The following is a 56,540-nucleotide window of genomic DNA, read 5'->3' as shown; positions in this document are numbered from 1 at the left end:
TTGTACATTCTAAAAAATTAGAACGTAAGGAAAATAAATCGCCTTTTTCCTTTATATTTCGACATAAATAAAAATAGCATGTACATAAACATGCTATTAAGTGTTAGTAGATTCTTCACTCAGTTTCCCGCGATAAAACAGGTAAAGCCATATAAAACTAACAAAAATACAGCATAGAGCTAATAGGCGACCAATAATTTGCGGAGAAAGAATTTCTAAAAGCGCTCCTGTAAAAAACATGGATAACTGAATAAGTGATCCGTAAATGGAATAATGGAATGAAAAAACTTTACCCATCATATTTTCATTCGTATAAGTTTGAAGTAATGTCGTATCAAGTGGAACGATAATTCCTCCTGCTATGCGCATACAGAGCAATGTAATGATACCGATAATAAGTTGATCGGACAACATGAATCCGAGAAAGAAAATTCCTTGTAGGAAATAGGCCCAACCGAATACTTTTTTCATTTTTTCTTCATTTTTAGATATATAAAGGTTAACGAGGAGGCTCCCAATCATAAGCCCAGCCCCTTGAATCGTATATAAAATTCCAATGTTGGTGTGGAAAATCTTTTCGGCATAGATTGTTAGAAGTAGCTGATAAGCGCCTCCAATAATACCCCATGAAATGCCGACAAGAATTAACGTTAAAATGATTTTTGTTTGTAATATGTATGTGTAACCATCTTTTATATCAGTAAAAAATGCTTTTTTCTTGTTACAAGTATCATGAGAAGGGACATTCATAGTATAAATAAAATAGGCTGAAATAAAGTATGACAGGCTATTTACTAAAAAAGCGAACTCAATATGTAAAGATTGTACAATTATCCCGCCTAGAGAAGCCCCCATAATAGACATAAAACCATTAATTGTACTAGAAAGAGAGTTAGCAGTTACGAAATGATTTTGGTGTACGATATTTTTTAAGGTTGCTTGTTTAGCTGGTTCAAATAAACAAGAAAGTACGGATAAACATATGTTAGAAATGAAAATAATCTCAATTTTATATAATGCAAATAAGTAAGTGAGGACGATCATGCCTCGTAAAAAATCGGTAAAAACCAGAATCTTCTTTTTAGAAAAACGATCTACAACTCCGCCTATAAAGGGGCTAAGAAGTAGCTGTGGTAAACCTTTACTTATAAAAGTGAGTGCAATCATAAACGAAGATTCCGTTATGCTATAGACGAATGTTACTAAAGCTACAGTATGAAACCAATCTCCAAGTACACTTAATGTTTGACCGTAAAATAGTTTTTTGAAGTTACTATTTGTTTTAAGAAGTGCGGAATAAGAAACTGACATAAAAAGATTAATCCTTATGTAATGACGATGCTTGAACTTGTTTTTTCCACTCGCTTAAATACACTTTCTCCGCTGTAGGAAGTCCAACAGGTAATTGTGCGATCAATTCTAAACTATTTCCGTCAGGATCATTAAAGTATACGGCGGCATGTGCTAATTCTGGAAAAACAATCGGCTCAATTGGTTCCATTCCAAAATCTTTTCTTGCTGAAATTCCTTTTTGGTTTAGCCAGTGTATTGCATTTTCTAAATCATGTAAGCTTACTTGAAAGGCGATGTGTCGTAAAGAGGGATGATAATTAACTTTGTATTCTGTGCCTTCCCAAAGACCGAGCCAACTTTCGTTTTCTTTAATCCAAAAGAAAGCAATATCATCTCCTCTTTTATATAATTTCAGTCCAAGTGATTCATAAAAAGATATTGATATCTCTAAGTTACTGACAGGTAAGTGTGCTTCGTAAAGACCTTTAATCATTGTAATCCTCCTTAGTAAAACATTTCTTATTTCATAGTAAACGTTTTTTTATTAGTTGAAATCACAAAAAAGAGGGATATCACTTCATACGAAAGTATGAAAAAACAGCTCGAATATGAGCTGTTTTCGTATAGTTTTTCTTTCATTTGTTAAGGATAGGATATATTAGTATCCGTATCCGCCGCCACCCCAGCAGCTACATCCGATGATGATTAGAAGGATGAATAGTACGATAAGCAAAGCAAATCCACCGCCGAAACCAGAGCAACTTCCACCATAGCTCATATGTTTTCCTCCTTTTGAGTAAGTTAATCTATATAATTCATGGACTACTATATACAGTATGTTTTTTGTATGGAAAAGGAGCCAGTCTCTTTTGTAATTAGACAAACGCCTGTATGGTTATTTTGATTGTATATTGTGCTAGGGGTATGTGAAGAAATCATTATATATTTTGCAATTTGTTCATAAAAAAATATAAAAATTGTAAAAAAAACCATTTTTATATTTTTTTATGAGAGGATTTGTACTATAATTTTACAAGTAATATTATGGGAAAAGGGAGTTTTAGTAAAGAGATGGAGATGGGAAAATTACACAATAAAATAGAAAACAAAAAGAAAGAGCTAATCCAACTTGTTGCTAGACACGGATTGGATCATGATAAAGTTTTGTTATTTAGCCGAGATTTAGATATACTTATTAATAAGTTTATGAATGTAAAAGATAAAGTACACAAATAAATAATTTGCAGTTTTTTATATTAAGATATTTTGTAAAAAAGGAGAGAAAAGTATTTGGAACATTTACAAGAAGAGTTATATAAACAAATAAAAGAAGAAAAAGGTATTGTTACAATTTTTTTAAAGAGTGGCGTTAGAATAGTAGGAGAAGTTGTTGCGATAGACAAATTTACCGTTTTAATGTTAGTTGATGGAAAACAACAGCTTATATACAAGCAGGCTATATCAACGATAATAAAATAAGACACTCATATTGAGTGTCTTTTCATTATCGTTTGCAAGCTTCCACATCAATGCCAGCAGCTAGTAATTTCTTTTCGCCATCTTGTTCAATCATTTTTTGTAATTTAGATAGGAAAGAATCAAAGTTTGTATGCTTTGCTACTTGGAATGTCATTTTATGCTCAATGGGTAGCCACGTATCAATATCAGCTTCGTTATGCTGAATTTTCACCTCAAGCTTATCAAGTGCGTTAGCTACTTTTGCCTCGTACGTTTCTTTCGCTTCAAACTCCATCCATAAATCATATAATTCCTCACCGAGAGAACCTTTTAATGTTCGTTTAATATTTAAAATGGCTTCTTGCTCATTTATTTGTTTTTGTAATTGTAATTCATGACTATTCATTGTATCAAAAGCAGGAATATCACCAGCTTCAGCTTCGACTAGGTCGTGAATAATAACCATTTTAAGTAATTTTTCAATATTTACTTTTTGATCTAAATAAGGCTCAACTAAAATGGCCATTAGAGACATGCGCCACGTATGTTCAGCAACACTTTCTTGACGTCCGTTAGAAAGCCAGCTATGTCGCATTTCATATTTTAATTTTTCTGCTAGTGCAATGACTTGTAAAATGTTATGTTCCATCGTGATCCTCCTCATATTTCCATACTATAATTCTAATATGGAAATGAAATGTGTCAATTTTATGAGTATATTGCGATAAACAGATGATAAGCGTATAATACTTATTATATGTGAAAACGCATTATTAAAATAAAAAAATGTTTTATAAAAATGAAAAGGAAAGGGCAGGAATATGGGAGAAGAAAATCAAGGATTTGCTAGACCACAAAGAAGAAAAAGGAAGTTTGACATTTCTAGCCCAGTCGGCATTATAGTAGGTTTTGCTATAGTGATAGCGGCAATTATGATTGGCGGCGGCGGAATAAAAGCTTTTAAAAACTTTTTAGATATTTCATCTATTTTAATTGTCATAGGGGGAACTACAGCGACAATTGTTGTGGCATATCGATTTGGAGAAATAAAAAAATATACGAAAAGCATTTTTACTGTTTTACATAGAAAAGAAGAAAATTTAGAACAGTTAACGGATCTATTTGTTGATTTTTCGAAAAAGTCTAAAAAACACGGCCTACTTTCTTTAGAAGTTGATGGAGAGCAAGTAGACAATCCTTTTATTCAAAAAGGAATTCAACTCATGTTAAGTGGTTATGATGAAGAGGAATTAAAAGAAGTGTTAATGAAAGATGTTGAAACGGAAGTGTATGAGCTAAGAAAGGGAGCGACATTATTAGATAAAATTGGTGATTTCGCTCCAGCTTGGGGCATGATAGGGACTTTAATTGGTCTTATCATTATGCTTCAAAACTTGCAAGACACATCGCAAATTGGTACAGGGATGGCAGTTGCGATGTTAACGACATTGTATGGATCAGTACTTGCAAATATGATTGCAATCCCTCTTGCTGAAAAGGTGTATCGTGGTATTGAAGATTTATATACAGAGAAGAAGTTTGTTATTGAAGCGATTTCAGAATTATATCGCGGTCAAATTCCTTCTAAATTAAAGTTGAAACTCGATACATATGTATACGAAACAAAGGTAAAAAAAGTAAAACGAGCAGCCTAATATTTCAAGGAGTGGTATGGTTATGATGAAACGACCGCAAAAGGGATCGCCTCGTTGGATGACGACTTTTACAGATTTAACGATGTTATTATTAACTTTCTTTGTATTACTAGTTGCTACATCAAAGCAGGATGCAGTAAAATTGTCAAAGATGCTTGAAAAGTTTAGTGACGTGGAGCAAGTAGATGCGAAAGTAATGGAAAATACAATACCAGATATTTCGCATGAAAAAAATGATGAAAAAATGGTCTCGAAAAAAAGAATGGATGAATTATATAAGAAATTAAAAGCATATGTAGATAATAACGGTATTAGTCAAGTGAATGTATATCGTGAGGATACAGGAGTAAGCGTCGTTATAGTAGATAATTTAATATTTGATACGGGTGACGCGAACGTTAAACCGGAAGCGAAAGAGATAATAAGTCAATTAGTTGGGTTTTTCCAATCAGTACCAAATCCGATTGTTGTTGAAGGGCATACAGATAGTAGACCTATTCATAATGACAAATTCCCTTCTAACTGGGAGCTGTCTTCAGCAAGAGCAGCAAATATGATTCACCACTTAATCGAAGTGTATAATGTGGATGATAAAAGACTAGCTGCGGTAGGGTATGCAGACACAAAGCCAGTTGTACCAAATGATTCACCGCAAAATTGGGAGAAAAACCGTCGCGTTGTCATTTACATAAAAGAATAGTATATTATCATTTTAATAATAAAATAATGAAAATACGAAAATTCTTTTAAAAAAATATTAAATTTTATCATTTTATTTTGTATAATGAGTGAGAATGATAAGGTGAAATATTAAGATATATTTATACATAGAAGGAGAGAATTAAAAAGAATGGCACATAAAATTTTAGTTGTAGACGATGCGATGTTCATGCGAACGATGATTAAAAACTTATTAAAAAGTAATTCTGAATTTGAAATTATTGGTGAAGCAGAGAATGGAGTAGAAGCAATTCAGAAGTTTAAAGAACTTCAACCGGATATTGTAACATTAGATATTACTATGCCAGAAATGGACGGACTTGAAGCGTTAAAAGAAATTATTAAAATTGATTCAAGTGCAAAAGTTGTTATTTGTTCTGCAATGGGACAACAAGGTATGGTATTAGATGCAATTAAGGGTGGAGCAAAAGACTTTATTGTAAAGCCGTTCCAAGCGGATCGAGTAATTGAAGCTTTAACAAAAGTAGCAAACAGCTAATATAGAAGGGGTGCCACAAGGAATCAAAACATTGATAGCGGATATGCGTGTGGCCCCCTTTTTTCTTGCTTTAAAACACTAAATTGTTATACATAAATGAAATGTTTGTTAGACAGGTAGGGGATGAAAATGCAAACAGATCTATTAAATATATTTTTTGAGGAATCAGAAGAACATTTACAATCGCTAAATGAAAATGTGCTAACTTTAGAACAAAATCCCACTGATATGGATGTTGTGGGAGAAATATTCCGCTCAGCCCATACATTTAAAGGTATGTCAGCGAGTATGGAATTTACGGAAATGGCGGATTTAACGCATAAAATGGAAAACGTTTTAGATGAAATTCGTCATGGGAATATAGTTGTAAATGCAGAGATTATTGATGTGATTTTTGAGTGCATTGATAATTTAGAGAAGATGGTTGCAGATGTGCAACAAGGCGGAATGGGCAATATTGATGTAATTACAACTAAGCAGAAATTAGAAGCATTATTGAATGGCAATGTAGAAACTCCTGCGGAATATATTGAGCAAGAACCTATAAATAATGATGATGCAGTTTCGCGTGAAGTGCATATAACTGTTGAGCAACATGCTATTTTAAAAGCAGTACGTGCAATTATGTGTATTGAAGCACTGCAAAATGTAGGTAATGTACAAAAAACAGTTCCAAGTATTGAAGAAATTGAAGCAGATGCTTTCGGTTTTGAGTTCACAGTATTTATGGATACTGATCAAAGTGAAGAAGAATTAAAACAAGTAGTGCTTCATGTTTCTGAAATTGAGAAAGTAGAAGTGAAGCAAGGACATACATTAAAAGAAGTAGTCTCGAAAGAATTGGGTACACAAGAAGCTATGCAGGAAGGTTTACAAGCGGCTACTCATGTGGAATCAACTAAAGAAGTATCGAAGCAATCTGCTAATGCTACACCTGCTAAAAGCGCTGCAAAAACGAAAAATGGTAAAGTGGAAAATCGTTCCATACGTGTTCAATTAGAAAAAATTGAAAGATTAATGAACATGTTTGAAGAAAGTGTAATTGAGCGTGGTCGTATAGATGAATTGGCACAAGCAATTCAAAACAAGGAATTAATTGAGCATTTAAATCGATTAGGTGATATTTCAAAAGATATTCAAAATGTACTATTAAATATGCGTATGGTACCGATAGAGACTGTTTTCAATCGTTTCCCGCGTATGGTACGTATGTTAGCGAAAGATTTAGGAAAGAAAATCGATTTACAAATTACAGGTGAAGACACCGAAGTTGATAAAATTGTTATTGATGAAATCGGTGATCCACTCGTCCATTTAATTCGTAATGCAATTGATCATGGGGTTGAAACTGTTGAACAACGTCGTGATGCAGGAAAAAATGAGACAGGTACGATTAAATTAGAAGCGTTCCATAGTGGAAATCATGTCGTTATTCAAATTACGGATGATGGAAATGGAATTCATAAAGGGAAAGTATTAGAAAAAGCGATTAAAAATGGTGTTGTAACAGAATCTGAGGCAAATAAATTAACGGACCGTGAAGTATTTGATTTGATTTTCCAACCAGGATTTAGTACAGCTGAAGTTGTATCAGACCTTTCTGGGCGTGGCGTTGGATTAGATGTAGTGAAACATACGATCCATAGTTTAGGTGGACACTTAATTATTGATTCTGAAGAAGGGAAAGGTAGTACATTTAGAATTGAACTGCCATTAACGTTGTCCATTATTCAATCTATGCTTGTTCAAACAAATGATAAACGTTATGCTTTCCCTCTTGGCAATATTGTTGAAGCAATTCGGATTAAAAAAGAAGACATCCAATCCTTACAAGGAAAAGATGTGTTAAATTACCGTAATCAAATTATTGAAGTGAAGCATTTAAGTACTGTATTTGGTGAGAAAACAGTAGATGAGGCGTTTGCGTCATATGATGGTCAAATGGTTCCTGTGTTAATTGTTCGTAATACACATCGCAGCTATGGACTTATTGTAAACACAATTATCGGTCAAAGAGAAATAGTCTTAAAGTCATTAGGTGACTTCTTTGCAGAGAGTTCTAATTATTTCTCTGGTGCGACAATTCTCGGTGATGGACGAGTGGTCCTCATTTTAAACCCAGAAGGTTTATAATAGGAATGAAGGAAAGCTCCCCACTTGTATACAATTGGGGAGCTTTTTGGTTAATCGTTACTAATCTAAAAATGGGAATAAATACATATTAACGTTTTATATAATAAGTTTGTTAAAATAAAATGAGAGTTTATATCATTTGATAGAAAAACAGAAATGAGGAGGCAGAGAAAATGCCTGAGCAACACACAAAAGGGGATACGAGCACAATTGTGCTAGAAAAAGAAAATGAGCATTTAACGCCTCAAGAATGTGATATTCTTGGCGAAATTGCAAATATATCATTTGGTTCAGCTTCGACTGTATTATCAACAATCTTAAATAGGCAAGTAAGTATTACTGCTCCTCGCATAGAATTGGTAGATTTATATGATTCAAGCGACGTCGAAGTTCCACACGTTGTATTAAACATTCATTTTACAAAAGGATTAGATATGGAAAACCTTCTTGTCCTTAAGCAAGATGTTGCATTATCCATTGCTGATTTAATGATGATGGGAACAGGTGAAGTGGAAGACGGAAAAGAACTTGGTGAATTAGAGCTAAGTGCTGTACAAGAAGCGATGAATCAAATGATGGGGTTCGCAGCTACATCTATGTCAGAATTCTTTCAAGATACAGTAGATATGTCTCCGCCGACAATTAAAGTTGTAAAGTTATCAGAAGAAATGGAGAAAATTTCTGAGATTGATGGGAATCAAACGATTGTTAAAGTATCGTTTGATTTAAAGATAGATAATCTTGTAAACTCTAAACTTGTGCAAATTGTTTCAGTTGAACATGCGAAACGAATGGTAAATAAATTAATGCAATTATCTGGTGGAGTAGAAGAAAAAGATGAGCCAGCAGAAATAGTGGAAACTGAGATTGTAGAAGAACAAGTTGAAAAAGAGCATTTAACACAAGAAGAGAAAGATGTCCTTGGTGAAATTGCAAATATTTCAATTGGTTCAGCTTCAACAGTATTGTCAACACTATTAAATCAGCCAGTTACAATTAGTACGCCCAATGTAGAATCAATCAATGTTCGTCATTATGACGGAGTACCAGTCCCGTTTGTTATTTTAAATGTTGATTTTGTTGAAGGGCTAAAGAATGAGAATGTATTCGTATTTACGAAAGATGTCGCTTTAACAATGGTAGATTTAATGATGATGGGAACAGGGGAAGTTGATCCAGAGAAGGAGCTTAGTGAATTAGAACTGAGCGGTATTAAAGAAATCATGAACCAAATGATGGGGCATGCTGCGACGGCGATGTCAGAAATGTTTCAAGAAAAAATGGACATGACACCACCAAATGTTAAATTCGTAACGTTAAAAGAAGAAATGGAATATTTGGGAGAGTCAATGAAAGTGGACGAACTCGTCCAAATTACGTTCAACCTTGAAATTGGCGACCTGCTTCAATCGAAAATGTATCAAATTTTACCGATTTCAGAAGCGAAAGAAATGGTAAGAAGACTTCTATATCCAATGGTGGAAGAGGAAGAAGAAATTGTTACGGTAGAAATTGAAGAAGAAAAAATTGTAGAACCTGTTGTGCAACCTATTGAATTTAAAGAAGTAAAACAAATGGAACCAGTATACATGGATACATCCATCTTACAAAATGTAGAAATGAATGTGAAATTTGTATTTGGAAGCACAGTGAAAACAATTCAAGATATTTTAAGTTTACAAGAGAATGAAGCGGTTGTACTAGATGAGGATATTGACGAACCAATTCGTATTTATGTAAATGATGTATTGGTGGCGTATGGTGAACTTGTAAATGTAGATGGATTCTTCGGAGTAAAAGTGACGAAATCGCTATAAGTCGTTGAAATAGGAGTTTGAGTTAGTAGATGAAAAACGTAAAGTTTTTTCTAATGAGCTGGTTATTCATAAATGTGTGTTTGTTCTTCCCACTGCAAAGTCAGGCGGAAGAACAAATTGAGCCAGATCAAAAATTAAATGAAATGAATGTACAAGAAGAAAACAAAGAAGTTCAAGAGCAGCCAGAGCAAGTGGAAGTGAATCAAGGTAAAGAGCAACAACAAGAAGTAGCAAATGAACAAGAGGTCGAAAAAAAGATAGAGACAGATCAAGGGATTATTACAGTAAATAAGTCGGAATTAAAAGTTGGCGAAGAAGTGCGGGTTATTGTAGAGCCGAAAGAGCAAAATGTTCAAAGTATAAAAGGTATTTTGCGCTTGCCAAAAAACGGCGATCGGTATGAACAAGAAAGAATGCTATCGTTTAAGTATGATGAGGAAACGAAGCGATGGATTGCTAACTACAAGGTCGAAACTTTTGATTTGCAAGGTGATTGGAATCTTAAGCTCATTCAAAGTTCTAAAGAAACTGAGAAAGAAGAGCTTATAGAAAATGAAGTGAAAGTCCCATTTATTCGTATAAATAATGACACGCCAACAATAGATAAAGAACTGCCGAAGTTGCATAAAGTTACTGTTGACGAGGCGAAAGAGAAGCTAATTGAACGGAAACAAGGCGATTCTATACGTGTGCGAGTGAAGGCGACAGACGTAGAATCAGTTGTGAAAGAGGTTCGTGTTACATTAAAAGGGAAAGAAAATAAAGAGATTACATTTTTATTAGATTACAATAAGCGCGACATGGATTGGCAAAAAGTATTTGAAATAACGGATGCGTTACCAATCGGGACATACGAAATACTTGTAGAGATAGTGGATGCGGCCGGCAATAGACTGGTTGAAGAAAGTGAGTATATCGTTTCTATTTTGGAGCAAAAACCAGAAGATAATAAAAAGGTAGAAGAACGAGAGAATGAAGATAAATTAGAAGATAAGGAAGAACCTGAGAAAGAACCAGAGAAGCAGGAAGACTCAAAAATAGAGATTCCGCTCCTGGAAGAAAAACCGCCAGTTGTTCAAATTCCGAAGCAAGAAGAGAAAATAAACGATTTTATAAAAGAGCCGCTGAAAGAGAAAGAAGGAATTACTTACTTTATAAAAGAGCCGTTGGGAAATCATAAGGAAGTAAGTGATGGAAAGGCTCAAAAAGAGAACAAAAGTAGAAATGACAATGGAGTCGTTTCGAAAAAGAAAGAACAAATAGAAGAACCGCAAAAGAAAAAAGAAGACAGTAGCGAACAAGGAGTACAAGCTTCTAATGTGTTTGCTATTATGTCAGGTTTATTCGTACTGTTTTTAGTTTTAAAGAGTAATAAAGAATGGGGCTAATTATTTCACCGTAGTGGAGGCGCTTAGATGGAGATTAAACGTACGACAATTGAAAATAAGACGCTACAACCATTAAAACAGCCTGCAGCTATTTCGGAACATGAAATCCAGAAAGAACGAAAGCATAGTAATCTAGTGTTTACTGGACAGTCTAAGATTATTTCGAAAAATAATGAAATAGGAATTTTACTTGCGAGTTTAGGTGATGGAAAGGTTATGAAGGAAATGCTTTCTAAAGAGATGGATACAGTGTTACAACTCTTTAAAAAGTTGCATACGTTGTCTGGAGAAGGGAAGCAAACAGAAAAAGTATTTGAACAAGTAATGAGAAGTTTACAAGGGCTTGTTAAGCAGGCGCATATAAAAGAACTTCCTTTGTTAGATGGAACGTATGATTTCGCAGAAGTACAACTATCATTTGGTAGAAAGGTACATATTCCGTTATTAGATGTAAGTGCACTCATTTCTAGAGTGGAAAGTGATTCTTCAGAAGGAAATATAAATTTAATGGTAACGGTTATTACTGCTTACATAACGAAATTGTCTAACGAAACTATTTTAATTAGCGTTACAGATCGCACTGCTAAAGAGCGGGATGTAAGTGTATGGAGAGCGCTCGCAGAAATGAATATGACACAATTATCACAGGCCCTGAAACACACGATGCAAGAACATAAATGGTCTATGACATTTCTTTTTCTCTTTGTATGGATTGTTGCTATTATTTTAATTCGAGTTATATAAAAAGGTCGTCACTTTACATTGTGACGACCTCTTTTATATTTTTTCGTAGAAGAATGTATCAAATCTCTGAAGATTATAACGTTCAGGTGTTAAAATTTGTTCGGTACTACCAACAAATAGTACGCCGCCTTTTCGTAAAGAACGACTAAACTTTTCATAAAGTTTTACCCTTGCTTCTTCAGTAAAGTATATCATTACGTTGCGACAAATGATTAAATCGTAATTTGTATCGAACGACTGCATTAATAGGTCGTGTTGTTTGAACGTGACGTTTTGCTTAATATTTTGATGTAATGAATATATATCATTCTCTTTTGTGAAATGACGCTCTTTCAAGTCGATAGGTAATTCTTTTAAAGAACGTTCTGTATATTGACCGCGTTTTGCAGTTTCTAAAATGTGAAAATCAAGATCTGTTGCTTGTATTTCAAAACGAAATGGAGCTAGATGCTTCGATAAAATTAAAGAGAGTGTATATGGTTCTTCACCGGCAGCGCAAGCGGCGCTCCATACTTTTAATTTTCCGTTATTTTGTTCGAGTAATTTTGGTAGTGCTTTCGTCTCTAACGTTTGCCAACGTTCTTTATTTCTGAAAAATTCTGAAACGTTAATTGTAATATAATCAATAAAACTTAAAAATAAATTTTGATCAGTACGTAAATTACTTAAAAAATTAGTGTAGTTCTCAAAGCCCTTTCTCGAAATAAAAGCATCGATTCTACGCCGCATTCTATCTTGTTTATATGAAGCGATATCCATATTGAATTGTTGTTTAAAACTCGCGATAAAATGATCATAATCTTGTTCAATTATCATATTTATAATAGGCACAATAACGATATTGTGCCTCCCCCTTTACATCATACGGATTTTTTGTTCAAAGTTTTTTTTCATCTGTTTTTCATGTAAACCTGGTAAATCATAAATAACAGCATCAATTCCTGCATCTTTTGCAACGTCAACGGGAATGACAGAAGTATGCTTGTCCCCATTATAAAAACAGAGAACTAAATCGGTATCTTCGATTATTTGTTTTACAAAAAACATATAATCTGATCGGTAAATGGAGTCGGAAGGATGATCAAAAGCGACATACTCGGCTCCGTGTTTTTTTAAGTAATCAACGACCTCTTGAAATTCATCTGTTAATGCTTGTAACGGCTGTAGCGTGTAAAGGCATAAATTTTGAGCGAGTCTTTCGTTTTCGATGAAAAAACGAAGAATCTCATTTTCGATAGATTTATAACATAATATGTAAATTTTATGTTTGTGAGCATAGTCAGTTAAAAATTTTTTTATTTCTTCTTGATCTAATGCTGTTAATTGATTTGAACCACAAAGAAAAATATTCATAGATTTGTGCCACCTCATGCTAAATTGTAACATATCTTTTATAAAAAATAACTGCAAAATATTAGTGTTCAGAGTATAATTATAAATAACTGGATTTTACGATTAAGTTTAGGAAGAAATAAAAAAATAAATAGGTGATATATATGCTGCGTTCGATCTCGCATAATCCAATTTTATCGCATATACCGCCTGCTACTCAAATGCCGAAAGAAGCAAATGTCAGGACAGGACTTGCATTTTCGGATAATTTGCATGCAGATCCGAAAAAAGATAAATTGCTAGAACAAATGGAAGCATTTGTCGATAACATTGGAGAAATTAAAGAGAAAATTGAAATGGAATTAACGCTTGATAATGTAATGGAATACAAAAATACAGTAAAATCATTTTTGAATTTTTACGTAGATAATGTATTGCAATATAAAGATGTCATGTCTCGTCATCCGCGTTACGGATATTCACAGAAAATGACGATTGTGAAACAGGCGGAAATGGGATTAAATGAGTTAGAAGATGTTATGAATTTAATTAATACGAAAACGGGACATTTAGAAATGTTAAATCAAATTGGAGAGATCCACGGTTTAATTGTAAATTTAGTCTTGTAAAAGGAAGGAAGCTATATGTACATACAATTATATGAAAAGCTTGTTATTATTCAAAAAGCGTATGAAAATATTCAAACGCTCGGAGAACAAATATATGAGAATTTGAAACATAAAAATGTAAATGCAGTTCAAAAATTGCAAGTAGAGCAATTGCAGTACATTGATGGTTTAAAAAAGTTATCAAGTTCATTTGAAGAAATGGTTGTTCAGTTTTGTAAAGAAAAGGGCGTGGAATCATTTCGTGTAAGTGCATTATTTTCGCATTTTTCTAACGAAGAAATTGAAAAAATGGAAGAATTACAAAAAAATGTAGCAGAATTAGAAGAGAATGTAAAAATGATTCTTTTGAAAAATCAATATTACTTAAACGTACTATTAAAAACTACAGAAAGTATTGTGGATTCCGTTTCTGAATATAATTTAGAGCGAAACAATAATTCACAAATCTTTATGAACGAACTATTGTAAAGGGGAAGTGAAACATTATGAGATTATCTGATTATAATACGCCGCTATCGGGTTTATTAGCGGCACAAATGGGATTACAAACGACGAAACAAAATTTATCTAACATTCATACGCCTGGTTATGTGCGTCAAATGGTGAATTACGGATCGGCTGGGGCAAGTCAGGGCTATTCACCGGAACAAAAAATAGGTTACGGTGTACAAACGTTAGGCGTTGACCGTATTACAGATGAAGTGAAGACGAAACAGTTTAACGATCAATTATCTCAACTCTCTTACTATAACTACATGAATTCGACTTTATCACGTGTAGAATCTATGGTTGGAACGACAGGGAAGAATTCATTATCTAGTTTAATGGATGGCTTCTTCAATGCCTTTCGTGAAGTTGCAAAAAATCCAGAACAACCAAATTACTATGATACATTAATTTCTGAAACTGGGAAGTTTACAAGTCAAGTAAATCGTCTAGCGAAAGGCTTAGATACAGCAGAAGCACAAACGACAGAAGATATTGAAGCGCATGTCAATGAATTTAATCGTCTTGCTGGCAGCTTAGCGGAAGCGAATAAAAAAATTGGACAAGCAGGTACACAAGTGCCAAATCAACTTTTAGATGAACGTGATCGTATCATTACAGAAATGTCTAAGTATGCAAATATAGAAGTGTCTTATGAATCTATGAATCCTAATATCGCGAGTGTTAGAATGAATGGTGTTTTAACAGTAAATGGACAAGATACATATCCACTTCAATTAAATAAAGAAAAAGAACCAATGACTGCTGAAATTTACGGTTCGGAAATTCCTTTAACTAGTGGAGCAATCCAATCAGCGATCGATACGAAAGCGAAGATTGCTAGTTATAAGAAAAACCTTGAAGAACTAATGAGTTCTGTAAAGAATGAAGTGAACACAGTAATGGGGAAAGAGTTCTTCGTTGGAGATCAAGCGAAAGATATGAAATTAAACCCTGAATTTGCAAAAGATGTTTCGAAAATGAAAATATCAGCTGAAACAGCAAATAAACTAGCAGCAATTACAGATGGAAAGTATAAAGAAGGTCTTTCTTATAAACAAGCATTAGACCAATTCGTAGTTGGTGTTGCATCTGATAAAAGTGCGGTGAATGCTTATCAAAAAATTCATGGGGATTTATTAGAGGGGATTCAGCAAGAAAAAATGGGTGTTGAAGGCGTTAATATGGAAGAGGAAATGGTTAATTTAATGGCCTTCCAAAAATATTTCGTTGCAAACTCTAAAGCTATTACTACGATGAATGAAGTGTTTGATAGTCTATTTTCGATTATTCGATAAGTGATAGTAATTGATTGAAAATTTATAAGGAGGAGATAGAAATGAGAGTATCTACATTTCAAAATGCAAGCTGGGCAAAGAATCAGTTAATGGATTTGAATGTGCAACAACAATACCACCGAAATCAAGTAACTTCAGGGAAGAAAAACCTTTTTATGAGTGAAGATCCACTTGCGGCAAGTAAATCATTTGCGATTCAACATTCATTGGCGAATATGGAGCAAATGCAAAAAGATATAGCGGATTCGAAAAATGTATTAACACAAACTGAAAATACTTTACAAGGTGTTTTGAAATCTGTAACGAGAGCAGATCAATTAACGGTGCAGGCGTTAAATGGGCCAAATGGTGAAAAAGAATTGAAAGCCATCGGTGCAGAGATTGATCAAATCTTAAGACAAGTTGTATATTTAGCGAATACGAAAGAACAAGGTCGTTATATTTTTGGTGGTGATAGTGTGGAAAAGCCACCATTTACAGAAGATGGTACGTATCAGGGTGGACAAAATGATGTGAACTGGCAACTAAATGACGGTTATGAATTAAAAGCATTTCGTAACGGCGAAGCGCTATTATCCCCTGTTATAAAAACGTTAAAACAGATGAGTGAAGCGATGCAAAAAGGTGACCAAAAAGCATTACAGCCTTTATTAGGAGAAAATAAAAAAAATTTAGATGGCATCATTAATCGCACAACTGAAGTTGGTTCGACAATGAACACAATGGAGACGTTTAAAACAATTTTAAGCGAGCAAAACTTAGCACTTCAAGAAAACCGTAAAGAAATTGAAGATGTTGACTTAGCGGTAGCGATTTCTGATTTAGCTTATATAAACGCAACGTATGAAGCTACGTTAAAAGCAGTTAGTACGATGAGTAAAACGAGTATTTTAGATTATATGTAATCTATAAGGAGTGAGAAAAATGGCAGGAACAACGATGACAGGTATTGGTGGTAGACAACAAATTTGGAACCTCGGAAATAATATGATCGATACTTCTAACCTTGTAGAATTAGAAATGCAAGCGTTGGATATGAGAAAAACACCATATACTACTGAGAAGCAAAAACTTACGCAAGATAAACAAGTATATGCAAGTTTAAAGACACAATTTACTCCTTTTACTCAAATGTTTAAAGATTTAGCAGCTTTTAAAGGGAATGAGAAAAAAGTTACAACGACACAAGACGGCTACATTAATGTGAAGGCTGATGGTGGAGCTATTGCAGGAACTTTTAATATGACGATTACACAGCTTGCGCAGCGTCATCAAATAGCTTCTAATAAGATTGCTGATATAAATGCGAAGCTTCCTAAAGATGAAACATTACAACTAGGTGGGAAAACACTCAAAGTAACAACTGATATGACATATAAAGATTTAATTAATAAAATTAATGACGGAGATTATGGTATATCGGCTTATACACTTGGAGATAAAATCTTTATGTCCTCAAAAAAAGAAGGAACAGATGGGGAAATTGATTTTTCAGGGAACACATCTACACTGTTTCAAGATATTGGTTTAGCTAAGGCGGATGGGACAGCAGTCAATACAATTAATGAAGCGCAAAATGCAAAATATAGTATTAATGGTATTGAAGCTGAAAGTTTTACTAATACAATTGAAGCTCTTCCAGGCGTAAAAATTGAATTGTTAAAAGTAACTGAGCCGAAAGCAGAAGGAACATCAGATGCAAGTACAACAACAGATCCAAAAGTAAAAGGTGTAGAATTAAAATTTACGGTAAGTGATTCCAATGTAACAGACACAGCCAATATTATTAAAAAGATGGTAACAGAGTATAATAAAGCAGTTTCTACAGTCGATCTTTTTGCTGGGAAAGATGGAGTTTTCCAAGGACAGGTAATTATGCAAAGCGTACGTCAAGCGATGAACAATGTTGCAACATTTTCTCAAGACGGTAATTATTTATTCACATTTGGTATTCAATTAAAGCAAGACGGAACCATGGAAGTTAATGATGAAAAATTAACACAAGCACTAAAAGAAAAACCCGATGCAACGAAGCAATTTTTCTTTAGTTCTAACGGTTTAGGAAAAATGATGGAAGAACCACTTGATAAAATATTTGGTGATAAAGGTGTAGTTGGAGAACGTGTAAAAAACATTGATTCACGTGTAAGTGATTTAGATAAAAAGATTAAAGATATTGAAACGCAAAACTTGCAAAAACAAGATGAAATTGTGAAGAAGTATCAAAAGCTAGAGAGTACGTTAGCGGCGCTTGATAGTCAATTAAAAACAATTAAAGCAATGACAAAACAAAAAAGTGATGATTAATGAAAGCTAAGGAAGTGATTGTATGCAAGCATGGCAACGTTATATGCAAAACGATATTATGACGAGTAATCCAATTAAAAATACAATTTTTATTTATGAAAGATGTATTGTAGAGTTTCGTAATTTAGAAGAACTGTTACATACTTTTAAGCTACAAGAAGGAGATGCACTTCTTGAAAAGTTAGAACGTATTTTTGAAGAATTAAAGCTTCAATTAAATCCTGAAATTACGAAAGATTTATATGATAGTTTATATGGCTTATACGATTGGATTAGCATTCAAATTCAAACGATGAAAGTAACACGTGAAGCAAAAGACATGGATGCGATTGTGAAAGTGTTACAAGATTTAATAGATGGTTACCGCGGAGCACTTGAAAATGAACAATGATATTTATCGGACGTTTGTCGGCTGTTTTAATGAAATCGGTGAATTGCAAGTGTCAGATGGAGAGTTTGCTGAGAAGAGTGAAATGTTAAATCGCTGGATGATGACATTGGATGAGGAAACACGTGCGCAAGTTGCAGCAGAAGTAAGCCCATTTATTATTAAGGCGGCACAGCATATTCGAGATAAGCAAAAGATTTTAGAAGAAATGATTATGACAAATGATGGGCGCATGAAAGCAAATTCATTTTACGGTAAATTTTAGTGATAGAGTTTAGAAACGGATTCCCCTTTTAAGAGGGGATCCATTACTTTGTTTAAATAAAGACTTCCGCTGATTGAGGTTTCATTTTATGACTGTAATGAAAAAATAGTAGTAATCTAAATAATGTAAAAATGAACTTTAGTTTGTAGATTATATGTTGAAATGTTGCATAGATTATTATGTGTATACAGTTTTTTTTGTATTCTTTTTTATATTTTTGTATTTTTCTAAAGACAACAATGGAAAAATGGAATAAAATATGTAAGGGTACATGATTGTTAATATTTTAATAAACACATATAAGAAAATAAATAATGAAGTGAAACTTCCATCAGTGGATCATTAAGTTAGAAAAGAAAGGGTGTGGAATATGCCAGATTTAGTGAGTGATGTAGGCCATTATATGAATTATTTAGTGACGAAACGAAATACTGTTTCTAGTAATATTGCAAATGCGAATACACCCGGCTATAAAGCGCAAGATGTAACATTTGCTGAGCAAATGAATAAAAGTAGTGCATTATATAAGAACAATGCTGCGGACTTAAAGAGTAATCCGAATTTATATCAAACGAATGAAATGCACTTACCGACAGTGAATACGAAAAATACATATGCAAAGATGCAAACAAAATCAATGCAAACGAATAAAGATGGAAATAGTGTGGATGTAACGACAGAAATGCTAGATTTAATGAAAGCAAATCAGTTATACGGTATTTCAATTAACGCGATTAATACACAATATGCAATTAACCAAGCGGCACGCGGACGTTAAAAGTAGAAGGAGAGACAACGATGTTTCAGGCAATTAATGCAAGTGGCTCAGGGCTAACGACAGCGAGAAAGTGGATGGAAGTTACTTCTAACAATATTGTAAATGCAAATACAACAGCTGCTCCGGGGACGGATTTATATGAGCGTCGTAGTGTAGTGCTAGAATCAAACAATAGTTTTGCAAATATGTTAGATGTGTCTCCTACAAATGGAGTAAAAATAAAAAGTATTGAAGCAGATAAAACTGAAAACTTAGTGTATGATCCAACACATCCGCATGCAAATGAAGAAGGATATGTACGCTATCCAAATATTGATGTGACTGCTGAAATGACGAATGTAATGGTTGCCCAAAAAATGTACGAAGCGAATACAAGTGTATTAAATGCGAATAAAAAAATGCTTGATAAAGATTTAGAAATTGGCAGAGGATAAGGGGGAATATAGTAATATGAAAATCCAACCAATGTTAAATACGCAACCATTTGGAGCAATTCAGTCAATTGGTGCACCGAAAACGTCTCAAACATCTGTAGTTGAGGGGAAAAAGTTTATTGATTTATTGGAAGATATGAATCAAACGCAAAACAATGCGCAAACAGCAGTATACGATTTACTAACTAAAGGGGTAGGGGAAACGCATGACGTTTTAATTCAGCAGAAGAAGGCAGAGTCCCAAATGAAAACGGCTGCTCTCGTACGTGATAATCTTATCGAAAATTATAAGTCACTAATTAATATGCAAATTTAGGAAAGTGGACGGGTGTGTTTAAATGGAAAAGATAAAAAATGTTATCCAATCATTAAAAACGTGGCATAAGTTAGTAATCGGTGCTGCGCTTTTAGCGATTGTAACAGGAGCACTTTTATACTTCACCTTGCCAGATAAATATGTTGTTGTATATCAAAATTTAAATGATACAGATAAGCAAGAGATTACAGCAGAATTATCGAAGTTAGGTGTCGATTATCAATTAGCGGCCGATGGTTCGATTCGTGTGCAAAAGAATGATGCTCCATGGGTTCGAAAAGAAATGAATGGGATGGGCTTACCATTTAATTCTAAAAGCGGTGAGGAAATTTTATTAGAAAGCTCGCTCGGTTCAAGTGAGCAAGATAAAAAAATGAAGCAAATTGTCGGTACGAAAAAGCAATTGGAGCAAGATATTGTAAGAAACTTTGCGACAGTTGAAACGGCGAATGTTCAAATTACATTACCTGAAAAAGAGACAATTTTTGATGAAGAAAAAGCAAAAGGAACAGCTGCGATTACGGTTGGAGTGAAGCGTGGTCAACTATTAACTGCTGATCAAGTTGCGGGTATACAGCAAATGATTAGTGCAGCAGTTCCTGGAGTGAAAGCAGAAGAAGTAAGTGTGATTGATAGCAAAAAAGGTATTATCTCAAAAGGAGCAGATGAAGCGCATTCTACTAGTTCCTCTTCTTATGAAAAAGAAGTAGAGATGCAGCAACAAATTGAAGGTAAATTAAAGCAAGATATTGATGCAACATTAATGACGATGTTTAAACCGAATGAATATAAAGTGAATACGAAAGTGTCTGTAAACTATGATGAAGTTACACGCCAGTCAGAAAAATATGGTGATAAAGGTGTACTTCGTAGTAAACAAGAGCAAGAAGAAAGCTCTACTGCACAAGAAGGAGCAGAGACGAAACAAGGTGCTGGTATTACAGCGAACGGTGAAGTACCAAATTACGGTACGAACAATAATCAAAATGGTAAAATCGTCTATGATAATAAAAATGGTAACAAAATTGAAAACTATGAAATAGATAAAACAGTTGAAACAATTAAGAAACACCCAGAATTAACGAAAACAAATGTTGTAGTATGGGTAGACAATGATACGTTAGTAAAACGAAAAATAGATATGACTACTTTCAAAGAAGCAATCGGCACAGCTGCTGGGCTTCAAGCTGATCCGAATGGAAACTTTACAAACGGTCAAGTTAACGTTGTAACTGTTCAGTTTGATCAGCCGAAAGAAGAGAAGAAGAAAGAACCAGAAGAAAGCGGTATAAACTGGTGGTTATTCGGTGGAATTCCAGCTGGTTTATTAGCGATTGGTGGTCTAGTATGGTTCTTATTAGCAAGACGTAAGAGAAAGAAAGAAGAAGAGGAATATGAAGAATACTTAGCAGAAGAGGAAATTGCTGCAAGTAATGAAAGTATTATGGAAATTCCTGAAGAAAAAATAGTACCAGAGCCAAAACCAGAACCAGAAGAACCGAAAGAACCAACGTTAGATGAACAAGTGCATGATGCTACGAAAGAACATGTAGAAGGAACTGCAAAAGTAATTAAAAAATGGTTAAATGGACAGTAAGGGAGGAACAACGATGTTAGATGAAATCTCCTCCAAAGAAAAAGCTGCCATCCTTATTCGTACATTAGAAGAAGGGGTGGCAGCAAAAGTCATTGAATATATGACGGCTGAGGAAAAAGAAGTATTACTTCGTGAAATCGCGAAGTTTCGTGTATATAAACCGGAAACGTTAGAAAATGTACTAGGGGAGTTCTTATATGAATTAAATGTAAAAGAATTAAACCTAGTGACTCCGGATAAAGAATATATTCGTCGCATATTTAAAAATATGCCAGAAGACGAACTAGAAAAATTATTGGAAGATCTTTGGTATAACAAAGATAATCCGTTTGAATTCTTAAATTCACTTGCAGATTTAGAACCGCTTCTTACTGTACTTAATGATGAATCGCCACAAACGATTGCGATTATCGCTTCTTATATTAAACCGCAACTTGCTTCTCAGTTAATTGAGAGATTACCAGATCATAAGCGAGTAGAAACGGTAATGGGGATTGCGAAGCTAGAGCAAGTTGATGGTGAATTAATAAATCAAATTGGTGATTTATTAAAATCAAAATTAAATAATATGGCATTTAATGCAATTAATAAAACGGATGGCTTGAAAACAATAGTAAACATTTTAAATAATGTTTCACGAGGTGTTGAAAAAACAGTCTTTCAAAAGCTGGATGAAATGGATTATGAGTTATCTGAGAAAATTAAAGAAAACATGTTTGTATTTGAAGACTTACTCGGACTTGAAGATCTTGCACTTCGCCGTGTGTTAGAGGAAATTACAGATAATGGTGTTATTGCGAAAGCACTTAAAATTGCAAAAGAAGAAATTAAAGAGAAATTATTTACATGTATGTCTTCAAACCGCAAAGAGATGATTCTAGAAGAGTTAGATGGCTTAGGACCGCTTAAGATGACGGATGCTGAGAAAGCACAGCAAACGATTACAGGTACAGTGAAAAAGCTAGAGAAGGAAGGAAGAATTATCGTTCAAAGAGGTGAAGATGATGTCCTTATTTAAAAACAGAATTCCGAAGAATTCTGTTTCTTTTTCTGAAGAAACGTATGAATTACAATTTCCAAAACCAATACCAGTTCAAGTAGAAGAAGAAATACAGGTGGACCATGAAGAGCTTCTTGCACAGCAACAATCATTACATATTGAGCTGAATCAACTAAGGCAAGAACAGCAAATGCTAGAACGAGAGCGTCAACAGCTATTGCAAGATAAAGAGCAATTTCAAACGCATATTCATGAACAAATGGAACAGATGGAAGTAGCGCGTATGCAGTTTCAACAAGAACAACAAGAAACAGCATATGAATGGACAGAGTTATTATGGGATCAATCTTTTCATCTAGCAGAAAAAATCGTGAATCAAGCAGTAGATTCACGATTGCTTGATGTGTTACCCATTTTAACTGGTATCGTTCAAACGTTGCCTACTTCGTTTGAAAAATTAATCATTACCGTACACCCAGAAACATTTGAACGTATTCAAGAAGAGAAGGAAAATACGAAAGAGTATTGGTTACTACAATTAGTAGAATGGAAATATGATTTCTCCTTGCAGTTCGGTGAATTTGTTCTGGAAGAAGAGAAAGAGTTCTTTGAATTTAAATTTGCACCTATATTTGCGAAACTTCGTCAGAAATGGGAAGAAGAGAAGTTGTTTGAGGAGCAAAATGTATGAACAACAAGCTCATAAATGAACAGAATAAGTGGAATACGTTTATCGAAACACCGTTTTATACGAAAATTGGTAAAGTTCATAGTGTACAAGAACAGTTTTTCGTAGCGAAAGGACCGAAAGCGAAAATTGGCGATGTTTGTTTCGTTGGAGAACATAATGTTTTATGTGAAGTAATTGCGATTGAAAAAGAGAATAATATGTTACTCCCATTTGGACAGACAGAAAAAGTATGTTACGGGGATTCCGTTACATTAATTGCAGAAGATGTTGTTGTACCTCGTGGTGATCATTTACTTGGAAAGGTGTTAAGTGCGAATGGTGAAGTGTTAAATGAGAACGCTGAAAATATTCCACTACAGAAAATAAAATTAGATGCCCCCCCTATCCATGCATTTGAGCGTGAAGAGATTACTGATGTATTTGAAACGGGAATAAAGTCCATTGATTCTATGCTAACAATTGGTATCGGTCAAAAGATTGGTATTTTCGCTGGGTCTGGTGTTGGTAAATCTACTTTACTCGGAATGATTGCGAAAAACGCAAAAGCTGACATTAATGTTATTAGTTTAGTAGGAGAACGTGGCCGAGAAGTAAAAGACTTTATTCGAAAAGAATTAGGTGAAGAAGGAATGCGAAAAAGCGTCGTTGTTGTAGCGACGTCAGATGAAAGTCACCTAATGCAACTTCGTGCAGCGAAACTTGCAACGTCTATTGCTGAATATTTCCGTGATCAAGGTAATAACGTACTACTTATGATGGACTCTGTTACTCGTTTTGCTGATGCGCGTAGAAGTGTTGATATTGCCGTTAAAGAGTTGCCAATCGGTGGTAAAACACTCTTAATGGAAAGCTATATGAAGAAGCTGTTAGAGCGCTCTGGTAAAACACAAAAGGGATCCATAACAGGTATTTATACCGTACTCGTTGATGGAGACGATTTAAACGGCCCTGTACCAGATTTAGCGCGTGGTATTTTAGATGGACATATTGTATTAAAACGTGAGCTTGCAACACTTAGTCATTACCCTGCTATTTCAGTGCTAGACTCAGTGAGTAGGATTATGGAAGAAATCGTTTCGCCAACTCATTGGCAACTTGCAAATGAAATGAGAAAAATCTTATCTGTTTATAAAGAAAATGAATTGTATTTTAAATTAGGGACGATTCAAGAAAATGCAGAAAATGCTTATATTTTTGAATGTAAAAATAAAGTAGAAGGTATAAATACGTTTTTAAAACAAGGTCGATCTGATAGTTTCCAATTTGATGATATTGTTGAAGCGATGCACCATACAGTATAAGACCTCTGCCCAAGAGGTCTTATTTTTTTGTTTTTTAATATTTCACAGATTTTTTTGGGAAAAAACTATATAATAGAAAAAGAGAGCGTTATAATAGGAAGGGGCTATGAAAACAGGTGGATAAGCAGCAGTACGACACGATAAAATTGCAAATAAATCAAGAAAAAGAACAGATTTTGAAAGAAGTGTATGAATTAACAGGTGAAAAAAGAAAAATAGAACAAAAAAAAGAATATGATTTATATGTAGTAAAATCGCGTAGTAAAGTCGTACAAACTGGGCAGCGTATAATGGCCGGTATGCTTTCGTCACATACGTTTTCACCTGAAAGAATAGAAGAATGGAATCGGAAAATTAAAAAAACGGAAGATTTTATTCAAAAAAATGAAAGCCTTTTAGAACAGGTAAAAGAAAAAGAACGTGTCATTGATGAGATGTATCAAGAAGATTGTAGAAAGCTTGCAAAAGTACGAGAAAAGCAGGAAGAAAAAATGCTTCTTGATTTGAAAATGTGTATGAATGGATGAGGTGAATATAGTGATACAGTCTGTATTACCGGTGCAACAAAGTTTACCTCCGCAAAAAGAAAAAGGGCTAGAAGTACAATCAAAAAGTGAAGATTCTTCATTCGATCGTACGATGAGAATGGAAAATAAAAAGCAGCCGAAAACGGAGAAAATGAAACGAGAAGAAGCACCAAAAGAAGAAAAAAAAGAATATATTCTTTCTAAACAATCAGTAACGAAAGAAGAGCCAATTGTAAAGAAAGAAGAAAAAAAAGAGACAGAACAGTTACTATTAGCTGTATCTGAGCAAATGGTTGCAATTGAGCAATTACGTGTGCAACCGGAATTGTTATATCAATACATACAAAAAATACAAGAGCTATATAAAGAATATGGGAATATAAAACTTAACGAATTACCCGCCAATGAATTACAACAGTTGCAAGAACTTCTTTTAAATATGAATATCAAAAATGCTATATGTTTAGAAGATACAATGCAAATGGTATTAGATAAAGTGACGATGCCGGAGCAAACGATGCAAGCATTAAAAATTGTAGAAACAGAAACTTGTAATATTGCAAAGAAACAAGAAGATTCCAAAGACTTAGATGTAGATCTTCCAAAAGCTGAGGGCGATGATGTAAAGATAGATTTGCCTGAAGGTGATGTGTTAAACGATTCGAGTTCAACGGGTGCGGAGTTATTAAATAAAGCAACGGGTACGGATCAAATAGGAAAATCAAATAGTGGCGCTGAGAAAGTTACGTTACCTGACTTAGGAAAGAAAATGGAAGCACAAGTAGAAGCGTTGCAAAAATTTGTAGTGAAACAAGAGCGTGTTTTATTTCAGTTAAATCCAGAAAAACTTGGTACATTAACGGTGTTTATGAAAAAACATGGAGATCAAATTGATGTTCACGTAGAAATGGAAAAACATGATGCGAAAAAACGTGTTGAAATCATTTTTGATGAATTGAGACTGAAGTTAAAAGAAAAAGAAATCAATATTCAAATTAGCTATTCAGATAAAGATGAAAATCGAAAAGAACAGCGAGAACAAGAGCAAAGACAAAAACAAAAATTAGCAAGTACGAAACATGAAAAACAACATTCAAAAGAATTTGCGGGATTATTGGAGGAATAAAGTGTGCCAACAGTTGGATTAAATACAACGAGTACAAATCATATTCCGTTACAAGCAGGAGCACAAACAAAAAACGCATCTGTTACTGGTGCACAGTCGACAGCTCAACAAGCAAACGGAGTATCAGCAAGTACTCAAAAAACACCCGGTATTATGGATAAAGATGATTTCCTGAAACTTTTCTTAGCAAGCTTTCAACATCAAGACCCGTTTAATGCGATGGATATGAACCAAATGATGAACCAAACAGCACAGCTATCGCTTATGGAGCAAGTACAGAATATGACGAAAGCAGTAGATAAACTGCAATCAACGATGTATTCGACGGCTCTTGATGGAGGGATGAAGTTTTTAGGAAAGTACGTTAGAGGTGTAAGCAATAATGGAAAGCAAGTGACTGGTCAAGTGGAAACAGTTCGGCTTGCTGAAAATAACGATGTGCAACTTATTGTTGATAATCAAGTTGTCTCACTTCGTTTCATAGAAAGGGTTTCTGATAAACCGATAACAGAAACTAATCCGGAAGATGAGAAGAAAGATGATATAGAAAAAAATGAAGAGGTTAAGCCAGATTAATAAAAGGAGTGTACAAAGGTTATGATTAAAGCGTTATATACAAGTATTACAGGGATGAATGCAGCACAAAATGCATTAAGTGTTACTTCAAATAATATTGCAAATGCACAAACAGTTGGATATAAAAAGCAAAAGGCTATATTTGATGATTTGCTATATAATAATACGGTTGGTTCACGTGGTGATGGTGCTTATGCTGGTACGAATCCAAAGAGTATTGGTAACGGTGTAAAGTTCAGTGGGACATCAACAGATTTTAGTGATGGCTCTATTACTTTAACTAGTGATAAGATGGAGACAGCGATAGAAGGAAACGGTTTGTTTTTAGTTGGTGATCGTAATGCTGGAAATGTAGAGTATACGAGAAAAGGGTCTTTTGGTGTATCGAAAGATAGCTATGTTACAAATACAGGTGGACAGTATGTACTAGGTTATGGTGTAAAAACAGGAACACAAGAAGTAGATTTTTCTTCACGACCAAGCCCAATTCATATTCCAATGGGATCAGCTGTTGGTGGGATTCAAACAGATAAAGCGACAATAGGTGGAAACCTTCCTAGAAACCAAAATGCATTATCTCACGAATTCACAGTTTTTGATGCGGAAGGGAACTCGTTAACGTTACGTGTAAATATTAAACAAAAGACTACAAAAGAGACTGTAGATGGTAAAGAAGTTGAAAAGCCAGTGCCAGGCGAATATACATATTCAGTTTCTGTAAGAAATGATTCTAAAAACGAAAAAGAATTTAAGCCTATTGAAGGTATGCCGGACAACAAACCGCTTATATTTGATACATTAGGAAATTTAAAGCAAACAGATGAACCTGTACAAAAAGATCCAGTAACTGGCGAAATTACTAAAGGTGGATCTGTTCAAATTCCTTTTGGTGGTGGTCTAACACTTGATTTAAGCGGATTAACAAATTATCCGACAGGGAAAACTATTTCTACCACAGAAGTAACGGGGCGTCCAGCTGCAATTGCAAATGACTATTCTATTTCTGACGGTGGTTTCGTTATGATGAAATATTCAGATGGTAGTATGAAAGTTGTAGGACAACTAGCTGTAGCTACATTCCCGAATTCAGGTGGATTAATGAAAACAGGGAATGGAAATTACGTTGCGACACCATCAGCGGGTATTCCAGGAATAGGTGTTGCTGGTGAGAATGGTGCAGGTAATGTACGAGGGTCAGCAAAAGAAAGTTCAAACGTAGATTTATCTGTAGAATTTGTTGATTTAATGCTTTATCAACGCGGATTCCAAGGGAATGCAAAAGTAATTAAAGTGTCAGATGAAGTATTAAATGAAGTTGTAAACTTAATTCGATAATATATCATAAAGTAAAATTGTAATGTAGTAGAAAGGGTTTTTTATTCGTATGACGACAAGACAAGAGCGAATTTTACAATTGCCTTTTTTCGAAAATAAACGTGAACTTGCAGAGCAAGTGTTAAAAATGGAACGAGAAGAGCATATATATTTACCTGATCAATTTGAAATTAAGCAAGTACCTGCATATTCATTTGGTGAAAAGCAATCAATTATTGGCCGTATTCATGAGTTTTATTTCGTAAGTGTTGGTAGCGAAGGAGAATGGAAGTATCAACTGTTTAAGGACGAGATGAAGTGCCGTGAGTTTTTTATTACATTATCAGGGATAACGGATCAGCAGATTGCATTTTGGTTCAATAACATCGAGTTATTGAAAAGCTCTTAAAAAGCTCTTAAAAAGCTTTTAAAAGCCCTTTGTTAGGTTTTGAGAGAGGACCTGGCGGTATGTGTGGTAGCGGTTAGTGCTTATGTGGGTGCTTGACCGTTGTTTAAGACCAGAGATATGAAGAGTTACTAGGTTAGTTTAAAATTTAAGCGAAGTGTAGTATGAATAATACCTGTGGTCTTAGCGTGTTAGATGGACTAATAAGTTTATTTGTGACGATAGATTTCTATAAAAGGAGAGGTGAGGAGGATGGCGCAGAATAAGTATCGCGTTACATTCATTTCGCCAAGTGAGGTTGAGCAGCGGACTGTTATGGCGGCGAGTAGTTTGCCGGATTTAATTCGTAAAGTAGAGAGTATTATTGCAGATCCGAACGGTTACTTTGTAAATGATAAAAAAAATAATTGCTATTTTAAAGTGATTAAAGAAAATGTTACGTTTATTCAATATGAGTTACTATTTTCGGATAAGGAAATTCATATTGAAAAATTAAAACATATAGCACCAGCTATATTGAAACAATTATTTAAAAAAATAAATGATCCAGAATTATATGCACTTGCGCTACTTGATGTTGATATAGCGACGAAAGAATATGTGCTAGAAGAAATGGATTCGGAGCTAAGAATAAGAGTAGAAACGGAGCTTTCGAAAAAGTGGGAAGCAATGCCGACAGAAATTGTAGGAGCGCAAGAAGTGTTATTAGAGGCACTTGCTTCGTTTATACAAGATTAAGCGTCTTTTAAAATAAATCGTTCAACTATCTATATTTTTTATATAGGTAGTTGACTTTTTCGATTTAATAAAGCTTAATAATTAGATATACGGAATTAATGGAAGGGGAGCGACACCTTTATGTCACAAGCACAAAGTATTTTATTAGAAAGCGGAACAAATGAATTAGAGATTGTTACATATACTGTTGGTGAAAACCTATTTAGTATTAATGTAATGAAAGTACGTGAAATCATTAATCCATTCCCTGTTACAACTGTGCCAGAATCTCATCATGCAGTTGAAGGTGTTGTTCAAGTACGTGGTGAAATTTTACCTGTTATTAACTTAGCGACAGCTCTTAATTTAAAATCGACAAAGCCACTTGATCAAACGAAATTTATTATCTCTGAATTAAATCAAATGAAAGTTATTTTCCGTGTTGATGAAGTGCATCGTATTCAACGTATTTCTTGGGAACAAATTGATGAACCAGCTTCATTGTCTATGGGACTAGAAGAAACGACATCTGGTATTGTAAAGCTAGATGGGCAAATCATTTTGCTATTAGATTATGAAAAAATTGTATGTGAAATTAGTGGTACTGGTTATGACAATAAATCACTTGCAGGGTTAGAACAGAAAACAGATCGAGCTGAAAAAGTTATTTATATTGCAGAAGATTCAGCGATGCTTCGCCAAATATTAGAAGAAACATTATCATCAGCTGGATATACGAAAATGAACTTCTTCAGCAATGGTGCAGAAGCGTTAGCGCAAATTGAAAAGCTAGCGAAAGAGCAAGGTGAAAAAATGTTTGAACATATTCACTTGCTAATTACTGATATTGAAATGCCGAAAATGGATGGACATCATTTAACGAAAGTAGTTAAAGATAGTGAAGTAATGAATCGTTTACCAGTCATTATTTTCTCTTCATTAATTACAAATGAATTATTCCATAAAGGCGAAGCTGTAGGAGCAAATGCGCAAGTAAGTAAGCCAGATATTCAAGAGTTAATTGGTTTAGTTGATAAGTTAGTACTTTAAAAGCTTTTATTGGCTGAAAGAGAGAATCTAGCAAGGTCAGTGCCTAATGAGCCCCATGCGATTAAGACCAGAGATATGGAGTAGTTTTAGGTCAGTAGAAGAATAGAGCCTTTAATTGAGGGTTTGAAGAACCGATATACAACTCTATTCTTTTAGTAGGGAGGAGGGAACTAGCCACGTGTAAGTAGTACTGGCTAGTTCCTTTTTAGTATTCTATACTCTGTATAGGCGGAAAGATGGGACGTTTTGGAGTGTGTGGCTGTATGAATAGTCTCTACTTCGAGATTTTCAATTCGTTTAATGAATAAATAGCGGGCTTGTTTATTTAAAAATATAAGAGAGTGTATTTTTGGAATATGCTAGTAAGGTTGCGTAGTGACGCAAACTTTTTCGGTGAAAATATATCCGAAATACCATATAATATAATTAATATGTAATTATACATATTAATTAAAAATAATTTTTCTATTTCTATACTTTCTATACATTTTTGTATGTTTAATATTTGACAGATAATTTCGAAATGTTATAATATGGATATGTAAAAATTGCTATTTTCTGAGAAGACATGGGAGTCAGATGAGAATTGTGAAAGGATGAGGGGGAGTGACACAGATTATGTATCACCACACAGCAATCAATGTATTAAGTCTTTTACAAAACATGTCAAATAATAAAATGAACGATGTGCAACTAGAAGAGGAATTTAAAAAAATAGAAAAACAATTCCAAGTAAAATATGAAGAACTAGTTGATTTACATAATAGAATGGTATTATTTCAAATAGATATAGAAAAAAATGGTGGGATGCGGGCGTATGAAAAATCAACAATTACATGGCTAAAGTCTGAGCTAGAGTTACTGTATGAAGTGTATCAATTTTCCCAACGTCACGGTTTAAACATTATTAATATTTCAAAATACATTAGTAAAAAAGAACTGAATCTTTTTCCAAAAACAGCAAGTCAATTACAAAATACGTATTACAAATTAAAAAAATGTGAAATACCATTTGAAAATGTTGAAAAACAAAAACCAGGACGAAAGCGAAAATATACGCCTGTAAAAGAACCAATTGTTGAGATGAAAACAGAAAACAAGAAAGAATTAAGAAAAGAAGTTGAAAATACAGAGAGTGAAAAAAGCCTTGTAACAGTTATATCTGGTATTGTTGATAATTTTGAAACGATTAGCCAGTGTAGTGAAAGAAAAGAGCATGAACTACATCAGTTCATGGAAGGGATTTATAAGCTTTCTAGCATGGCGGCAGAGCGTTCAAAAGATGAAAAGAATGCACGTGGTCTCGAAGGCGAATTACATGTATTACGAGCTGAAAATGAAAGGCTAAAACGAGAAAAGGAAGAGCTTGTTCATGATATAAAAGAAATGACGCATCATTTAATTCATTTCATTACGAGCTCTGATATTAATCAAATTCGCACATTACCTTTCTTCGTAAAAGAATGTAAACAAGATTTGCATAAATTAGGGTTATATAACGCACAAGACGGTAAAATGAAAATTATGGTTGATCGTAGTGGGCAGGTTATGACTGTAACGCAGTAATAAAATTTGGGTACAAAATAAAAGGGAGATACATAGTTTATATGTATTTCCCTTTTGTTTTGTATGGAATCGTTTCAAAGAAGGAAGATGATTTTTTAAGATTGTAGTAACTTGGAAACCATTTGCGGTATTTGATTTGCTTGTGAAACCATACTAATTGCAACTTCAGTTAACAATTTAAACTTTAAAAAATCGCTCATTTCCTGCGCCATATCCGCATCTTCAATTCGAGATGCAGCATCTGTTAGGGCCATACTTTGGCTATTTAAATTTTCAATATTAAACTGCAAACGATTCATCATAGCACCGAGATCGGCACGGTGAAGTGATACATTTTGTAAAGCCTCTTCAATTTTACGAATTGCAGCTCTTGCTTCTTGTTCTGTTGAAATCTTGATGTCATGTTGTGTAGGGGAAGGGGGAATATGTTTTATCATATTTACTGTATGACCAATATCATCTAACGTAACAGGACGGTTTTGGCCGGCGAACACGGATAAATCATTAAACTCAGTCGTCTCGCCAATATAGCCAATTTGTTCTGTTAAAGATTGAAACTCTTTATTCAATGAATCACGGTTTTTCTTTGAATTTGTACCATTTGCAGATTGAACAGCTAAATCACGCATACGCTGCAAAATATTCATCACAGTTTGAAGAGCGGCTTCAGCTGTGCGAAGCATCGATATCGCATCCTCATTATTACGAATTGCCACATGCATACCACTTGCTCTCGCATGCATACGAGTCACAATCGCAATATTAGCTGGATTATCAGAAGCATGGTTTAACTTCTTACCAGTAGCCAAATGCTCCATCGCCACATTCATACGTTTCTCATTCTCATATAGCGATTGCCTAGCATTCATACTCAAAACATTCGTACCAATACGCATAATAGACACTCCTTATAGATTGATATAGTTAGTGTTCTAAAGCTAATAAACGGTCATGAAAAGATAAATAGGCTTATGCCTATACGCAAGCTTGTGTTTTAACATAAGAGGGGATTAAGATAAGTACTGACCGTTTCTATGCCACATGGATGCTCTCTTCCATCTAAAAAAGAAAGCTTTTATAAAAAATTCATCTATATAGAAAAAATAAACCTCTCCGCAAGCAGAGAGGTTTATTCATGAAACTAACTCAAATGGCTTATTGTAATAATTTAGAAACCATTTGTGGCGTTTGGTTTGCTTGAGAAAGCATGCTGATTCCAGCTTCGTTCAAGATTTTGAACTTAGTCATTTCAGACATTTCTTTCGCCATGTCAGCGTCTTCGATTTGAGAAGCAGCTGAAGCCATAGCAGAAGATTGGCTCTTAAGGTTGTTTACATTAAAGTCAAGACGGTTTAATGTAGCACCTAGAGTTGCTCGGTTAGAAGCAACCATTGTTAACGCATCATCAATTTGTTTAACAGCAGTTAGTGCGTCTGCACTAGTTGCTGCGCCTGCTGCAGGTAAAGTGGCAGCAGCAGCAAATGCAGTTTCAATAAGTTTAGCAGCATCATCTTTTTTTGTAGTATCTGCCGTAGCATAAGCTGCAAATGCATTTTCAACTGCTGTAACCTGAGTTTTGTCTGTGATAAATCCTTTGACCTTATCGAATGCTTCTTTAGCATCTTGAACGTCTTTATCCCTAACTGTAGCATTTGCATTTGGAGTTTTAACTCGTAACATTGCTTCTTTAACAATATCTAAATCTTTTTGTTCTAGTTTATCAGAACCAATGTTTACGTCATTAAGACCTAGTTTATTCAGGGTAACAGCATTTAAGTTAATATCAATTTGTTTGCTGGCTTGATCAGAATCAAGTGTTTGAATTTTAATAACGTTATCGCCTTTTAGTAAATCTTTATCATTAAATTGTGTGTTTTCTGCGATATAAGTGATTTGCTCTTTTAATTGAGAAAACTCTTTGTTTAAAGCAATTTTATTCGCATCTGTGTTTGTTTCATTTGCAGATTGGTTAGCAATATCACGCATACGAAGTAAGATGTTAGATACTGAATTCATTGCTGAATCTGCAGTACGGATTAGTGCCATACCGTCTTGTGTATTATTAGCAGCAACACTTAATCCGCTTTCACGAGCACGCATACGAGTTGCGATTGCAAGACCTGCTGCATCGTCAGAAGCGTTGTTGATACGTTTACCGCTTGATAAACGGTCCATAGCGTTGCTCATTTTAGCTTGGTTTTGGCGCATGTACTCTTGAGTACGCATGCTATTAATGTTTGTATTAATTCTCATGTTAAGAACCCCCATTTTTTTATATTGACTTTTCTGCAAATTGAAAAACGGTAATATGCGAAAAAATCAATTTCGAGATTTATTGTAATCCCTGTCATAGCGGGTGTCAACTAAAAATTCGAATTAATAAATATAAAAAAATAACAGTTTAACAATATATTCATTTTTTTATTACAATATTATTAAAAGGATTATTGCAAACTTTAAAAAAAAACTCTAATATTAGATTATCTTTGTTTACCGAAAAGGTGATATTATGTTAGTTGGAAATATAGTAAAAGAAGTGCTTGCATATAAGAAAGGACAAATTCAGCAAAAGCTAAGTAGTCCACAAGCATTCGTTAGTAGTCGTTTTCAAGAGAAGTTGCAGAGTGAACCTGCGAAGGAGACGAAGGGAACTGCGCAGCCGGTAAATGTAGAGGATATGAGTCAGCCGGCACAATCTACGAAAATAGAAACGGTCGTAAATAAACCGGAACAATCTATTAATAAAGTAGAGGAAGCGAGTAAGCCTGAAGAAAAAGCTGAAACGAAGAACGTAGATGAAGTGCAAGTCGCACAAAAAGAGTTTGAACGACGTTTCCCAGAAACGAAAAATGAGGCTGCTGATACGTGGGAATTAACGAAGAAGTATAATATTCAAAAAATACGTTCTTCCAATGAAGGGAAGTATGAGGATATTATTGATAGAGTCAGTCGTACATACGGAATTCCGAAAATGTTAATTCAAAAAATGATTGAAGTAGAATCTGATTTTAATCCGAAAACGGTGTCACATGCAGGTGCGATGGGTCTTATGCAGCTTATGCCGGCGAATGTGAAAGAGATGGGTATAAAAAATCCATTTTCACCAGCTGAAAGTATTGAGGGTGGTGTGAAAGAGTTAAGCGGTTATTTAAAGAAAAATAACGGCGACTTAGTATTGGCACTTGCTTCTTATAATGCTGGACCTGGTAATGTGAGAAAGTACGGAGGCGTACCGCCATTTAAAGAAACGCAAGGATATATTAAAAAAATATTAAATATCGACGTTTCAAAATAAGAAGTTTCATATATAGAGAGAACATGAAATTTTCGTGAACATGATATGGGAGTTGGCTAGATTTGAAATTACAAGATGATATTCCGTTAACAATTTATTTTGAAATCGGAAATACGAAAAAGAAAATTGAAGATTTGCTTCATATTACGAAAGGTACATTGTATCGTCTTGAAAATTCAACGAAAAATACGGTGCGTCTTATGCTTGAGAATGAAGAGATTGGAACCGGAAAGATTTTAACGAAAAACGGGAAGATGTACGTTGAAATCGTTGAATTGAAAAGGTAGGGAAGGGGATTGTCATGAGTGGCGAAAAATTAAGCCAAGAGCAAATTGATGCCCTGCTGAAGGCGGTAAATGAAGGCGAGGAAATGCCAGCTTTCGCACAAGAAGCAGGAAAGCAAGAGAAATTTCAAGAGTATGATTTTAATAGACCGGAGAAGTTCGGTGTTGAGCATTTACGTAGCTTGCAAGCAATTGCTTCTACATTTGGTAAACAGACGTCACAGACGTTGTCAGCGCGTATGCGTATTCCAATTGAGCTTGAGCCTTCAACGGTTGAGCAAGTTCCGTTTACGAGTGAGTATGTGGAGAAAATGCCGAAAGATTACTATTTATATTGCGTTATTGATCTTGGCCTTCCAGAGCTTGGAGAAATTGTCATTGAAATTGATTTAGCGTTCGTTATTTACATTCATGAATGTTGGCTTGGCGGAGATAGTAAGCGTAACTTTACGATGCGCAGACCACTTACCGCATTTGAGTTTTTAACACTGGATAATATTTTTATGCTCCTTTGCAAAAATTTAGAGCAATCATTTGAAAGTGTTGTTGCGATTGAACCGAAATTTGTAACGACGGAGACAGATCCGAATGCATTAAAGATTACGACAGCGAGTGATATCATTTCATTACTAAACGTAAATATGAAAACAGATTTTTGGAATACGACAGTGCGCATCGGAATTCCGTTCTTATCTGTTGAAGAAATTATGGATAAGTTAACGTCTGAAAATATTGTCGAACATTCTTCGGATAAGCGTAAAAAGTATACGTCTGAAGTGGAAGTGAAAGTAAATCAAGTGTATAAACCAGTTCACGTTGCGATTGGTGAGCAGAAGATGACGATGGGTGAGATTGAACAAATTGAAGAAGGCGATATTATTCCGCTTCATACGAAAGTTTCGGATGAATTACTCGGTTATGTAGATGGAAAGCATAAATTTAATTGTTTTATTGGAAAAGATGGAACGCGTAAGGCGCTCTTATTTAAAAGTTTTGTAGAGTAGGAGGATCCATATGAAGCATGAAGTATCTCCTGTGTCATTAATGGGATTAGAAGATTTTGCAGGAAAGCGAAATGAAGCAAGTAAAGCACATATTGATACTGTTTCAGATATTTCGATTGAACTTGGTGTAAAGCTTGGAAAGTCATCTATTACGCTCGGTGATGTGAAACAGTTAAAAGTTGGCGATGTTCTGGAAGTAGAGAAAAACCTAGGGCATAAAGTAGATGTGTATTTAAGTAATATGAAAGTCGGCATCGGTGAAGCGATCGTAATGGACGAGAAGTTCGGTATTATCATTTCTGAAATTGAAGCTGACAAGAAGCAAGCCGCGCTTATGAAAGCGCAAAGTCAAATGCAAGATAAAGAGTAGAGGAGGAGTCATATGTCGTATATGACGACCTTATTTCAAGTCGTTTTACTGTTTGGTGCGCTCGGCTACGGTGCATATTATATGACGAAAAAGACGCGCAAGCAGCAGTTTTTTAAACAAGGTGAAAATGGCCATATTCAAGTAAAAGACGGCGTGTATTTAAATCATCAAACGAGTGCCTTTTTATTTGAAGTAGATGGCAAGCAAGTGTTCACTGTTATTAGTAATAATGGTGTACAATCTGTGCAATTAACAGGAACAGGAAATCAGTTTCAACAAGCGCTAGAAGACGCGGTGAAGAGTGAAACGAAAAAAGTAGAGGATCCATCATGAGAATAAAGAAACAGTTATCATTATTAGCCGTTATTTTCGTATTTTCTATCGTTTTTTCAATTGTTTTTGTAAATCCAGCGTATGCGGCCCCGAACGGTTTTATTAATTTCGAAAATGGAAAAGAGTTTACGAGTAATTCAAGTGTACAGCTATTTGCGCTCGTTACCCTTTTATCATTATCTTCATCTATCGTTCTATTATTTACACATTTTACTTATTTTATGATCGTTCTTGGGATTACACGTCAAGGACTTGGGGTAATGAACTTACCACCGAACCAAGTACTCGTTGGACTTGCACTATTTTTATCCCTCTTCACGATGCAGCCTGTACTTGGGCAGCTAAAGAGCGATGTTTGGGATCCGATGACGAAAGAGAAAATAACAGTAAGTCAAGCTGCGGAGACGACAGCTCCGATTATGAAAGAGTATATGTCAAAGCATACATATAAGCATGATTTAAAAATGATGCTGAAAGTGCGCGGAGAAGAGTTGCCGAAAGATTTGAAAGATCTTTCCTTATTTACGCTCGTACCATCCTTTACGTTAACGCAAATCCAAAAAGGGTTGTTAACGGGGATGTTCATTTATTTAGCGTTTGTATTTATAGATTTGATTATTAGTACACTTTTAATGTACCTCGGGATGATGATGGTACCGCCGATGATTTTAAGTTTACCATTTAAAATACTCGTTTTCGTATATTTAGGTGGATATACAAAAATCGTCGACATTATGTTTAAAACGGTCGCCTGAAGCGTTTGATGCTATGTGATAGGAGTCATATAAATGAATACGTCACCAATTATAGATATTTTTCAAACCTTTTTTTATAAAGGGGTTATGATTTTAATGCCGGTTGCCGGCGTAAGTATGATTGTCGTTATTATCATCGCTGTCATTATGGCGATGATGCAAATTCAAGAACAAACGCTGACGTTTTTACCGAAAATGGCGAGTATTGTACTCGTTATTATCATTTTAGGTCCGTGGATGTTTCAAGAGTTAACGACGCTTATTTTAGATTTATTTGATAAAATTCCATCGCTATTGCGTTCGTACTAAGATAGGTGAACTGAAATGAATATGGAATTATGGGCGGCGACGTTTTTTGCGTTTTGCCGCATTACTTCATTTTTATATTTTTTACCGTTTTTCTCAGGGCGATCCATTCCAGCAATGGCGAAAGTTACAGTTGGACTTGCTCTTTCAATTACAGTTGCCGATCAAGTTGATGTCTCTCACATAAAGACAACTTGGGACGTTGCAGCTTATGCAGGTACGCAAATTGTAATTGGATTATCGCTTTCAAAAATTGTAGAAATGCTGTGGAACATTCCAAAAATGGCAGGGCATATTTTAGACTTTGATATCGGTTTATCACAGGCAAGTTTGTTTGATGTAAATGCAGGTTCACAGTCTACTTTACTTTCAACCATTTTTGATATATTTTTTCTCATTATTTTTATTTCACTTGGCGGCATTAATTATTTCGTTGCCACGATTTTAAAGTCGTTTCAATATACAGAGGCGATTTCAAAATTGCTGACGACTAGTTTCCTAGATAGTCTACTCGCAACGTTATTATTTGCGATTACATCAGCGGTTGAAATTGCTCTTCCGCTTATGGGAAGTTTGTTCATCATTAACTTTGTTTTAATTTTAATCGCAAAAAACGCTCCGCAATTAAACGTTTTTATGAATGCGTATGTTATTAAAATTACATGTGGTATTTTGTTTATTGCGATGAGTGTACCGATGCTCGGTTATGTGTTTAAAAATATGACGGATGTATTGCTTGAGGAATATACGAAACTATTTAACTTTTTCTTAACGAAGTAGGGGGACGCGCATGGCAAAGGATAATAAAACAGAAAAGGCCACCCCGCAGAAGCGTAAGAAATCGCGTGAAGAAGGGAATATTGCCCGGAGTAAAGATTTAAATAATTTATTTTCCATACTTGTATTAGCAGTTGTCGTTTACTTTTTCGGAGATTGGCTCGGTTATGAGATTGCAAACTCTGTAGCAGTACTGTTTGATCAAATTGGAAAAAATACAGATTCAACTGAGTATTTTTATTTAATGGGGATTTTATTATTAAAAGTATCCGCGCCGATATTAATACTCGTATACGCTTTTCATTTATTTAATTATATGATTCAAGTCGGTTTCTTATTTTCTTCTAAAGTTATTAAGCCGAAAGCGTCGCGTATTAACCCCAAAAACTATTTTACGAGATTGTTTAGTCGTAAAAGTTTAGTAGATATTTTGAAATCACTATTTTATATGGGATTAATCGGCTACGTTGCTTACGTTCTCTTTAAAAAGAATTTAGAGAAAATCGTTAGTATGATTGGATTTAACTGGACTGCGTCACTTACTGAAATTATTAGGCAAATTAAATTTATCTTTTTAGCTATTTTAATTATATTAATCGTTCTTTCTATTATTGATTTTATTTATCAAAAATGGGAGTACGAACAAGATATTAAGATGAAAAAAGAAGAAGTAAAAAGAGAGCATAAAGATAATGAAGGGGACCCGCAAGTAAAGGGAAAGCGAAAAAACTTTATGCATGCCATCTTGCAAGGGACAATTGCGAAGAAGATGGATGGTGCAACGTTTATTGTAAACAATCCGACTCATATTTCGGTCGTACTTCGGTACAATAAACAGGTTGATTCGGCGCCAATTGTCGTTGCAAAAGGGGAAGATGAGCTCGCATTATACATACGAACGCTTGCCCGCGAACAAGAAATACCAATGGTGGAAAACCGTCCGCTTGCTCGTTCTTTATATTATCAAGTCGAGGAAGATGAGACGATTCCAGAAGATTTATACGTAGCTGTAATTGAAGTTATGCGTTATTTAATTCAAACGAATGAACTTGAAGTATAATAGCGCGGTTGGAGGAGATCTCTTGTGTTTAAGATAGATTCTGCAAGAACCTATTTTTCTATCTTTTTAGCAGCGTCATTCGTAGTGGCGCTCTTAATTCCACTTCCACCATTTATACTTGATATCGTTATCGTTTTTTTACTAAGTATGTCAGTGCTTATTTATATGCGAGCAACAAGTATTAACGAGTGGGATGAATTAAAGTCATTTCCGACGATGCTGTTATTAATCGGGATTTTCCGCGTATCGATTAACGTATCGACGACGCGAGCGATTTTGACAGACGGAAATGCGGGGCATGTTATTGAAGAGTTCGGTCAGTTTGTTATTGGCGGGAACTTATTAATTGGTATCGTTATTTTCATAGTATTAATCATATTCCAGTTTATCGTTGCAAACGGTGCATCTCGTACAGCTGAAGTTGCAGCTCGTTTTACACTTGATTCTTTACCCGGGAAACAAATGTCGATCGATGCTGATTTAAACCAGCGTATTATTACTGAAAAAGATGCACAGGCAAAACGAAAGAAATTAAATATGGAAACAGAGTTTTACGGAGCGATGGATGGTGCCGGAAAGTTCATTAAAGGGGACGTTATTTTCGGGATTGTCATTTTATTCGTAAACATTATTTTCGGTTTAATTGTCGGGATGATGCAGCAGGGCATGAGTTTTGCTGAAGCAGCTATTCACTATACACAGCTAACTGTCGGTGACGGAATCGTAAACCAAATCGGTTCGTTAATGCTTGCGATTTCAACAGGTATTATCGTAACACGTGTATTTGATGGTTCAGCGGATACGGTAACTGAAGGTATCTTTAAAGAGTTATTAGCACATGAAGTTGTTGTATATGCGCTTGGTGGTTTATTTATTGCGATGGGTATTTTCACTCCGCTACCATTTCTACCGTTTGCTCTTGTTGGTGGAACAATTATTTTCTTAGGAATTCGTAATAAAAACCGAATAAAGAAAGAAAAAGAAGACGAGCTTCAAAAAGAATTAGAAATGATTCAAGGCGAAGATGAACAACTGCAACAAGTGGAAGATTCATTCGGAGTATTTACAGATAAATATCCAATTATTGTAGAACTCGGTTTAGATTTAGCAGCACTTGTAAAGCAGAAGATTAACGGGGAAACAGCTCGTGATAAAGTTGTTCTTATGAGGAAGTCGATTATTACCGACCTTGGTATTAACGTTCCTGGCATTAACTTTAAAGATAATACGAGTTTTAGACCACGCGGACGTTACATTATTCGTATTAAAGGTGCGAAGGCAGCTGAAGGTGTTTTAAAATCAGGTTATTTATTAGCATTGAAAACACCAAATGTAATGGCCGATTTAGATGCAGAACCAGCGAAAGATCCAATTTTCGGTGAAGATGGATATTGGATTTTAGAGCATATGGTACAAGATGCACAAATGAAAGGCTATCAAGTATTAGAGCCGCTTAGCATATTAATTACACATTTAGATGTTGTCGTTAGACGTAATCTTCATGAGTTAATTCAGCGTCAACATGTAAAAGACTTAATTAACTCGCTTGAAAATGATAACGGTGTTTTATTAGAAGAGATTAAGAAGAAAGAAATTGACTTATCACTCGTTCAAAATGTTATTAAACAACTTTTAAAAGAGGGTATTTCTATTCGTGATTTACCAACCATTATTGAAGGTATTATTGACGGAAAAGAAATTTATCAAAACCACGTTGACGGTGTAACGTCATTCGTCCGTGAATGTATTTCAAAAGTGATTTGTGAAAATGCGAAAAATCCTGACGGTAAAATTTATGCGGCGCTCTTCTCAGATTCAATCGAGTTAGATGCGGATGTTGTAAATAATTCATACCAAGGTTACTTATTAAACTGGGATTTAGATTTAGAAACACGTGTTGTTGAACAAGTACAGCGTGTCTTTAAACAAGCTCGTTTAATGGGAAGAGAACCAGTATTACTAACGCGTAGAAAAGATTTCAGATTTGCGATTGTAAGACTTCTTGAGCGTTATCAAGTAGAAGCGCAAGTACTTTGTATTAGCGAATTAGCACCGGAAATTGTTGTAGATCAAATTGCCTATATTGAATAGTAGGGGGTGAAGTAATGGAAAGTACAGAAAAGAAAGAAGCGTTAATGCGAATAAAAGCAGCTTCGAAAAATGAATTGTATCGAAAGTTATTTGACCAATATGGTACAGATTATTATTACGTTGTCGATGAAAGTGTAAAACGAAATATCCCGTTTTTTTGGAAAAAGAATTATGAAATGTTAGTTGCTTTTCCAGAGGATAAACAGGAAGAAGTGAATGAAGGCACAGCTCAATTTCATGAACAACTAATGGATGTTGTAAACGATTCTTCAGAACAAATTGTAAAGGCGAACGGAATTCAATCGGTACTGCACAATTTAGAAAACGTGACGACTTCTATGTCATATGCGGCGATGCAAACAGGAAATAGTGAAGAATGGACAAGAAAGAAAGAGAAACTATTAAAGCTGTTTGAAAAAGGTATCGTGGTTGTGAAACAGACGGAAGAAACGAAAGTAGCGAAAGTAACAAAAAAGCAAAAAACTGTGAAAAAAGTTGTTCCGGTCAAGAAAGAAGAAGTGGTTGTAAAAAAAGAAAACCAAGAATCTGTACCGTTTATTATTCAAAAAGTAATTCGCATGCTAGAGCAAAACGATGTAGAACAATATTTCATTCATGCATATGCTGAGAAGTTAAAAGTGAAGTTTGAGAATGCAACGATGATTACAGAAGAAGAAGTGATCGGATACATATTGGAAGATATGAGATCTCATTTCAATACGGAAAACGTTTTTGAAAAAGAAGTGCAAACAATTGCATTAATCGGCCCAACTGGAGTTGGAAAAACGACGACTCTTGCGAAAATGGCATGGCAGTTTCACGGTAAGAAAAAAACGGTCGGTTTTATTACGACAGATCATTCGCGCATTGGAACAGTACAGCAACTGCAAGATTACGTAAAGACAATTGGATTTGAAGTAATCGCTGTACGTGATGAAGCTGCAATGACAAGAGCGCTTACGTATTTTAAAGAAGAAGCGCGCGTCGATTATATTTTAATTGATACAGCCGGAAAAAATTATCGTGCGTCAGAAACAGTAGAAGAAATGATTGAAACGATGGGACAAGTAGAGCCAGATTATATTTGTTTAACGTTATCAGCTTCGATGAAAAGTAAAGACATGATTGAAATCATTACGAATTTTAAAGATATTCATATTGATGGTATCGTATTTACGAAATTTGATGAAACAGCAAGTAGTGGTGAATTGTTGAAAATTCCAGCAGTATCATCAGCTCCAATTGTATTAATGACAGACGGACAAGACGTGAAGCAACATATACATATCGCTACAGCTGAACATTTAGCGAAACAAATGTTGCAAACATCATAGAAGAGAGGTGAAGGATAAGGCAACTGCCTTATTCAAACGATTATGAACGGTCTTTATATAGGTTCTATGGGTATGATGAATTACATGCAGCGCATTAATGTTCATTCGAATAACGTTGCAAATGCTCAAACGACAGGATTTAAAGCAGAAAATATGACTTCTAAAGTATTTGATGTACAAGACACATATCGCCGCGGAGATGGGGCTGTGACAAATATCGGTTCGACTGATTACGCTGTAGTACCAGCCGCAACGCATGTGAACTTAGTACAAGGAAATATACAAATGACAAATAGTGATACAGATTTCTTTTTAGATGACGGTACGGCCGGCACATCATCGTTTTTCGTTACATCTAAAAATAATGAAACGTTTTTAACGAGAGACGGTAGTTTTACATTAAATAGTGATCGTTATTTACAAACAACTTCAGGCGCTTTCGTAATGGGAGAGAATAATGAACGTATTCGTATTCCAGAAGGAGCAAAAGTAGCTGTACAAGCAGACGGTACGTTATATGATGCAGTAACACAAAATAATATTGCCCGCCTGCAAACAAAAACAGTAGGTGCAGAAGCGAATAATCGTCTCGTACAAAGAGAGAACAAAAGCTTTACACTAGCAGAAGGAAACATTGCTGATTTACCGAACGGAACAGGGACAGTAAAAAATCATATGCTAGAAAATTCAAATGTAGATATGACGAAAGAGATGGCTGATCTTATGACAGATCAAAAAATGATTTCAGCGTCACAACGTGTTATGACTTCATTTGATAAAATTTATGAAAAAGAAGCGAATGAAATATTGAGATAAGAGACTTCCCATAGCGGAAGTCTTTTTTTTATTATTGCTTTTATTACAGTTACATCATAAAATGATAATGATTATCAACATCGTTATTGTGAGGATAGAATTTCATAATGATAGCAATGTTTATTTAACTAAGTGAATTAAAAAAGGGGTAACTAACTGTTACGATTTATTTAACCAATTATAACCAAAGTTAATTAAATATATCAGCAAGCCCTGCTAGTCAAGTGATTGGCTAGTAGTGAGGGGTAACTGCGGGCAATCCCTAAAGCTGATTGAACTACAACGTGGCTAGAAATAGCGAGTGTGAATGTCGCGAAAGCAGAAAAAATCAATCAGATGGTGCAAGGTTAAATCCTAAACATTAGAATAATGGGTCTTCCGCCTCGAATCATCTAAGTCAAAATGGATAAGATGAACGTTCAACGACTATCTCGTATAACTGACGAGAGTACACCACAAGCCTATGGTGGTGGAAAATCCTCTATCTCTAAAGAGATAAACATATAGTCTGCGCTCATGTGAAAACATGAGAAGTTCATAAGAGAACTGGCTAAGGAATTGCGCCCTTAGTTGAACGAGATAAATTTTATTGAATCTATCAAACTTCATTGAATATATAGAACGTATGTGCTATGGTGGATTCAATGAGGTGAGAATAATAATGAAATTTTCACGAGTTAGTCAAGTATCGGAATTAACAGGTTTGTATCCTAGTAGTCTTAGGAGAATGCTGGTGGAGTACGCTACTATTCAGAAGAATAAATCTTTCATTATCTGAAAGGTGAGTGCCCGAATAATCGCACAGTAAAGGAGTAGGCTTCTGATGATATTGGCGAAGAAAGTCAGACTGATTCCAACGCCTGAACAAGAAAAAGTGCTTAGAAACCATGCTGGTGCTGCAAGATTCGCTTATAACTATTGTAAAAGAATGAGTGATAGATACTATAAGCTATTTGGAAAATCTGTTTCACAGTTAGCTTTACAGAAACGATTTACAAAGATCAAGAAGCGAAAGAGATATGAGTGGTTAAATGACATCAACGCACAAGTTCCCAAACAGGCTTCAAAAGATTTTGATAAGGCGAGGAAACATTCGTTCAAAAAGTACAGAAATGGTTCTCACACTTCTTATAAATCCAAAAAAGATTTAATCCAAGGATTTTATGCTAATTATGAAAGACTGATTATAGGAAAGAAAGTAGTTCATATTCAGTCCGTTGGAGAAGTGAAAACAAGCCAACAACTACCAAGAAACAAAAAGCCATCAAATCCAAGAGTTACCTTTGATGGTCGTCACTGGTGGATTAGTGTAGGGTTCCAAGAAGACTTTGCATCACAAGAACTAACCAATGAGTCGATTGGTGTGGATGTTGGTTTAAAAGAGCTGTTTGTAGCTTCTAATGGTACGAAAGAACGAAATATAAACAAAGATGCTAAGGTTAAAAAACTTTTGAAAAGGAAAAAGTCAGCGCAAAGAGATATGTCTAGGAGATTTAAAAAAGGTGTAAAAATTCAATCTGCCGGATATGAAAAAGCCAAAACTGAGCACCTGCGGTTATCTAGGAAAATTATGAATATCCGAAATAACCATATCCATCAAGCAACAGCTAAATTGGTGAAAACCAAACCAATGAGGATTGTTGTGGAAGACTTATCTATCTCAAACCTGTTAAAAAACAAAAAACTATCGAAAGCATTTTCATTTCAAAAATTAAACTTCTTCTTTCAATGTTTATCATACAAGTGCGAGAAGTATGGCATTGAGTATGTAAAAGCTGATAAATGGTTCGCCTCAAGCAAGATTTGCTCATGTTGCGGAGTAAAATACGACCATTCAGTTCAACCAGAAGGACAGTGGAGTTTAAAAATACGTGAGTGGTGTTGTGTTGGGTGCAATAGCCATCATGATAGGGATGTAAATGCTTCGATAAATTTATCAAGATGGGTAAAATAAATGCTTGATAATAGGAGGTAACGATACTGCCTCGTGTGGAGTGTTATACCCCTCGTCCCCTCGGGGTTGCGAGAACACGATGAAGCACTAATTTGTATAAATTTGATTGAATTGTATAGATTTAGTTAAGTTTATCGTATCGGAAGAGTATACAGGTTCTACTTTACGGGAGCATTTGGAGGAGAATCTATCAAATACGTTGCAACTAAAATAAGTGAAATAGTATGTAGAAAAAGCCTTCTGATGAAAGGCTTTTTATTTTTGGGTTAAATTTCAGAATTATCAATTGACTTTGTAGGTCTGTTTTTTTATATTAGTAGGTATACTAATAACTACTAATATATATGTATCGTTTTGAGATGAGAGTTATATAGAATGTGAGGGATTACCGTTGGATGAAATAATAAAGGAATTACAAAAGTTAGGTTTTTCCCAGTACGAATGTAAAGCGTATATTGGATTATTAAAACATTCCCCAGTAACTGGGTATGAAGTGAGTAAACAGACAGGAGTACCTCGTTCGATGATTTATGAAGTGCTCGGTAAATTGATGGATAAAGGAGCAGTGCATATCGTTCCTACTGAACCAGTGAAATATGTACCAGTACCAGCTACGGAACTAATGGATCGAATGCGAAAAGATTTTGAAAAGTCCTTTGAATTTTTAGACCGGAAATTAAATTGTTTAGAACAAGAGAGACAAATAGATGTAATTTCGCATATTCGCTCCAATGATCGTGTTGTAAAAGAAATATGCAATATAATTAATAGGGCAAAGGACGAGTTATGGATTTCTGTATGGGAAGATCAAGTGCATGAAATTGAGCCATATATTCGTCAAAAGGAAGAGGAAGGTGTACATATATTTTCAATCTTATTTGGCGCTCCAAATACAAAAATAGGCGCGACGTTTCACCATAATTATATGACGCCCCACGTTGTTGAAAAGAGAATGGGTGGTCATTTAACTGTTATTGCTCGTGATGGAGAGGAAGTATTAATTGCGAACTTTTCAAATGATAGTACCTCATGGGCCGTAACAACGTATGACCCAGCTTTAGTGCTCGTTGCTACAGAGTATGTGCGGCACGATATTATGGTCGAAGAAATTACGAAGGAATTTGGGGCTGATAAGTTAGATACGTTGTGGCGTGAAAATATAGATTTAGTTCATGTCGTAACAGGAAAAAGAGCGATGGAAAGAATGGAGGATGATATGGATGAGTAAGGCTCAGGCACATGTAGCTTTGCAGAGCGATGATACATTTCAGCAAGGAGTAAAAGATTGTTTACCAACTGTATTTGGTTATTTAAGCATCGGTATAGCAGCTGGTGTAATTGCAAAAACAGCAGGTTTCTCCATCATTGAAATTGCATTTATGTCCACTTTAATTTATGCAGGTTCTGCCCAATTTATATTAGCTGGTATGTATGTAGCCGGTGCTCCTGCTTCAGCAATCATTTTCACCGTCTTTTTTGTTAATTTACGCCACCTTCTAATGAGTGCTGCGCTTGCACCATACTTTACGAAACTTCCGCTATTAAAAAACGTATTTATCGGTTCTCAAATTACAGATGAAACGTTCGGCGTTGCAGTGCAGCATGCAGCGCAAAAAGGATATGTAGGCGACAGGTGGATGATGGGCTTAAATGTAACAGCATATTTAAATTGGATTCTTGCTACTATTATTGGCGGGCTGTTTGGTGAGTGGATACCAGATCCACATACGTACGGGATGGATTATGCATTACCAGCAATGTTTATCGGATTATTTGTACTTCAGCTCATAAGTAGTAAACCGAAACTAGCAATTCATCTTACTGTTGCAATTGTAGCGATTATGATCGCATACGTTTCACACTTATTTATGCCAGATAGTATAGCGGTTATTATCGCAACATTACTAGCTGCGACGATTGGAGTTGTGATTGAAAAATGGAAATGAGATTAGACGTACTATTACTTTTACTAGCAGCTGGAGCTGTCACACTCGTGCCACGTATTTTACCTTTACTCGTATTTAGCAAACTACAAATTCCAGACTGGGGTTTAAAATGGCTAAATTACATACCAATTGCGATATTAGCAGCACTTTTAGCACAAGTACTATTTATGCATGAGACGATACAGTGGGATTACCTTATCGCAGCAATCCCAACATTTCTTGTTGCAATATATACTCGTAGTTTATTAGGTACAGTATTAACGGGAGTGATTGTGATTATTTTGTTACGTTTCTTTTTCTAAAAAGGATTACACTCATATAATAGCGAAAAGTGTAATAACATGAAAAATATAGGGGTGGTGTTATGATACTTTTAACGATAGGAGCAATTTTGTTAACGTTGTTTATTTTCTTTATTATCGGCTTTATTACGTTTATGATGTTTGTTGATAAGGCGACACCTCAAATATATTATACACCTTGTGAATCAGTGACAGTGAAAGATAAAGGTAAAAATAAAAGGAAGAAAAGTTGAATGTTGGCTTTTCTTCCTTTTGTTTTATCTGATTTTTCTGTATAATTTAAGTTAGTTATACAACTAACTTAAAAGGAGGTCGTAGAAGTGGCAAAACCGAATGTTGTTAATAAAGAGAAGTTATTAGAAGCAGCAAAAGCAATTATTGCAGAGCAAGGGATGGAAAAGTTGACATTAAAAGCAGTTGCAGAAAGTGCTCAAGTTACACAAGGTACCGTATATTATCATTTTAAAACGAAGGATCAATTATTACTTGAAGTAACTGAATCGTTTTGTAAAGCATCGTGGGAACAAATAGGAAAGGATGTACAGTTAGAGAAGGCTTTAAAGTCCGCGGAAAGTAGATGTGTGAAAGATTCAATGTATCATCATTTGTTCTTTCAATTAGTAGCAAGTGGATTACAAAATGATGCGATGAAAGATAAAATTGGTGGATTGTTACATTATGAAAATCAAAAATTAAAAGGCGTGTTAAATAAAAAAATAGGAGATACAATGACATCTCAAATTTCAACGGAAACATGGAGCGTTTTATGTAATGCATTAATTGACGGATTGGCATTGCAAGCATTATTCAATCCATCTTTTTCTACAGACAAAGTATATGGTGATTTGTATATGCTCTTGGAAAAGCTTACAGTGCTACAAAAGGGAGGTAATGTCAGTGGATAATAGACTTTGGCTCACCATTTTATTTTCGATTGGCGTTTGGTTTTTTGCTTCAGCATTTTTCATTATTTTTGGTTCTTCCATTTTATTAGAATATACTTCAAATAGATTTTTTCTACAATTGACGTTTCTTGAATTAGGAACGGCTATAGCTTTATACTTTGTAATGTGGTTATACAAAAAACTAGATACTACAAAATATGCAGTTATTAAGTTAGGTATATGCGGTACAGCAATCGGTTTAATTTTAGATACTTACATTTTATATAATTCTTCTAATCTATTCTCACAATTCTCCTCACAGCAAATTATATCATTTACCATTTGGATGGTTATTGCTTATGCTTTATATTTACTAATCCCTTTCGCCATGGAACGAAAAAAGTTGTTGTAAAGAGGTATGTTATCCTCTTTACAACAATTACATCCCCGACAGAAGTAACAACAATAACCCAAATAAAAAACTAATAAAGGAAAGAAAACCGATACATATCGAGAACACACGATTATTTCTCCATTCGCGCCAGAAAACGATAAGCCCTAACATACAAAGGGAAAACCAAATCGGCAAGAATATAAACTTGCTAACTTTCTCTGGGAGTAACGAATAAAAAGATGTTACATATAAAATCCAATTTGTGGAAAATAAAACGAAAACGATAATAGATTGTAAGTAGGGGCGGTTGGAAAACTCCCCCTTTTTTATAGTTACAATAATGATAGTTAGTGCTGAGAAAAAGGCAATGAATATGAAAATAAGTAAGAATAATGTAAGCGTCATTTATAGCTCCTTTATAAAAGTGTTTTTTACAAGAAATGCATCTATTACATTGTATGCTTGCTTTGTAGAGTGCTCGTTATATTTTTCTGTGTACGGATTTAGAAATCCATGTTCACCGTGTAGTTGTTTTATTTCTAATAAAGGATTTTTTTGTTGCTGCAACGATTGAATGAAAGAGGATACTGAAAAACTAGCTTCTTTTTCAGGGAAAATAAGTAAGGTAGCACATGTTGGTTTTATATGAATATAGTCACGTATACGGGAACCGTAACAGCCGATAATAAAATCTATTTTCGGATTGTTACTGCATAGCCAGGAGATGGTAGCGCCAACACTAAATCCGATAAGTCCAATATGTGTATAATTACTTGAAAGAGTATTGATGAATTCTTTAATTTGTTCTTTTCCATCATCAAATCCAATATTATTTACAAAATGTTGATATGCTTTTTCTTCATCACTATAATGAAATGCATGTTGCGATTGTAGAAGATTAGGACAGAATACATCTATATGAGATGAAGTGAAGTGTTGGGTAACGTGATGCATATGGTCGTTCACACCATATATTTCATGAACAATAACGAGAGCTAATTTTTTCTTCATCGTTACAATGTACCTCTATGAAACTTAAATTCTTTTTCAACAAGGCAGATACGCAGGTGGAAGTTTTCATACCATTGCTCACGACCTCTTTTTTTCGCTTCTTTATGTAAGGCGTTCTGTTTCCAATTGTCAATTGCCGCAAGTGATTCCCAATAAGAAATTGTGATTCCGAGTCCCGAATGATTTCGTGCACTTTCTACACCTAAAAATCCAGGTTGCTGCTTTGCAAGTTCCTCCATTTTTTCAGAGGCGGTACTATAATCTGTCGTATCATTTGATAAATGAGAAGTGAATATAACTGCATAATAATGATTGTTTTTTTCTAAAGCAGATTTCATTATCTTTCCCCCTTAATATATAGTGCGAATAATTCATTTATAGTTTGTATTTTAGCAGGTTAAAAAAAGAAAAGAAGTAGAAGATTCTTATTTTTTTAGTTGTTGTAAAACAAGGGGGTATAGAGAATTTATATGAAAGTAAGAAAAATGCCACTTCAAAATCGAAGCGGCATTTTTTATATTTCCTCTAAGCTATTAACGGGGACCGTTAATTCGCGGTCTGGATTTTTAACTTCATATATGCGGGCGGTTTCGTTGTTTTCATCGACGTGTTGAATTGTAACAGGCATGCCTTGAAAACTGACATTTGCTTGTTCAGATGAAACAGAAAGCTCTTTTGCACGTTGAATATTCATTTATATTCCTCCCATCATTATTATCTTTGCTAAAAAAGAGGAATAATATACCATTTCGAGACATTCTTAAAGTTTTTGTATTATTTGTAATGTTTCTTTAATAAATGAAGAGAAAATAGAATCCGGATACGATTGTATCATTTCATTTGCTTTTGTTGCTTCTTCAAGAGCTCTTTTTTTATCATTCAGTTTAACGTAACAAAGTGCACGATATGCACCTGCTGTTGTAAGCCACGATTGATCCAATGGATGGTTCATATAATCCGGTATAATGCCACGTTGTAATGCTTCTAAAGCTTCCTCGTAACGTTTTAATCCGTATAAAGATTTTCCTTTTTCAAGATAATACAATCCGTCGTCTTGAAAAATGGGCTGATCTTTTAGTTTTTCTCGATATTGTTCTAGATGTTTTAATGCGATTGTATATTCATTAGTAATCGTGTTGTAGTAATAGGCTTTTAAAATATTAGTCATCGCAATGGATAGAGTATCTTCTGTAAAAATGGCAAATTGCTCAGATTTCTTTATGTAATATAAATAACGCTCTTTATCAACTGTAATGACTTTTTGATAAGATAAAATCCGGTAAAATACATCTGTTTTATAATACACTTGATGTTTTTTTGAAAATGTGAGTGTCTCTAATATCGTTTCTTCACATTTTTCATAATCGCCACATGCCAGTAATATGATGGCTTCATATAAACATAAATCAATATGTATAATAAGATCCATTTCTAAATGTTTCTCTTCATAATCATTTCTAATATTAGATATAAGTTGTAAACATTCTGCATACTTTTTACGTGTGAATATCGCAAAAGATAATTTTAATTTTGTTTCCGTACTGTCTCGGTATAACTTATATTTTTCGAAAATAGAAACAGCTTTTTCTACGTAAGATTCAATGTTGTAATCTTTCATAATCACCGCAGCAGTTACGAATTGTTTGTATATACGAGCCGTATTTAAAGTAGAAGGGAGCTCTTTTTGAACGATAGGTAGTAAAGTCTCGTACACTTCATCACATTTGTTTTTCTTTATGAGTTGCTCCATTTTTGTAATGAGTTCCACAATTTCTCCATCATCATCTTCTAATAAAAAACTCGCTTCACATTCAAGCTTTTCAGCGATGTATTGTAATGTTTTCATGGAAGGGGTAGCTTTTCCATTTTCAATTTGACTAAGCATACTTTTTGTAAGTTCCGAACCTGCCAGTTCTGTTTGTGTAAGTTTTTTTTCTTTACGTAACGCTTTAATTTTTTCACCGAGAGTTGCCATATTATTGCTCCTTTATAATTAAAAAGTTAAATTGTATTTAACTTTTTGTTGTAAAAATTGGAAAGTTGATTATATAATAAGTTTAACACAATTTAACTTTTAAGGGGAGAAAGTCATTATGGGAGATATAAGTATAGGAGAAAATGATTCAAGAATGAAAGTTGCAACGAGAAATATTATTTTGATGATGATTGGAAAGATGACGTCTTTATTAGGGGCAGGTATTTATACATTCGCAATGGGGCTATACGTATTAAAGACAACTGGTTCAGGGATGGGGTTTGCTATTACGCTCGTTTGCGGATCACTACCAAGGATGATCTGTGGTCCGATTGCAGGTGCTGTAGCTGATCGTGTGAATCGAAAATGGCTTGTCATTGGCACTGATTTATTAAGTAGTTTAACGATGCTTATTATGTTTATTCTTGCTACTATATTTGGACCGTCACTTCTTTTTATCTATATTTCAGCGGCATTATTATCAATTTGTGCAAGTTTTTATTCTGTTGCATTAACTTCGTCTATTCCTAATTTAGTAGATGCGGGGCGTATTCAAAAAGCGAGTGCTTTAAATCAAACGGCAGCTTCTTTATCAAATATTTTAGGGCCGATTATTGGTGGAGTTGTATTTGGTTTCTTTTCCATTAAGTCGTTCTTTTTGTTAAATAGTATTACGTTCTTTTTAGCAGTTATTTTGCAATTATTTATTGTATTTGATTTATACAAAAAAGAAGTGGCTGAGAGTAAAGAGCGTTTCTTGACGAGTATAAAAGAAGGATTTTCATATGTAAAACGACAGCATGAAATATATGGTTTAATGAAAATAGCATTGTGGGTAAACTTTTTTGCGTGTGGGCTAACCGTAGCACTTCCATATATTATCGTCCATACATTGCATCTATCTTCAAAGCAACTCGGTACTGTAGAGGGAATGTTAGCAGTCGGGATGTTAATGGGTGCGATTGCTTTATCGGTGCGTAAAGAAGTGAATAATCCGTTTCGTTCTATTTATACTGGGCTGTTTTTGTTTGCGGGTTTAAGTTTATGTACAGTCTTCCCATTGGTAGTTACCATTTCAAAAGGGGCAAGTTTTATTTACTATATTGCTTTTATGATGTTAACGGGTATAGCAATTATGATTGTAAATATTCCGATGCAAGTACATATGCAAAAAACGACAGATCCGAGCTACTTAGGGCGTGTGTTTGGCCTACTTGAAACAATTGCTACTGCAATCGCACCACTCGGTATGATTGTATATGGATTATTATTAGATATGTTGCCAACTAGCATTGTTATGATGACGATAGGCGGGGGGTTATTGTTAGTTGTATTAGTTGGAGTAAAGCAACATATGGCGAAAAAACAAGTAGATATGTCTGCTTAAAAATAAGAAAATAATAAAAATTTGACTTATCATCATGGAAATGACCAAATTAGTATTTTAGTTTTTGAAACTCTTTTTCATGTATGTTACAGTATAGTGAGCAGACAAAGAAAAGGAGAAAACATCATGAAAAAATTAAGTTTTGTTATGCTTTTTCTGTTAGCCGTAATGGCTGGATGTAGTAATTATGGCACGTATATTGATACAGGTATGCAATCATTGAAAGATGAAAAATATAGTGATGCAACGATGTGGTTTGAAAAAGCGGAAAAAGAGAAAACAGGAAATGAAGCGAAGGCATATAAAGAAGTCGCTCAGTTATTGGAGCGCGGAGCTACATCATTAAAAGATGGTAAGTATTTAGAGACGAAAGATATTGCAAATGAGGTATTACAAAAGAAAAAAGACGATGCACTTGAAAAAGCTGTGACATCAAATGCAGAGGATATGCTTCAAAAAGCAAAAGATGTGGAAAAGAAAGTAAATGAAAGAGTGGCAAAGCGGAGAAAAGTAGAAGAAGAAGGAATCGATAAACTCATTAAAGCGGTCGATAGTATAGATGACGTGAAAGAAAAAGAGAAGAAAGTTTCAGAAGCATTAGATAAGGCTGAAGAGGCGCAGGCAAAAGTTGAAGCGAAGAAAAATAAATAGAGTTATAGTTTGAAAGGCTGTCGTGCATAACGACAGCCTTTTAATTTTTTGCGGCATAAGAAGTGATGCTATGTAGTAAAAAAGAAATAATTTTAGAATTCCATCTGTCCTCATGATGAATCGTATAAATGTTACGTTGAAATTCAAATCCAGGGATAGGTATGTAGCATAGTTCATGTCGTTGTATTTCTTGTTCGATAGCGAGTTTAGAAATAAAAGCAATTCCATTACCGTATTTTAAAATTTGTTTCATCGTTTCTAATGAATCTAATTCAATTTCAGATTGGAACGTAATGTTATGTGCTAACGTCCATTGTGTAAGTAAATCTCTCGTTGTAGATGGATTACGATGCAATAATATACGTTCCCTCTCGATATCTTGTAGTGATACATTTTCTTTTTTTGAAAAATGATGTTCTTTGGAGAAAGCAAGAACAAGTGTATCAGGCATTACATTCGTCTGTTTTAAAAGGGATTCATCAAACGGTGCTGCAGAAATTACCCCGAGGTCAATTTCATGATTTTGTAGCATCGTTCTAATTTCAGGAGCTGTTTTTACCATGAGTGTTATTTTTATATTTGGAAATTCGCATTGAAATTGGTGAATCATTTCTGGTAAAAGATAAGTCGCTGGTACATAACTAGCGCCAATTGTTATAGCACCTTTATGAAAATCTTTAAACTCTTGCGTGACCCGCCTAGCTTCTTTCATAAGTGCATCTATTTTACAAGCATAATGATGCAATGCCTCACCAGCCTCTGTTAAGAAATATCTCCCGGATCGTAACTCAAATAAAGGTACACCAAGTTCCTCTTCTAAGCTTTTTATATGGAATGTAATAGTAGGTTGTTTAACACCAAGTTTTTCTGCAACAAGTGTAAGTTTTTTATATTTCTTAATAAGCACTACAATTTCTAATTTTAAGAGATTCATGGCAAGTTGCTCCTTTTTCTTCTAACTATAGAAAAAATCTATAGAAATAAATAGTTTATTAGAAGTTTTTTAATTTAATCTTTACAGTACATTAACATTCAGTATAAATCTTCCATATAGAATGAAAGCAGGTTAAGAGTAAGGGGAGAGAGGTGATACGATGGATATTAAAATTCATGGATTAGAAAAGAACTTTGGAAAAACACAGGCGTTGAAACCATTACAAATTGTTATGAAACAAGGCGAATTCACCACACTTTTAGGACCTTCGGGATGCGGGAAAACGACTTTACTTAGAATGATTGCAGGACTTGAAGAGCCAGATAAAGGTGAAATATATTTTGGGGATAAGTGCATGTATTCTGGTGCAAAAAAAATAAAAACATCTCCTCATGAACGTAATATCGGTATGGTATTTCAAGATTTTGCTTTATGGCCGCATATGACAGTGTTTGAAAATGTTGCATTTGGTTTAAGAGCTACAAAGCAAACGAATCAATTGCGGGAAAAAGTAGAAGATGCAATAAAGAGAGTTCGCTTGCAAGGGATGGAGAAAAGATATCCGCATGAACTCTCTGGTGGACAGCAGCAACGTGTCGCATTTGCTCGAGCAATTGTAACAAAACCGCATTTTATTTTGTTTGATGAACCGCTGAGTGCACTCGATGCAATTTTGCGAGAAGAAATGCGATTAGAGCTTATGGACATCGTTCATTCAATTGGTTTAACGGCATTGTATGTCACGCACGATCAAACAGAAGCAATGTCAATGTCAGATCAAATTATTGTCATGAAACAAGGAGAAGTATTACAAAAAGGAACACCAGAAGACATTTATGTGAAGCCATCTCATGAATTTGTTGCAA

The 56,540-nt window shown here is 34.7% G+C and carries 67 protein-coding genes (1 of these 67 cut by a window edge); 53 read left to right on the top strand and 14 right to left on the bottom strand.

Annotated features, from left to right (window positions below; genetic code table 11):
- Nucleotides 1-96: 96 nt before the first annotated feature.
- From ACUN0F_RS25345 to ACUN0F_RS25335, 3 genes are all read right to left on the bottom strand, one after another.
- Nucleotides 97-1,311: an MFS transporter gene (locus ACUN0F_RS25345; RefSeq protein WP_445540388.1), complete on the bottom strand. Its 1,215-nt coding sequence runs from the start codon at nucleotides 1,309-1,311 to the stop codon at nucleotides 97-99.
- A 7-nt stretch (nucleotides 1,312-1,318) separates the two neighbouring features.
- The gene (locus ACUN0F_RS25340) at nucleotides 1,319-1,786 is read right to left on the bottom strand and encodes a VOC family protein (RefSeq protein WP_000589719.1); all 468 of its coding nucleotides are present in this window, start codon (nucleotides 1,784-1,786) and stop codon (nucleotides 1,319-1,321) included.
- A 165-nt stretch (nucleotides 1,787-1,951) separates the two neighbouring features.
- Nucleotides 1,952-2,071, bottom strand: a complete 120-nt coding sequence (locus ACUN0F_RS25335; protein ID WP_000120183.1) for a YjcZ family sporulation protein — start codon at nucleotides 2,069-2,071, stop codon at nucleotides 1,952-1,954.
- A 239-nt stretch (nucleotides 2,072-2,310) separates the two neighbouring features.
- Here ACUN0F_RS25335 and ACUN0F_RS25330 point away from each other — a divergent pair, with 239 nt between their 5' ends.
- Nucleotides 2,311-2,529: an aspartyl-phosphate phosphatase Spo0E family protein gene (locus ACUN0F_RS25330; protein ID WP_002096752.1), complete on the top strand. Its 219-nt coding sequence runs from the start codon at nucleotides 2,311-2,313 to the stop codon at nucleotides 2,527-2,529.
- 54 nt (nucleotides 2,530-2,583) lie between these two features.
- The gene (gene hfq / locus ACUN0F_RS25325; protein ID WP_087985600.1) at nucleotides 2,584-2,772 is read left to right on the top strand and encodes an RNA chaperone Hfq; all 189 of its coding nucleotides are present in this window, start codon (nucleotides 2,584-2,586) and stop codon (nucleotides 2,770-2,772) included.
- A gap of 25 nt (nucleotides 2,773-2,797) precedes the next feature.
- Here the strand turns inward: hfq and ACUN0F_RS25320 are convergent, their stop codons facing one another.
- The gene (locus tag ACUN0F_RS25320; protein ID WP_064476552.1) at nucleotides 2,798-3,400 is read right to left on the bottom strand and encodes an HD domain-containing protein; all 603 of its coding nucleotides are present in this window, start codon (nucleotides 3,398-3,400) and stop codon (nucleotides 2,798-2,800) included.
- Between the two features lie 172 nt (nucleotides 3,401-3,572).
- On the opposite strand from ACUN0F_RS25320, the gene ACUN0F_RS25315 reads away from it, so the two are divergent.
- The 7 genes from ACUN0F_RS25315 (at nucleotide 3,573) to ACUN0F_RS25285 (ending at nucleotide 11,707) form a co-directional block, all read left to right on the top strand.
- Nucleotides 3,573-4,406, top strand: coding sequence for a flagellar motor protein MotP (locus ACUN0F_RS25315; RefSeq protein ID WP_098134026.1), 834 nt, complete (start codon nucleotides 3,573-3,575; stop codon nucleotides 4,404-4,406).
- 22 nt (nucleotides 4,407-4,428) lie between these two features.
- On the top strand, nucleotides 4,429-5,106 hold the full coding sequence (locus ACUN0F_RS25310; protein WP_000977943.1) for an OmpA family protein: 678 nt from the start codon (nucleotides 4,429-4,431) through the stop codon (nucleotides 5,104-5,106).
- A gap of 150 nt (nucleotides 5,107-5,256) precedes the next feature.
- Nucleotides 5,257-5,625 (top strand): response regulator, encoded by a 369-nt coding sequence (locus ACUN0F_RS25305; RefSeq protein ID WP_000940570.1) that lies wholly within the window; start codon nucleotides 5,257-5,259, stop codon nucleotides 5,623-5,625.
- A gap of 129 nt (nucleotides 5,626-5,754) precedes the next feature.
- Nucleotides 5,755-7,758: a chemotaxis protein CheW gene (locus tag ACUN0F_RS25300; RefSeq protein ID WP_445540387.1), complete on the top strand. Its 2,004-nt coding sequence runs from the start codon at nucleotides 5,755-5,757 to the stop codon at nucleotides 7,756-7,758.
- A 173-nt stretch (nucleotides 7,759-7,931) separates the two neighbouring features.
- A complete protein-coding gene (locus tag ACUN0F_RS25295; RefSeq protein ID WP_340436982.1) occupies nucleotides 7,932-9,575 on the top strand; it encodes a flagellar motor switch protein in 1,644 nt (547 codons plus the stop codon).
- 29 nt (nucleotides 9,576-9,604) lie between these two features.
- Complete coding sequence (locus ACUN0F_RS25290; protein ID WP_340436984.1) at nucleotides 9,605-10,963, top strand: transglycosylase; 1,359 nt, start codon at nucleotides 9,605-9,607, stop codon at nucleotides 10,961-10,963.
- 27 nt (nucleotides 10,964-10,990) lie between these two features.
- A complete protein-coding gene (locus ACUN0F_RS25285; protein ID WP_098110576.1) occupies nucleotides 10,991-11,707 on the top strand; it encodes a hypothetical protein in 717 nt (238 codons plus the stop codon).
- A 33-nt stretch (nucleotides 11,708-11,740) separates the two neighbouring features.
- Here the strand turns inward: ACUN0F_RS25285 and cheR are convergent, their stop codons facing one another.
- Both cheR and ACUN0F_RS25275 read right to left on the bottom strand, forming a co-directional pair.
- Entirely contained in the window at nucleotides 11,741-12,523 is a 783-nt protein-coding gene (gene cheR / locus ACUN0F_RS25280) for a protein-glutamate O-methyltransferase CheR (RefSeq protein WP_048561275.1), read from the bottom strand.
- A gap of 39 nt (nucleotides 12,524-12,562) precedes the next feature.
- A complete protein-coding gene (locus tag ACUN0F_RS25275) occupies nucleotides 12,563-13,060 on the bottom strand; it encodes a hypothetical protein (RefSeq protein ID WP_001020093.1) in 498 nt (165 codons plus the stop codon).
- Nucleotides 13,061-13,203: 143 nt separating this feature from the next.
- Here ACUN0F_RS25275 and ACUN0F_RS25270 point away from each other — a divergent pair, with 143 nt between their 5' ends.
- The 22 genes from ACUN0F_RS25270 (at nucleotide 13,204) to ACUN0F_RS25165 (ending at nucleotide 31,811) form a co-directional block, all read left to right on the top strand.
- Nucleotides 13,204-13,668, top strand: coding sequence for a YaaR family protein (locus ACUN0F_RS25270; protein WP_000946323.1), 465 nt, complete (start codon nucleotides 13,204-13,206; stop codon nucleotides 13,666-13,668).
- Between the two features lie 15 nt (nucleotides 13,669-13,683).
- Complete coding sequence (locus tag ACUN0F_RS25265; RefSeq protein WP_002135377.1) at nucleotides 13,684-14,136, top strand: hypothetical protein; 453 nt, start codon at nucleotides 13,684-13,686, stop codon at nucleotides 14,134-14,136.
- 17 nt (nucleotides 14,137-14,153) lie between these two features.
- A complete protein-coding gene (gene flgK, locus ACUN0F_RS25260) occupies nucleotides 14,154-15,452 on the top strand; it encodes a flagellar hook-associated protein FlgK (RefSeq protein WP_088121766.1) in 1,299 nt (432 codons plus the stop codon).
- 41 nt (nucleotides 15,453-15,493) lie between these two features.
- Entirely contained in the window at nucleotides 15,494-16,357 is an 864-nt protein-coding gene (locus tag ACUN0F_RS25255; protein WP_098091117.1) for a flagellar hook-associated protein 3, read from the top strand.
- A gap of 19 nt (nucleotides 16,358-16,376) precedes the next feature.
- Nucleotides 16,377-17,759: a flagellar hook-associated protein 2 gene (locus ACUN0F_RS25250; RefSeq protein WP_098091115.1), complete on the top strand. Its 1,383-nt coding sequence runs from the start codon at nucleotides 16,377-16,379 to the stop codon at nucleotides 17,757-17,759.
- 22 nt (nucleotides 17,760-17,781) lie between these two features.
- The gene (locus ACUN0F_RS25245) at nucleotides 17,782-18,150 is read left to right on the top strand and encodes a flagellar export chaperone FliS (RefSeq protein ID WP_001149518.1); all 369 of its coding nucleotides are present in this window, start codon (nucleotides 17,782-17,784) and stop codon (nucleotides 18,148-18,150) included.
- Nucleotides 18,140-18,412 carry a hypothetical protein gene (locus tag ACUN0F_RS25240; protein ID WP_001058080.1) on the top strand — a complete coding sequence of 91 codons (273 nt, stop codon included), beginning with the start codon at nucleotides 18,140-18,142 and terminating at the stop codon, nucleotides 18,410-18,412. The genes ACUN0F_RS25245 and ACUN0F_RS25240 overlap by 11 nt, the downstream gene beginning before the upstream one ends.
- 370 nt (nucleotides 18,413-18,782) lie before the next feature.
- Nucleotides 18,783-19,190, top strand: coding sequence for a flagellar basal body rod protein FlgB (gene flgB, locus ACUN0F_RS25235; RefSeq protein WP_001113102.1), 408 nt, complete (start codon nucleotides 18,783-18,785; stop codon nucleotides 19,188-19,190).
- Between the two features lie 20 nt (nucleotides 19,191-19,210).
- A complete protein-coding gene (gene flgC / locus ACUN0F_RS25230) occupies nucleotides 19,211-19,624 on the top strand; it encodes a flagellar basal body rod protein FlgC (RefSeq protein ID WP_098091114.1) in 414 nt (137 codons plus the stop codon).
- 16 nt (nucleotides 19,625-19,640) lie between these two features.
- Entirely contained in the window at nucleotides 19,641-19,940 is a 300-nt protein-coding gene (gene fliE, locus ACUN0F_RS25225) for a flagellar hook-basal body complex protein FliE (protein ID WP_000701682.1), read from the top strand.
- A gap of 22 nt (nucleotides 19,941-19,962) precedes the next feature.
- Nucleotides 19,963-21,537: a flagellar M-ring protein FliF C-terminal domain-containing protein gene (locus ACUN0F_RS25220; protein ID WP_062822501.1), complete on the top strand. Its 1,575-nt coding sequence runs from the start codon at nucleotides 19,963-19,965 to the stop codon at nucleotides 21,535-21,537.
- Nucleotides 21,538-21,550: 13 nt separating this feature from the next.
- Nucleotides 21,551-22,555: a flagellar motor switch protein FliG gene (locus ACUN0F_RS25215; protein ID WP_000883360.1), complete on the top strand. Its 1,005-nt coding sequence runs from the start codon at nucleotides 21,551-21,553 to the stop codon at nucleotides 22,553-22,555.
- Nucleotides 22,542-23,228, top strand: a complete 687-nt coding sequence (locus ACUN0F_RS25210) for a FliH/SctL family protein (RefSeq protein WP_088610172.1) — start codon at nucleotides 22,542-22,544, stop codon at nucleotides 23,226-23,228. The genes ACUN0F_RS25215 and ACUN0F_RS25210 overlap by 14 nt, the downstream gene beginning before the upstream one ends.
- Nucleotides 23,225-24,529, top strand: a complete 1,305-nt coding sequence (gene fliI / locus ACUN0F_RS25205; RefSeq protein ID WP_097908068.1) for a flagellar protein export ATPase FliI — start codon at nucleotides 23,225-23,227, stop codon at nucleotides 24,527-24,529. The genes ACUN0F_RS25210 and fliI overlap by 4 nt, the downstream gene beginning before the upstream one ends.
- 116 nt (nucleotides 24,530-24,645) lie before the next feature.
- Nucleotides 24,646-25,056 carry a hypothetical protein gene (locus tag ACUN0F_RS25200; protein ID WP_000360879.1) on the top strand — a complete coding sequence of 137 codons (411 nt, stop codon included), beginning with the start codon at nucleotides 24,646-24,648 and terminating at the stop codon, nucleotides 25,054-25,056.
- A gap of 10 nt (nucleotides 25,057-25,066) precedes the next feature.
- Nucleotides 25,067-26,182, top strand: coding sequence for a flagellar hook-length control protein FliK (locus ACUN0F_RS25195; RefSeq protein WP_445540386.1), 1,116 nt, complete (start codon nucleotides 25,067-25,069; stop codon nucleotides 26,180-26,182).
- A 3-nt stretch (nucleotides 26,183-26,185) separates the two neighbouring features.
- Nucleotides 26,186-26,758 carry a flagellar hook assembly protein FlgD gene (locus tag ACUN0F_RS25190; protein WP_001143481.1) on the top strand — a complete coding sequence of 191 codons (573 nt, stop codon included), beginning with the start codon at nucleotides 26,186-26,188 and terminating at the stop codon, nucleotides 26,756-26,758.
- Between the two features lie 21 nt (nucleotides 26,759-26,779).
- Nucleotides 26,780-28,093: a flagellar hook protein FlgE gene (gene flgE / locus ACUN0F_RS25185; protein ID WP_048566835.1), complete on the top strand. Its 1,314-nt coding sequence runs from the start codon at nucleotides 26,780-26,782 to the stop codon at nucleotides 28,091-28,093.
- A 49-nt stretch (nucleotides 28,094-28,142) separates the two neighbouring features.
- Nucleotides 28,143-28,481: a DUF3964 family protein gene (locus ACUN0F_RS25180; protein ID WP_000213334.1), complete on the top strand. Its 339-nt coding sequence runs from the start codon at nucleotides 28,143-28,145 to the stop codon at nucleotides 28,479-28,481.
- A 249-nt stretch (nucleotides 28,482-28,730) separates the two neighbouring features.
- Nucleotides 28,731-29,216, top strand: coding sequence for a hypothetical protein (locus tag ACUN0F_RS25175; RefSeq protein WP_000068318.1), 486 nt, complete (start codon nucleotides 28,731-28,733; stop codon nucleotides 29,214-29,216).
- Between the two features lie 120 nt (nucleotides 29,217-29,336).
- Nucleotides 29,337-30,245 carry a chemotaxis protein gene (locus ACUN0F_RS25170; RefSeq protein WP_000075958.1) on the top strand — a complete coding sequence of 303 codons (909 nt, stop codon included), beginning with the start codon at nucleotides 29,337-29,339 and terminating at the stop codon, nucleotides 30,243-30,245.
- Nucleotides 30,246-30,863: 618 nt separating this feature from the next.
- Nucleotides 30,864-31,811, top strand: a complete 948-nt coding sequence (locus ACUN0F_RS25165; protein ID WP_445540847.1) for a DNA-binding domain-containing protein — start codon at nucleotides 30,864-30,866, stop codon at nucleotides 31,809-31,811.
- Nucleotides 31,812-31,906: 95 nt separating this feature from the next.
- Here ACUN0F_RS25165 and ACUN0F_RS25160 read toward each other — a convergent pair whose 3' ends face one another.
- Complete coding sequence (locus ACUN0F_RS25160; protein WP_445540385.1) at nucleotides 31,907-32,707, bottom strand: flagellin N-terminal helical domain-containing protein; 801 nt, start codon at nucleotides 32,705-32,707, stop codon at nucleotides 31,907-31,909.
- A gap of 259 nt (nucleotides 32,708-32,966) precedes the next feature.
- Entirely contained in the window at nucleotides 32,967-34,064 is a 1,098-nt protein-coding gene (locus ACUN0F_RS25155; protein WP_001222365.1) for a flagellin N-terminal helical domain-containing protein, read from the bottom strand.
- 256 nt (nucleotides 34,065-34,320) lie between these two features.
- Here ACUN0F_RS25155 and ACUN0F_RS25150 point away from each other — a divergent pair, with 256 nt between their 5' ends.
- The 19 genes from ACUN0F_RS25150 to ACUN0F_RS25060 all read left to right on the top strand — a co-directional run bounded on the left by ACUN0F_RS25150 (nucleotide 34,321) and on the right by ACUN0F_RS25060 (nucleotide 49,734).
- Complete coding sequence (locus ACUN0F_RS25150; protein WP_445540384.1) at nucleotides 34,321-35,106, top strand: lytic transglycosylase domain-containing protein; 786 nt, start codon at nucleotides 34,321-34,323, stop codon at nucleotides 35,104-35,106.
- 62 nt (nucleotides 35,107-35,168) lie between these two features.
- Nucleotides 35,169-35,393 (top strand): flagellar motor switch protein FliN, encoded by a 225-nt coding sequence (locus tag ACUN0F_RS25145; protein ID WP_000775712.1) that lies wholly within the window; start codon nucleotides 35,169-35,171, stop codon nucleotides 35,391-35,393.
- Nucleotides 35,394-35,407: 14 nt separating this feature from the next.
- Nucleotides 35,408-36,394: a flagellar motor switch protein FliM gene (gene fliM / locus ACUN0F_RS25140; protein WP_000012366.1), complete on the top strand. Its 987-nt coding sequence runs from the start codon at nucleotides 35,408-35,410 to the stop codon at nucleotides 36,392-36,394.
- Between the two features lie 10 nt (nucleotides 36,395-36,404).
- Nucleotides 36,405-36,764, top strand: a complete 360-nt coding sequence (gene fliN / locus ACUN0F_RS25135; protein WP_000680013.1) for a flagellar motor switch protein FliN — start codon at nucleotides 36,405-36,407, stop codon at nucleotides 36,762-36,764.
- Between the two features lie 12 nt (nucleotides 36,765-36,776).
- The gene (locus ACUN0F_RS25130; RefSeq protein WP_000121176.1) at nucleotides 36,777-37,097 is read left to right on the top strand and encodes a hypothetical protein; all 321 of its coding nucleotides are present in this window, start codon (nucleotides 36,777-36,779) and stop codon (nucleotides 37,095-37,097) included.
- Nucleotides 37,094-37,852, top strand: coding sequence for a flagellar type III secretion system pore protein FliP (locus ACUN0F_RS25125; protein WP_001220587.1), 759 nt, complete (start codon nucleotides 37,094-37,096; stop codon nucleotides 37,850-37,852). The genes ACUN0F_RS25130 and ACUN0F_RS25125 overlap by 4 nt, the downstream gene beginning before the upstream one ends.
- A 33-nt stretch (nucleotides 37,853-37,885) precedes the next feature.
- Entirely contained in the window at nucleotides 37,886-38,161 is a 276-nt protein-coding gene (locus ACUN0F_RS25120) for a flagellar biosynthetic protein FliQ (RefSeq protein WP_001098085.1), read from the top strand.
- 15 nt (nucleotides 38,162-38,176) lie between these two features.
- A complete protein-coding gene (locus tag ACUN0F_RS25115) occupies nucleotides 38,177-38,938 on the top strand; it encodes a flagellar biosynthetic protein FliR (protein ID WP_001055716.1) in 762 nt (253 codons plus the stop codon).
- Nucleotides 38,939-38,948: 10 nt separating this feature from the next.
- Entirely contained in the window at nucleotides 38,949-39,995 is a 1,047-nt protein-coding gene (flhB, locus tag ACUN0F_RS25110) for a flagellar type III secretion system protein FlhB (protein ID WP_098639739.1), read from the top strand.
- 24 nt (nucleotides 39,996-40,019) lie between these two features.
- Nucleotides 40,020-42,086 carry a flagellar biosynthesis protein FlhA gene (flhA, locus tag ACUN0F_RS25105; RefSeq protein ID WP_064476528.1) on the top strand — a complete coding sequence of 689 codons (2,067 nt, stop codon included), beginning with the start codon at nucleotides 40,020-40,022 and terminating at the stop codon, nucleotides 42,084-42,086.
- A 14-nt stretch (nucleotides 42,087-42,100) separates the two neighbouring features.
- Nucleotides 42,101-43,420, top strand: coding sequence for a flagellar biosynthesis protein FlhF (gene flhF / locus ACUN0F_RS25100; protein WP_088610291.1), 1,320 nt, complete (start codon nucleotides 42,101-42,103; stop codon nucleotides 43,418-43,420).
- A 42-nt stretch (nucleotides 43,421-43,462) separates the two neighbouring features.
- On the top strand, nucleotides 43,463-44,236 hold the full coding sequence (locus ACUN0F_RS25095; RefSeq protein WP_088610292.1) for a flagellar basal-body rod protein FlgG: 774 nt from the start codon (nucleotides 43,463-43,465) through the stop codon (nucleotides 44,234-44,236).
- Nucleotides 44,237-45,059: 823 nt separating this feature from the next.
- Nucleotides 45,060-46,190: an RNA-guided endonuclease InsQ/TnpB family protein gene (locus ACUN0F_RS25090; protein WP_426933788.1), complete on the top strand. Its 1,131-nt coding sequence runs from the start codon at nucleotides 45,060-45,062 to the stop codon at nucleotides 46,188-46,190.
- Nucleotides 46,191-46,581: 391 nt separating this feature from the next.
- On the top strand, nucleotides 46,582-47,418 hold the full coding sequence (locus ACUN0F_RS25085) for a TrmB family transcriptional regulator (protein WP_088610059.1): 837 nt from the start codon (nucleotides 46,582-46,584) through the stop codon (nucleotides 47,416-47,418).
- Nucleotides 47,411-48,136, top strand: a complete 726-nt coding sequence (locus tag ACUN0F_RS25080) for an AzlC family ABC transporter permease (RefSeq protein ID WP_445540383.1) — start codon at nucleotides 47,411-47,413, stop codon at nucleotides 48,134-48,136. The genes ACUN0F_RS25085 and ACUN0F_RS25080 overlap by 8 nt, the downstream gene beginning before the upstream one ends.
- Nucleotides 48,127-48,438, top strand: a complete 312-nt coding sequence (locus ACUN0F_RS25075) for an AzlD domain-containing protein (protein WP_017672964.1) — start codon at nucleotides 48,127-48,129, stop codon at nucleotides 48,436-48,438. Before ACUN0F_RS25080 ends, ACUN0F_RS25075 begins: the two co-directional genes overlap by 10 nt.
- Before the next feature lie 62 nt (nucleotides 48,439-48,500).
- A complete protein-coding gene (locus ACUN0F_RS25070) occupies nucleotides 48,501-48,671 on the top strand; it encodes a DUF3951 domain-containing protein (protein WP_060489754.1) in 171 nt (56 codons plus the stop codon).
- An 87-nt stretch (nucleotides 48,672-48,758) separates the two neighbouring features.
- Nucleotides 48,759-49,343, top strand: coding sequence for a TetR/AcrR family transcriptional regulator (locus tag ACUN0F_RS25065; protein WP_097889314.1), 585 nt, complete (start codon nucleotides 48,759-48,761; stop codon nucleotides 49,341-49,343).
- Nucleotides 49,336-49,734: a DUF5367 family protein gene (locus ACUN0F_RS25060; protein ID WP_141542714.1), complete on the top strand. Its 399-nt coding sequence runs from the start codon at nucleotides 49,336-49,338 to the stop codon at nucleotides 49,732-49,734. Before ACUN0F_RS25065 ends, ACUN0F_RS25060 begins: the two co-directional genes overlap by 8 nt.
- 27 nt (nucleotides 49,735-49,761) lie before the next feature.
- Here ACUN0F_RS25060 and ACUN0F_RS25055 read toward each other — a convergent pair whose 3' ends face one another.
- From ACUN0F_RS25055 to ACUN0F_RS25035, 5 genes are all read right to left on the bottom strand, one after another.
- A complete protein-coding gene (locus ACUN0F_RS25055; protein ID WP_097889316.1) occupies nucleotides 49,762-50,121 on the bottom strand; it encodes a hypothetical protein in 360 nt (119 codons plus the stop codon).
- On the bottom strand, nucleotides 50,122-50,727 hold the full coding sequence (locus ACUN0F_RS25050; RefSeq protein WP_097889317.1) for a dienelactone hydrolase family protein: 606 nt from the start codon (nucleotides 50,725-50,727) through the stop codon (nucleotides 50,122-50,124). It abuts the gene before it with no gap.
- Between the two features lie 2 nt (nucleotides 50,728-50,729).
- A complete protein-coding gene (locus ACUN0F_RS25045; RefSeq protein WP_097889318.1) occupies nucleotides 50,730-51,065 on the bottom strand; it encodes an antibiotic biosynthesis monooxygenase family protein in 336 nt (111 codons plus the stop codon).
- Between the two features lie 176 nt (nucleotides 51,066-51,241).
- Nucleotides 51,242-51,421: an H-type small acid-soluble spore protein gene (locus ACUN0F_RS25040; protein ID WP_097889319.1), complete on the bottom strand. Its 180-nt coding sequence runs from the start codon at nucleotides 51,419-51,421 to the stop codon at nucleotides 51,242-51,244.
- 66 nt (nucleotides 51,422-51,487) lie between these two features.
- Entirely contained in the window at nucleotides 51,488-52,702 is a 1,215-nt protein-coding gene (locus tag ACUN0F_RS25035; RefSeq protein WP_088062925.1) for a helix-turn-helix domain-containing protein, read from the bottom strand.
- Between the two features lie 118 nt (nucleotides 52,703-52,820).
- Here ACUN0F_RS25035 and ACUN0F_RS25030 point away from each other — a divergent pair, with 118 nt between their 5' ends.
- Both ACUN0F_RS25030 and ACUN0F_RS25025 read left to right on the top strand, forming a co-directional pair.
- Nucleotides 52,821-54,089 (top strand): MFS transporter, encoded by a 1,269-nt coding sequence (locus ACUN0F_RS25030; protein WP_088062926.1) that lies wholly within the window; start codon nucleotides 52,821-52,823, stop codon nucleotides 54,087-54,089.
- Between the two features lie 126 nt (nucleotides 54,090-54,215).
- Nucleotides 54,216-54,740, top strand: coding sequence for a DUF4398 domain-containing protein (locus tag ACUN0F_RS25025; RefSeq protein ID WP_088610065.1), 525 nt, complete (start codon nucleotides 54,216-54,218; stop codon nucleotides 54,738-54,740).
- A 40-nt stretch (nucleotides 54,741-54,780) separates the two neighbouring features.
- Here the strand turns inward: ACUN0F_RS25025 and ACUN0F_RS25020 are convergent, their stop codons facing one another.
- Nucleotides 54,781-55,674 (bottom strand): LysR family transcriptional regulator, encoded by an 894-nt coding sequence (locus ACUN0F_RS25020; RefSeq protein WP_097889321.1) that lies wholly within the window; start codon nucleotides 55,672-55,674, stop codon nucleotides 54,781-54,783.
- A gap of 160 nt (nucleotides 55,675-55,834) precedes the next feature.
- Here ACUN0F_RS25020 and ACUN0F_RS25015 point away from each other — a divergent pair, with 160 nt between their 5' ends.
- Nucleotides 55,835-56,540, top strand: the 5' portion of a protein-coding gene (locus ACUN0F_RS25015) for an ABC transporter ATP-binding protein (protein WP_088062929.1). Its footprint extends 287 nt past the window's final position; 706 of the gene's 993 nt are visible here — the first part of the coding sequence; its start codon is at nucleotides 55,835-55,837; the stop codon falls past the right edge of the window.

The sequence above is a fragment of the Bacillus sp. 1A genome, assembly GCF_052682215.1.
This window is presented reverse-complemented; position numbering and strand designations above follow the sequence as displayed.

Excerpts from the sequence above, each read along its gene's own strand:
- ACUN0F_RS25345 (WP_445540388.1), bottom strand. The coding sequence starts at position 1,311 with ATGTCAGTTTCTTATTCCGCACTTCTTAAAACAAATAGTAACTTCAAA.
- ACUN0F_RS25340 (WP_000589719.1), bottom strand. The coding sequence starts at position 1,786 with ATGATTAAAGGTCTTTACGAAGCACACTTACCTGTCAGTAACTTAGAG.
- ACUN0F_RS25335 (WP_000120183.1), bottom strand. The coding sequence starts at position 2,071 with ATGAGCTATGGTGGAAGTTGCTCTGGTTTCGGCGGTGGATTTGCTTTG.
- ACUN0F_RS25320 (WP_064476552.1), bottom strand. The coding sequence starts at position 3,400 with ATGGAACATAACATTTTACAAGTCATTGCACTAGCAGAAAAATTAAAA.
- ACUN0F_RS25315 (WP_098134026.1), top strand. The coding sequence starts at position 3,573 with ATGGGAGAAGAAAATCAAGGATTTGCTAGACCACAAAGAAGAAAAAGG.
- ACUN0F_RS25310 (WP_000977943.1), top strand. The coding sequence starts at position 4,429 with ATGATGAAACGACCGCAAAAGGGATCGCCTCGTTGGATGACGACTTTT.
- ACUN0F_RS25305 (WP_000940570.1), top strand. The coding sequence starts at position 5,257 with ATGGCACATAAAATTTTAGTTGTAGACGATGCGATGTTCATGCGAACG.
- ACUN0F_RS25300 (WP_445540387.1), top strand. The coding sequence starts at position 5,755 with ATGCAAACAGATCTATTAAATATATTTTTTGAGGAATCAGAAGAACAT.
- ACUN0F_RS25295 (WP_340436982.1), top strand. The coding sequence starts at position 7,932 with ATGCCTGAGCAACACACAAAAGGGGATACGAGCACAATTGTGCTAGAA.
- ACUN0F_RS25290 (WP_340436984.1), top strand. The coding sequence starts at position 9,605 with ATGAAAAACGTAAAGTTTTTTCTAATGAGCTGGTTATTCATAAATGTG.
- ACUN0F_RS25285 (WP_098110576.1), top strand. The coding sequence starts at position 10,991 with ATGGAGATTAAACGTACGACAATTGAAAATAAGACGCTACAACCATTA.
- cheR (WP_048561275.1), bottom strand. The coding sequence starts at position 12,523 with ATGATAATTGAACAAGATTATGATCATTTTATCGCGAGTTTTAAACAA.
- ACUN0F_RS25275 (WP_001020093.1), bottom strand. The coding sequence starts at position 13,060 with ATGAATATTTTTCTTTGTGGTTCAAATCAATTAACAGCATTAGATCAA.
- ACUN0F_RS25270 (WP_000946323.1), top strand. The coding sequence starts at position 13,204 with ATGCTGCGTTCGATCTCGCATAATCCAATTTTATCGCATATACCGCCT.
- ACUN0F_RS25265 (WP_002135377.1), top strand. The coding sequence starts at position 13,684 with ATGTACATACAATTATATGAAAAGCTTGTTATTATTCAAAAAGCGTAT.
- flgK (WP_088121766.1), top strand. The coding sequence starts at position 14,154 with ATGAGATTATCTGATTATAATACGCCGCTATCGGGTTTATTAGCGGCA.
- ACUN0F_RS25255 (WP_098091117.1), top strand. The coding sequence starts at position 15,494 with ATGAGAGTATCTACATTTCAAAATGCAAGCTGGGCAAAGAATCAGTTA.
- ACUN0F_RS25250 (WP_098091115.1), top strand. The coding sequence starts at position 16,377 with ATGGCAGGAACAACGATGACAGGTATTGGTGGTAGACAACAAATTTGG.
- ACUN0F_RS25245 (WP_001149518.1), top strand. The coding sequence starts at position 17,782 with ATGCAAGCATGGCAACGTTATATGCAAAACGATATTATGACGAGTAAT.
- ACUN0F_RS25240 (WP_001058080.1), top strand. The coding sequence starts at position 18,140 with ATGAACAATGATATTTATCGGACGTTTGTCGGCTGTTTTAATGAAATC.
- flgB (WP_001113102.1), top strand. The coding sequence starts at position 18,783 with ATGCCAGATTTAGTGAGTGATGTAGGCCATTATATGAATTATTTAGTG.
- flgC (WP_098091114.1), top strand. The coding sequence starts at position 19,211 with ATGTTTCAGGCAATTAATGCAAGTGGCTCAGGGCTAACGACAGCGAGA.
- fliE (WP_000701682.1), top strand. The coding sequence starts at position 19,641 with ATGAAAATCCAACCAATGTTAAATACGCAACCATTTGGAGCAATTCAG.
- ACUN0F_RS25220 (WP_062822501.1), top strand. The coding sequence starts at position 19,963 with ATGGAAAAGATAAAAAATGTTATCCAATCATTAAAAACGTGGCATAAG.
- ACUN0F_RS25215 (WP_000883360.1), top strand. The coding sequence starts at position 21,551 with ATGTTAGATGAAATCTCCTCCAAAGAAAAAGCTGCCATCCTTATTCGT.
- ACUN0F_RS25210 (WP_088610172.1), top strand. The coding sequence starts at position 22,542 with ATGTCCTTATTTAAAAACAGAATTCCGAAGAATTCTGTTTCTTTTTCT.
- fliI (WP_097908068.1), top strand. The coding sequence starts at position 23,225 with ATGAACAACAAGCTCATAAATGAACAGAATAAGTGGAATACGTTTATC.
- flgE (WP_048566835.1), top strand. The coding sequence starts at position 26,780 with ATGATTAAAGCGTTATATACAAGTATTACAGGGATGAATGCAGCACAA.
- ACUN0F_RS25180 (WP_000213334.1), top strand. The coding sequence starts at position 28,143 with ATGACGACAAGACAAGAGCGAATTTTACAATTGCCTTTTTTCGAAAAT.
- ACUN0F_RS25175 (WP_000068318.1), top strand. The coding sequence starts at position 28,731 with ATGGCGCAGAATAAGTATCGCGTTACATTCATTTCGCCAAGTGAGGTT.
- ACUN0F_RS25170 (WP_000075958.1), top strand. The coding sequence starts at position 29,337 with ATGTCACAAGCACAAAGTATTTTATTAGAAAGCGGAACAAATGAATTA.
- ACUN0F_RS25165 (WP_445540847.1), top strand. The coding sequence starts at position 30,864 with ATGTATCACCACACAGCAATCAATGTATTAAGTCTTTTACAAAACATG.
- ACUN0F_RS25160 (WP_445540385.1), bottom strand. The coding sequence starts at position 32,707 with ATGCGTATTGGTACGAATGTTTTGAGTATGAATGCTAGGCAATCGCTA.
- ACUN0F_RS25155 (WP_001222365.1), bottom strand. The coding sequence starts at position 34,064 with ATGAGAATTAATACAAACATTAATAGCATGCGTACTCAAGAGTACATG.
- ACUN0F_RS25150 (WP_445540384.1), top strand. The coding sequence starts at position 34,321 with ATGTTAGTTGGAAATATAGTAAAAGAAGTGCTTGCATATAAGAAAGGA.
- fliM (WP_000012366.1), top strand. The coding sequence starts at position 35,408 with ATGAGTGGCGAAAAATTAAGCCAAGAGCAAATTGATGCCCTGCTGAAG.
- fliN (WP_000680013.1), top strand. The coding sequence starts at position 36,405 with ATGAAGCATGAAGTATCTCCTGTGTCATTAATGGGATTAGAAGATTTT.
- ACUN0F_RS25130 (WP_000121176.1), top strand. The coding sequence starts at position 36,777 with ATGTCGTATATGACGACCTTATTTCAAGTCGTTTTACTGTTTGGTGCG.
- ACUN0F_RS25125 (WP_001220587.1), top strand. The coding sequence starts at position 37,094 with ATGAGAATAAAGAAACAGTTATCATTATTAGCCGTTATTTTCGTATTT.
- ACUN0F_RS25120 (WP_001098085.1), top strand. The coding sequence starts at position 37,886 with ATGAATACGTCACCAATTATAGATATTTTTCAAACCTTTTTTTATAAA.
- ACUN0F_RS25115 (WP_001055716.1), top strand. The coding sequence starts at position 38,177 with ATGAATATGGAATTATGGGCGGCGACGTTTTTTGCGTTTTGCCGCATT.
- flhB (WP_098639739.1), top strand. The coding sequence starts at position 38,949 with ATGGCAAAGGATAATAAAACAGAAAAGGCCACCCCGCAGAAGCGTAAG.
- flhF (WP_088610291.1), top strand. The coding sequence starts at position 42,101 with ATGGAAAGTACAGAAAAGAAAGAAGCGTTAATGCGAATAAAAGCAGCT.
- ACUN0F_RS25095 (WP_088610292.1), top strand. The coding sequence starts at position 43,463 with ATGAACGGTCTTTATATAGGTTCTATGGGTATGATGAATTACATGCAG.
- ACUN0F_RS25090 (WP_426933788.1), top strand. The coding sequence starts at position 45,060 with ATGATATTGGCGAAGAAAGTCAGACTGATTCCAACGCCTGAACAAGAA.
- ACUN0F_RS25080 (WP_445540383.1), top strand. The coding sequence starts at position 47,411 with ATGAGTAAGGCTCAGGCACATGTAGCTTTGCAGAGCGATGATACATTT.
- ACUN0F_RS25075 (WP_017672964.1), top strand. The coding sequence starts at position 48,127 with ATGGAAATGAGATTAGACGTACTATTACTTTTACTAGCAGCTGGAGCT.
- ACUN0F_RS25070 (WP_060489754.1), top strand. The coding sequence starts at position 48,501 with ATGATACTTTTAACGATAGGAGCAATTTTGTTAACGTTGTTTATTTTC.
- ACUN0F_RS25055 (WP_097889316.1), bottom strand. The coding sequence starts at position 50,121 with ATGACGCTTACATTATTCTTACTTATTTTCATATTCATTGCCTTTTTC.
- ACUN0F_RS25050 (WP_097889317.1), bottom strand. The coding sequence starts at position 50,727 with ATGAAGAAAAAATTAGCTCTCGTTATTGTTCATGAAATATATGGTGTG.
- ACUN0F_RS25045 (WP_097889318.1), bottom strand. The coding sequence starts at position 51,065 with ATGAAATCTGCTTTAGAAAAAAACAATCATTATTATGCAGTTATATTC.
- ACUN0F_RS25040 (WP_097889319.1), bottom strand. The coding sequence starts at position 51,421 with ATGAATATTCAACGTGCAAAAGAGCTTTCTGTTTCATCTGAACAAGCA.
- ACUN0F_RS25035 (WP_088062925.1), bottom strand. The coding sequence starts at position 52,702 with ATGGCAACTCTCGGTGAAAAAATTAAAGCGTTACGTAAAGAAAAAAAA.
- ACUN0F_RS25030 (WP_088062926.1), top strand. The coding sequence starts at position 52,821 with ATGGGAGATATAAGTATAGGAGAAAATGATTCAAGAATGAAAGTTGCA.
- ACUN0F_RS25025 (WP_088610065.1), top strand. The coding sequence starts at position 54,216 with ATGAAAAAATTAAGTTTTGTTATGCTTTTTCTGTTAGCCGTAATGGCT.
- ACUN0F_RS25020 (WP_097889321.1), bottom strand. The coding sequence starts at position 55,674 with ATGAATCTCTTAAAATTAGAAATTGTAGTGCTTATTAAGAAATATAAA.